58 protein-coding genes and 1 other RNA gene (1 of these 59 running past the window's edge) are annotated in these 57,671 nt (G+C 34.0%); 25 read left to right on the top strand and 34 right to left on the bottom strand.

Annotation, left to right across the window (positions count from 1 at the left end; translation table 11 throughout):
• On the top strand, positions 1–2,826 hold the 3' portion of the coding sequence (locus EZM65_RS08855; protein WP_136668197.1) for a M4 family metallopeptidase. It extends 189 nt beyond the left edge of the window; only the last 2,826 of its 3,015 coding nucleotides appear in the window; its start codon lies beyond the left edge, outside the window; its stop codon occupies positions 2,824–2,826.
• Positions 2,827–3,010: 184 nt separating this feature from the next.
• Here EZM65_RS08855 and EZM65_RS08850 read toward each other — a convergent pair whose 3' ends face one another.
• From EZM65_RS08850 to EZM65_RS08750, 22 genes are all read right to left on the bottom strand, one after another.
• Complete coding sequence (locus EZM65_RS08850; RefSeq protein WP_136668196.1) at positions 3,011–3,544, bottom strand: DUF4303 domain-containing protein; 534 nt, start codon at positions 3,542–3,544, stop codon at positions 3,011–3,013.
• Between the two features lie 193 nt (positions 3,545–3,737).
• Complete coding sequence (locus EZM65_RS08840; RefSeq protein ID WP_248574852.1) at positions 3,738–4,094, bottom strand: RHS repeat domain-containing protein; 357 nt, start codon at positions 4,092–4,094, stop codon at positions 3,738–3,740.
• Between the two features lie 139 nt (positions 4,095–4,233).
• Positions 4,234–4,560, bottom strand: a complete 327-nt coding sequence (locus tag EZM65_RS08835) for an immunity 51 family protein (protein WP_256371344.1) — start codon at positions 4,558–4,560, stop codon at positions 4,234–4,236.
• A gap of 74 nt (positions 4,561–4,634) precedes the next feature.
• On the bottom strand, positions 4,635–4,943 hold the full coding sequence (locus EZM65_RS08830) for a hypothetical protein (protein WP_211196205.1): 309 nt from the start codon (positions 4,941–4,943) through the stop codon (positions 4,635–4,637).
• Positions 4,944–4,953: 10 nt separating this feature from the next.
• Positions 4,954–5,304 (bottom strand): hypothetical protein, encoded by a 351-nt coding sequence (locus EZM65_RS08825; RefSeq protein ID WP_136668195.1) that lies wholly within the window; start codon positions 5,302–5,304, stop codon positions 4,954–4,956.
• A gap of 15 nt (positions 5,305–5,319) precedes the next feature.
• Complete coding sequence (locus tag EZM65_RS08820) at positions 5,320–5,577, bottom strand: hypothetical protein (protein ID WP_136668194.1); 258 nt, start codon at positions 5,575–5,577, stop codon at positions 5,320–5,322.
• Between the two features lie 521 nt (positions 5,578–6,098).
• Positions 6,099–6,563 (bottom strand): hypothetical protein, encoded by a 465-nt coding sequence (locus EZM65_RS08815; RefSeq protein WP_136668193.1) that lies wholly within the window; start codon positions 6,561–6,563, stop codon positions 6,099–6,101.
• A gap of 11 nt (positions 6,564–6,574) precedes the next feature.
• Entirely contained in the window at positions 6,575–7,177 is a 603-nt protein-coding gene (locus EZM65_RS15835) for an RHS repeat-associated core domain-containing protein (RefSeq protein WP_169051682.1), read from the bottom strand.
• A 15-nt stretch (positions 7,178–7,192) separates the two neighbouring features.
• Positions 7,193–7,444, bottom strand: coding sequence for a hypothetical protein (locus tag EZM65_RS15520; RefSeq protein ID WP_169051681.1), 252 nt, complete (start codon positions 7,442–7,444; stop codon positions 7,193–7,195).
• A gap of 352 nt (positions 7,445–7,796) precedes the next feature.
• A complete protein-coding gene (locus EZM65_RS08805) occupies positions 7,797–8,606 on the bottom strand; it encodes an NADAR family protein (protein WP_136668192.1) in 810 nt (269 codons plus the stop codon).
• Complete coding sequence (locus EZM65_RS15830) at positions 8,597–9,241, bottom strand: RHS repeat domain-containing protein (protein ID WP_305775279.1); 645 nt, start codon at positions 9,239–9,241, stop codon at positions 8,597–8,599. The genes EZM65_RS08805 and EZM65_RS15830 overlap by 10 nt, the downstream gene beginning before the upstream one ends.
• 363 nt (positions 9,242–9,604) lie before the next feature.
• Positions 9,605–10,123, bottom strand: coding sequence for a hypothetical protein (locus EZM65_RS08795; protein ID WP_136668190.1), 519 nt, complete (start codon positions 10,121–10,123; stop codon positions 9,605–9,607).
• 32 nt (positions 10,124–10,155) lie between these two features.
• Positions 10,156–14,484 (bottom strand): DUF6531 domain-containing protein, encoded by a 4,329-nt coding sequence (locus EZM65_RS08790; protein WP_136668189.1) that lies wholly within the window; start codon positions 14,482–14,484, stop codon positions 10,156–10,158.
• Positions 14,485–14,501: 17 nt separating this feature from the next.
• Positions 14,502–15,845 (bottom strand): hypothetical protein, encoded by a 1,344-nt coding sequence (locus EZM65_RS08785; RefSeq protein WP_136668188.1) that lies wholly within the window; start codon positions 15,843–15,845, stop codon positions 14,502–14,504.
• Between the two features lie 2 nt (positions 15,846–15,847).
• Positions 15,848–17,896: a type VI secretion system Vgr family protein gene (locus EZM65_RS08780; RefSeq protein ID WP_136668187.1), complete on the bottom strand. Its 2,049-nt coding sequence runs from the start codon at positions 17,894–17,896 to the stop codon at positions 15,848–15,850.
• Between the two features lie 225 nt (positions 17,897–18,121).
• On the bottom strand, positions 18,122–18,508 hold the full coding sequence (tssD, locus tag EZM65_RS08775; RefSeq protein WP_136668186.1) for a type VI secretion system tube protein TssD: 387 nt from the start codon (positions 18,506–18,508) through the stop codon (positions 18,122–18,124).
• A gap of 189 nt (positions 18,509–18,697) precedes the next feature.
• Complete coding sequence (locus EZM65_RS08770) at positions 18,698–19,300, bottom strand: hypothetical protein (protein ID WP_136668185.1); 603 nt, start codon at positions 19,298–19,300, stop codon at positions 18,698–18,700.
• 116 nt (positions 19,301–19,416) lie between these two features.
• A complete protein-coding gene (locus tag EZM65_RS08765) occupies positions 19,417–20,106 on the bottom strand; it encodes a hypothetical protein (protein WP_136668184.1) in 690 nt (229 codons plus the stop codon).
• A gap of 72 nt (positions 20,107–20,178) precedes the next feature.
• Positions 20,179–20,565 carry a type VI secretion system tube protein TssD gene (gene tssD, locus EZM65_RS08760; RefSeq protein WP_136668183.1) on the bottom strand — a complete coding sequence of 129 codons (387 nt, stop codon included), beginning with the start codon at positions 20,563–20,565 and terminating at the stop codon, positions 20,179–20,181.
• A gap of 588 nt (positions 20,566–21,153) precedes the next feature.
• Entirely contained in the window at positions 21,154–21,255 is a 102-nt protein-coding gene (locus EZM65_RS15855; protein WP_371682997.1) for a hypothetical protein, read from the bottom strand.
• Positions 21,256–21,542: 287 nt separating this feature from the next.
• Positions 21,543–21,940, bottom strand: a transfer-messenger RNA (tmRNA) gene (ssrA, locus tag EZM65_RS08755).
• Between the two features lie 56 nt (positions 21,941–21,996).
• Positions 21,997–23,208: a serine hydrolase gene (locus EZM65_RS08750; RefSeq protein WP_136668182.1), complete on the bottom strand. Its 1,212-nt coding sequence runs from the start codon at positions 23,206–23,208 to the stop codon at positions 21,997–21,999.
• Between the two features lie 156 nt (positions 23,209–23,364).
• On the opposite strand from EZM65_RS08750, the gene EZM65_RS08745 reads away from it, so the two are divergent.
• Positions 23,365–24,570: an NAD(P)-dependent oxidoreductase gene (locus EZM65_RS08745; protein WP_136668181.1), complete on the top strand. Its 1,206-nt coding sequence runs from the start codon at positions 23,365–23,367 to the stop codon at positions 24,568–24,570.
• Between the two features lie 37 nt (positions 24,571–24,607).
• The gene (locus tag EZM65_RS08740; protein WP_248574847.1) at positions 24,608–25,048 is read left to right on the top strand and encodes a DUF5362 family protein; all 441 of its coding nucleotides are present in this window, start codon (positions 24,608–24,610) and stop codon (positions 25,046–25,048) included.
• Between the two features lie 48 nt (positions 25,049–25,096).
• Here the strand turns inward: EZM65_RS08740 and EZM65_RS08735 are convergent, their stop codons facing one another.
• A complete protein-coding gene (locus tag EZM65_RS08735) occupies positions 25,097–25,369 on the bottom strand; it encodes a DUF2752 domain-containing protein (protein WP_136668179.1) in 273 nt (90 codons plus the stop codon).
• 88 nt (positions 25,370–25,457) lie between these two features.
• Between EZM65_RS08735 and EZM65_RS08730 the strand changes: the two genes are divergently transcribed.
• Positions 25,458–26,006, top strand: coding sequence for a Smr/MutS family protein (locus EZM65_RS08730; protein ID WP_136668178.1), 549 nt, complete (start codon positions 25,458–25,460; stop codon positions 26,004–26,006).
• On the opposite strand, the gene EZM65_RS08725 is transcribed toward EZM65_RS08730, so the two are convergent.
• Positions 26,007–26,927 (bottom strand): hypothetical protein, encoded by a 921-nt coding sequence (locus EZM65_RS08725; protein WP_136668177.1) that lies wholly within the window; start codon positions 26,925–26,927, stop codon positions 26,007–26,009.
• Between the two features lie 81 nt (positions 26,928–27,008).
• Between EZM65_RS08725 and EZM65_RS08720 the strand changes: the two genes are divergently transcribed.
• The 6 genes from EZM65_RS08720 (at position 27,009) to dnaK (ending at position 37,015) form a co-directional block, all read left to right on the top strand.
• Entirely contained in the window at positions 27,009–28,667 is a 1,659-nt protein-coding gene (locus EZM65_RS08720; RefSeq protein ID WP_136668176.1) for a sugar MFS transporter, read from the top strand.
• Between the two features lie 76 nt (positions 28,668–28,743).
• Positions 28,744–29,991, top strand: a complete 1,248-nt coding sequence (locus EZM65_RS08715) for a hypothetical protein (protein WP_136668175.1) — start codon at positions 28,744–28,746, stop codon at positions 29,989–29,991.
• On the top strand, positions 29,991–30,890 hold the full coding sequence (locus EZM65_RS08710) for an EamA family transporter (protein ID WP_136668174.1): 900 nt from the start codon (positions 29,991–29,993) through the stop codon (positions 30,888–30,890). Before EZM65_RS08715 ends, EZM65_RS08710 begins: the two co-directional genes overlap by 1 nt.
• A gap of 50 nt (positions 30,891–30,940) precedes the next feature.
• The gene (locus tag EZM65_RS08705) at positions 30,941–33,682 is read left to right on the top strand and encodes a pitrilysin family protein (protein WP_136668173.1); all 2,742 of its coding nucleotides are present in this window, start codon (positions 30,941–30,943) and stop codon (positions 33,680–33,682) included.
• Positions 33,683–34,000: 318 nt separating this feature from the next.
• Positions 34,001–34,900, top strand: a complete 900-nt coding sequence (locus EZM65_RS08700) for a metalloprotease (RefSeq protein WP_136668172.1) — start codon at positions 34,001–34,003, stop codon at positions 34,898–34,900.
• A 228-nt stretch (positions 34,901–35,128) separates the two neighbouring features.
• Positions 35,129–37,015, top strand: coding sequence for a molecular chaperone DnaK (gene dnaK, locus EZM65_RS08695; RefSeq protein ID WP_136668171.1), 1,887 nt, complete (start codon positions 35,129–35,131; stop codon positions 37,013–37,015).
• Between the two features lie 177 nt (positions 37,016–37,192).
• Here dnaK and EZM65_RS08690 read toward each other — a convergent pair whose 3' ends face one another.
• Positions 37,193–37,813: an NUDIX hydrolase gene (locus tag EZM65_RS08690; RefSeq protein ID WP_136668170.1), complete on the bottom strand. Its 621-nt coding sequence runs from the start codon at positions 37,811–37,813 to the stop codon at positions 37,193–37,195.
• 7 nt (positions 37,814–37,820) lie between these two features.
• On the opposite strand from EZM65_RS08690, the gene pyrE reads away from it, so the two are divergent.
• Both pyrE and EZM65_RS08680 read left to right on the top strand, forming a co-directional pair.
• Positions 37,821–38,468, top strand: coding sequence for an orotate phosphoribosyltransferase (gene pyrE / locus EZM65_RS08685; protein WP_136668169.1), 648 nt, complete (start codon positions 37,821–37,823; stop codon positions 38,466–38,468).
• A gap of 40 nt (positions 38,469–38,508) precedes the next feature.
• On the top strand, positions 38,509–38,901 hold the full coding sequence (locus EZM65_RS08680; protein ID WP_136668168.1) for an SRPBCC family protein: 393 nt from the start codon (positions 38,509–38,511) through the stop codon (positions 38,899–38,901).
• A 101-nt stretch (positions 38,902–39,002) separates the two neighbouring features.
• Here EZM65_RS08680 and EZM65_RS08675 read toward each other — a convergent pair whose 3' ends face one another.
• Entirely contained in the window at positions 39,003–39,734 is a 732-nt protein-coding gene (locus tag EZM65_RS08675; protein WP_136668167.1) for a biotin--[acetyl-CoA-carboxylase] ligase, read from the bottom strand.
• Between the two features lie 101 nt (positions 39,735–39,835).
• Here EZM65_RS08675 and rsfS point away from each other — a divergent pair, with 101 nt between their 5' ends.
• The 7 genes from rsfS to EZM65_RS08640 all read left to right on the top strand — a co-directional run bounded on the left by rsfS (position 39,836) and on the right by EZM65_RS08640 (position 45,474).
• Positions 39,836–40,207 (top strand): ribosome silencing factor, encoded by a 372-nt coding sequence (rsfS, locus tag EZM65_RS08670; protein ID WP_136668166.1) that lies wholly within the window; start codon positions 39,836–39,838, stop codon positions 40,205–40,207.
• Positions 40,208–40,219: 12 nt separating this feature from the next.
• Complete coding sequence (gene ftsH / locus EZM65_RS08665) at positions 40,220–42,145, top strand: ATP-dependent zinc metalloprotease FtsH (protein ID WP_136668165.1); 1,926 nt, start codon at positions 40,220–40,222, stop codon at positions 42,143–42,145.
• Between the two features lie 103 nt (positions 42,146–42,248).
• Positions 42,249–42,854 (top strand): LUD domain-containing protein, encoded by a 606-nt coding sequence (locus EZM65_RS08660; protein WP_136668164.1) that lies wholly within the window; start codon positions 42,249–42,251, stop codon positions 42,852–42,854.
• Between the two features lies 1 nt (position 42,855).
• Positions 42,856–43,671, top strand: a complete 816-nt coding sequence (locus tag EZM65_RS08655; RefSeq protein ID WP_136668163.1) for a phosphatidate cytidylyltransferase — start codon at positions 42,856–42,858, stop codon at positions 43,669–43,671.
• Complete coding sequence (locus EZM65_RS08650) at positions 43,661–44,314, top strand: phosphatidylserine decarboxylase family protein (RefSeq protein ID WP_136668162.1); 654 nt, start codon at positions 43,661–43,663, stop codon at positions 44,312–44,314. The genes EZM65_RS08655 and EZM65_RS08650 overlap by 11 nt, the downstream gene beginning before the upstream one ends.
• 4 nt (positions 44,315–44,318) lie before the next feature.
• The gene (locus tag EZM65_RS08645; protein ID WP_136668161.1) at positions 44,319–44,597 is read left to right on the top strand and encodes an acyl-CoA-binding protein; all 279 of its coding nucleotides are present in this window, start codon (positions 44,319–44,321) and stop codon (positions 44,595–44,597) included.
• Positions 44,590–45,474 carry a superoxide dismutase gene (locus EZM65_RS08640; protein ID WP_136668160.1) on the top strand — a complete coding sequence of 295 codons (885 nt, stop codon included), beginning with the start codon at positions 44,590–44,592 and terminating at the stop codon, positions 45,472–45,474. Before EZM65_RS08645 ends, EZM65_RS08640 begins: the two co-directional genes overlap by 8 nt.
• Positions 45,475–45,537: 63 nt before the next feature.
• On the opposite strand, the gene lgt is transcribed toward EZM65_RS08640, so the two are convergent.
• From lgt to EZM65_RS08615, 5 genes are all read right to left on the bottom strand, one after another.
• Positions 45,538–46,458, bottom strand: a complete 921-nt coding sequence (lgt, locus tag EZM65_RS08635; protein WP_136668159.1) for a prolipoprotein diacylglyceryl transferase — start codon at positions 46,456–46,458, stop codon at positions 45,538–45,540.
• A gap of 142 nt (positions 46,459–46,600) precedes the next feature.
• The gene (gene yidD / locus EZM65_RS08630; RefSeq protein WP_136668158.1) at positions 46,601–46,828 is read right to left on the bottom strand and encodes a membrane protein insertion efficiency factor YidD; all 228 of its coding nucleotides are present in this window, start codon (positions 46,826–46,828) and stop codon (positions 46,601–46,603) included.
• 38 nt (positions 46,829–46,866) lie between these two features.
• Positions 46,867–48,348, bottom strand: coding sequence for a cysteine--tRNA ligase (gene cysS / locus EZM65_RS08625; protein ID WP_136668157.1), 1,482 nt, complete (start codon positions 48,346–48,348; stop codon positions 46,867–46,869).
• Positions 48,349–48,451: 103 nt separating this feature from the next.
• Positions 48,452–49,123, bottom strand: a complete 672-nt coding sequence (folE, locus tag EZM65_RS08620) for a GTP cyclohydrolase I FolE (protein WP_136668156.1) — start codon at positions 49,121–49,123, stop codon at positions 48,452–48,454.
• Between the two features lie 75 nt (positions 49,124–49,198).
• A complete protein-coding gene (locus tag EZM65_RS08615) occupies positions 49,199–50,392 on the bottom strand; it encodes a pyridoxal phosphate-dependent aminotransferase (protein WP_136668155.1) in 1,194 nt (397 codons plus the stop codon).
• A 173-nt stretch (positions 50,393–50,565) separates the two neighbouring features.
• Between EZM65_RS08615 and EZM65_RS08610 the strand changes: the two genes are divergently transcribed.
• The 5 genes from EZM65_RS08610 to EZM65_RS08590 all read left to right on the top strand — a co-directional run bounded on the left by EZM65_RS08610 (position 50,566) and on the right by EZM65_RS08590 (position 54,170).
• Positions 50,566–50,964, top strand: coding sequence for a DoxX family protein (locus EZM65_RS08610; protein WP_248574846.1), 399 nt, complete (start codon positions 50,566–50,568; stop codon positions 50,962–50,964).
• Positions 50,965–51,013: 49 nt separating this feature from the next.
• Entirely contained in the window at positions 51,014–52,087 is a 1,074-nt protein-coding gene (locus EZM65_RS08605) for a sensor histidine kinase (RefSeq protein ID WP_136668154.1), read from the top strand.
• The gene (locus EZM65_RS08600) at positions 52,077–52,769 is read left to right on the top strand and encodes a LytTR family DNA-binding domain-containing protein (protein WP_136668153.1); all 693 of its coding nucleotides are present in this window, start codon (positions 52,077–52,079) and stop codon (positions 52,767–52,769) included. Before EZM65_RS08605 ends, EZM65_RS08600 begins: the two co-directional genes overlap by 11 nt.
• Before the next feature lie 71 nt (positions 52,770–52,840).
• On the top strand, positions 52,841–53,779 hold the full coding sequence (locus EZM65_RS08595) for a retropepsin-like aspartic protease (protein ID WP_136668152.1): 939 nt from the start codon (positions 52,841–52,843) through the stop codon (positions 53,777–53,779).
• Between the two features lie 19 nt (positions 53,780–53,798).
• Positions 53,799–54,170, top strand: coding sequence for a PDZ domain-containing protein (locus EZM65_RS08590; protein ID WP_136668151.1), 372 nt, complete (start codon positions 53,799–53,801; stop codon positions 54,168–54,170).
• Positions 54,171–54,242: 72 nt separating this feature from the next.
• Here EZM65_RS08590 and EZM65_RS08585 read toward each other — a convergent pair whose 3' ends face one another.
• The 3 genes from EZM65_RS08585 to EZM65_RS08575 all read right to left on the bottom strand — a co-directional run bounded on the left by EZM65_RS08585 (position 54,243) and on the right by EZM65_RS08575 (position 56,437).
• Positions 54,243–54,779 carry an SRPBCC family protein gene (locus EZM65_RS08585; RefSeq protein WP_136668150.1) on the bottom strand — a complete coding sequence of 179 codons (537 nt, stop codon included), beginning with the start codon at positions 54,777–54,779 and terminating at the stop codon, positions 54,243–54,245.
• A 28-nt stretch (positions 54,780–54,807) separates the two neighbouring features.
• Positions 54,808–55,269, bottom strand: coding sequence for a DUF1801 domain-containing protein (locus EZM65_RS08580; protein WP_136668149.1), 462 nt, complete (start codon positions 55,267–55,269; stop codon positions 54,808–54,810).
• 79 nt (positions 55,270–55,348) lie between these two features.
• Positions 55,349–56,437, bottom strand: a complete 1,089-nt coding sequence (locus EZM65_RS08575) for a M42 family metallopeptidase (RefSeq protein WP_136668148.1) — start codon at positions 56,435–56,437, stop codon at positions 55,349–55,351.
• 83 nt (positions 56,438–56,520) lie between these two features.
• Here EZM65_RS08575 and EZM65_RS08570 point away from each other — a divergent pair, with 83 nt between their 5' ends.
• Positions 56,521–57,249, top strand: a complete 729-nt coding sequence (locus EZM65_RS08570) for a DUF4294 domain-containing protein (RefSeq protein ID WP_136668147.1) — start codon at positions 56,521–56,523, stop codon at positions 57,247–57,249.
• Positions 57,250–57,671 lie beyond the last annotated feature (422 nt).

Raw genomic sequence — 57,671 nt, 5'->3', positions numbered from 1 at the left:
TTTGAGGTTAAAACTGAAACCTCAGACTTTTCAGGTTTTACCCATCAAAGGCACCAACAATTTTACAAAGGATTAAAAGTAGAATTTGGTACAATTATCACACATTCTAAAAACGGTTTAGTAGAAAATGTAAATGCTGAGCTTTACAATGCTAAAAATCTTGATTTAAATCCTAAACTATCTGTAGCAAAAGCTCTTGATTATGCTTTGCAATACAAACAAGCTCAAAAATATCTATGGGAAGATCAAGAAAAATCCAAAGTGATGGACTATTCTAAACCCAAAGGTGAACTTGTAATATTTCCGAATGTAAAAACTGGTGAATTGCGTTTAGCTTACAAATTTGATGTGTATGCATTGCAACCAGTGTCTCGCGATGAAATGTATATTGACGCAAATACTGGAGTGTTATTGTATTCAAATCCTTTAATTAAGCATGCGACAAATAAACCCATCACTAAAAATGAGATTGAAGAAACAGGAAAGAAAGTTGAAAACATTATTTTAAATAATACTTCAAATTTTCTTTTGACTGGAACTGCTGCAACTCGTTATAACGGTACAAAAAATATTGAAACTACTTTTGATGTTGGATCCGGTAAATATATTTTATTGGATAATACCAGAGGGAATGGTATTGTGACATATAATTCGGGCAAGACTGATACTTATCCAAGCACTAATTTTACTGATTCTGATAACATTTGGAATGATGGTAACTATACTTCTGGATCATCCACTAAAGATAATGCTGCTTTAGATGCACATTGGGGAGCTATGGTAACATATGATTTCTGGAAAAATATATTTAACAGAAACAGTTATGATGATAATGGAGCACAAATTAAAAGTTATGTCCATTTTGATGATGAACCTACACCACCTAACAGAGGTATGGATAATGCCTATTGGGACGGTAGTGTTATGTCTTATGGAGATGGATATTCATATTTTAATGGACCTTTAACTTCAGTTGATGTTTGTGGACATGAAATAGGGCATGCAGTTTGTACTTATACTTCTAATTTAGCCTACCAACATCAATCAGGAGCTTTAAATGAAGGATTTTCAGATATTTGGGGGACTTGTATTGAACAATATGCTAAAAATGGGAATTTGAATGCTCCTGTTGATACTGCATCTCCTGGTACTGCTGCGGTTTGGAAAATGGGTGAAGATATTACAACTAGCGGTTATCTTCGTTCAATGAGTTATCCAAGAAGTAAATCACAACCTGATACTTTTAAAGGTACTTATTATGTTACAACAGCTGATGATGGTACATGTACTCCTAAAGGAGGTCCTACAGGAAATGACAATTGTGGAGTTCATACAAATAGTGGAGTTTTAAATCACTGGTTTTATATTGTAACGGCTGGTAAATCAGGAACAAATGATGCTCCTTCCCCTTATGCGTATAATGTTACAGGAATTGGAATGACAAAGTCTTCTCAAATAGCATATTATGCGGAAAGAGATTATTTAACTCCAAATTCAACGTTTATGGATGCAAGAAATGCTACTATTGCTGTGGCAAGTTCATTATATTGTGCAACAAGTCCCGAAGTGATGGCTGTAACTAATGCATGGTATGCGGTTAATGTTGGCGGAGCTTTTGTAGCACCTACAAATGATGTGGCTCTTAAATCTTTAACAGGAGGAAATGCGAATGTTTCTTGTGGTGCTACTTATAGCCCTTCTATTGTTATTGAGAATGGAGGTACTGCAAATTTAACTGCAGTTACAATTACTTATAATATTGATGGAGGAGCAAATTCGACAATTAATTGGACTGGTAATTTAGCAAACTGTTCTCAAGCAGTTCAAAATATTCCTGTAAGCGGATTGACAAGAGGATATCATGTTCTTAACGTTAACACTACAACTTCAGGTGATGGAGTATCTACTAACAATACAAAATCTTTGGTGATTTTAGTTAATGATTCAGGAGCAGTAAATACTGTAAATAATTTCAATGCGGCTTCAGATGTATTGGTTTCTGTTGATTCAACTGGAAAATCTAATACTGTTTGGGAAAGAGGTCCAATCAATAAAACATTGTTAACTTCTACAGCTACTGGAAATTCACCAGGTTATGCTACGAAATTAACTGGAAATTATCCTGATAAAACTACTTCTTATTTAGTTTCTCAATGTTATAATTTATCAAGTGTGTCAAATCCAATTGTGAGTTTTGATATGGCATTTGATTTAGAATCTAACTGGGATATAATTTATTTTGAATATTCAACGAACAATGGAACTAACTGGAATGTTTTAGGAACAATGAGTGACCCTAACTGGTACAATAGTAATAGAATGCCAGACCCTTCTAATACAAATGAAGCATGTCTTAATTGTATAGGTAAGCAATGGACTGGTTACTATGCTACAGCACCAACAGATGGAAACGGAATGAATGGTAATAAAAGAACCTATTCACATTCATTGTCTTCATTGTCATCTCCGTCTAATGCAATTTTCAGATTTACTTTTGTGTCTGATGATGCGGCTAATGCTGAAGGCGTATTTATAGATAATTTTGTTATTCAAGGAACATTGGGCAATGCTCAAAATTCATTTGATGAATTTAAAGTTTATCCTAACCCTTCTAACGGTTCATTTAATTTAGTGCTTTCTTCTTCTGAAAAAGTAAATGTGGAGGTATTTGATTTAAGAGGACTTTTGGTATTTAAGAAATCATTTGATTCTAATGGAGTTTCTTTTAATAGACAGATTGATTTAAATAATCTGTCATCGGGAGTTTATATCTTAAATGTTGAAAGTGCCGGCAAAAAAGAAGCAAGAAGAATTATCAAAGAATAATTAAATGATTATGTAATGTAAGCCCTGAATTTTCAGGGCTTTTCTTTTAATTTATTATTGAATAAAAAACAATGAAATTATCATTGGTTTTAAATCAAAAAAATTAGAACTTCTTTTTTACATCCTTTTTCAATCAAGAATATTTTTTTCTTTGAGCAAATACAAAACATTTCCCATTTAGGGATTATAAAGATTTGTTCCTCCAGTTTTCAAATTCATTTGATTTATCAGTTGAATTTAATTTTTTAATCCATTCTATTTCTTCAGAAGCAACAAAATAATCGGATGCATAAAAAACTAAGATAAAATCATCTCTTAAATCTAAAAATAGATTTTCTTCTTTAAGTTGTAATAATGTATTTAAAATAGCAGAAAATATCTCTTTTCTATATTCTACAAAAGAAAGATTATCCGAAGTAGAAATCTCGAAAAGCATTTTACTTAAAGTATCTAATTCAACACTTGGAAGGCCTTCTTCTTTCCATTCTGCTGGATACCATTTGAAATATTCAAAATCTTCATCAGGATCAGCAGTACATTTTTTTACTAGATGCTCTTTTGTATTATATGCGGCTGATATACTTGATGCGTCAGAATCTGAGTATAAGCAAAATCCATTAATATTATTTTTTCCTACAGTTTCAAAAATATTTTTTAAAATTTTTATTGTTCCTATTTTTAGGATTTCTTGAAATTGATTTAAATTTAAATTTTTCATTTAACTGCAAATTGTACCGTTAGCAAATTTTTCTCCCATTGTTTTTAAAGCTTCAATAATAGCTTCTTTTGTTCCTTTTTATCTGCTTCTTTTAGAGCATCAAGAACTTTTTGTGCTGCTTCTTTACTATGATGTTTATAAGGTGCCCAAACTAAATTTTCTTTTCCTTTTAACCAATCTATTCCATATTTTTCTAAATACCTTTACTTTCAGCAAGAATAGCTTGTTGATTAGCACGCCCATTCTTAAAAACTATATGATGTGCATCTGGTCTTTCCATTCCTACTGGTGGTCCTGTTCCTGTTAGATACTTAAGGTATTTACCCAAATCTATATCTTCACCAACTAATCCAAATATATCAATCCAACTATTACTATCAAATATATAGGAATAAAAGTTAGGCTCACCTGATTTTAACCCAATCGGATTCTGGCTTAGATAGCATCCTGTCTCAGCTGAGTAATATCTAAATCTATAATAAAGCTCAGTTTCCTCATCTTCATACTGTCCTAATTGTCTGAAAGGGAGAAACTGTCTTTCGCCCTGAATTCGAGCAATAGAATTCCTATAAATAAATAGAAAACATTTGTATCCTGATTAGAACGATTTGTTTTTACTAATAAATCTTACTAAAAAAGCTGCCCGAAAATTATTCCCAGACAGCTTTAATAATTATTTATCTTAGTTACTAATCTAATATTGCTCTTGAGAACAAATCCTGTATTAAATTTTCATTCTCACAGGCTTCTTTAAATGAAACAATAAATGTTTTTAATGCTTCGGTATCATGAGAATAAGTACAAAACATACTGTCTTCGGGGTCAAATTTGACCACATCAATAAACTCAGGTTTTTGCTCTTCCAAGAAAACTTTTGCCAGAGAAGCCCAGTCATAACCATTTCCTTCAAAACCTTCTTCTTCTCTTGTTTGGAAAATTTCCGTTTTGTATTCCCCGACATATAAGCATGCCGACATACTGTTTTCATGCTCTGTCCAAAAAAAGGATGGATTGATTCTGCTAAATTAGTAGTGTCCATTTTGATAGTAGAAATGAGAGTTAGATTTTGTCTAGTTCAGCAAATAATGCATTAGCGGACTCTTTTATACCGTCCCTGAAATGCTGGTATTTTTTTTCCGCATCTTTCAAACCAGGAATTGAAAGTATCTTTTATTTGGCCTCTGTTTAATTTTGCAACTCTTCTGCCTGCCATTTCATGGTATTTTTTTCTTAAATACACAAAAATGTCAACATGGACCAATAAAGGCTGATAGGCTTCTTCTGCAGTTCTAAGCCATTCCTCAGCTTCTTGAATTTGCTTAATTTCCAAATTAAAATAACGTGCCGGCACTAAATCAGCCATTTGGTTTCCTTCTGGTGCTGTACTGTAAATTTTCATTTATTTATTTTTAAGGCACCCAATATTGTTCTAACTCTTTAATTATGTTTTCTCCGTTTTCTTTTACTTCTTGCCTATACTTAGCCGGAATTTTTGAACCACATCTTTCGAACCATTCGAGAAATACTACTTTTATCTCTTTCAAATTAATTCTATATAATGTGTCTTCTGCACTTTGCGGATATCTTTTTGATAAAACCAGCAATACTTCTAAATGAACTAGTATAGGTTGAACAGGTTCATTAGTTGTTTTCAACCATTCAACTATTTCATTTATTTGTTGAATTCCCAAATTAAAATATCTAACTGGTTCCATTGACGCCATTTCATTGCCTTCTGGCAAGCTATTGTAATATTTCATATTTAATAAATTCTTTTATCCTGTACATTTGAATTTTAAACCTTCTACATTTTTAGGTATATCTAGTTTAGGTATATCTCCTGTAAATTTTCTACCTGGTACATCTATATCTCTACCACGATTTTTATTTAATAAGCCTGATTTTTTCAATCGGTCTTCTATAGAATCAGTTGCATTCCAATCTGTACTTCTTTCAGCTAATCTCCTTCTAATTAAAGTAGCTTCCATTGTTCTAGCTTGATCGTGACTTAATCCTTCAGTTAAAACTTTCATTTTTGAAAATACTTTAGGTCAGTAGTTTTAGTTCCATTTATATGATCTTGTCCTCTCACTAATGCAGTCCTTTCTGTTATTCCATAATAATAACTTCTCCTCCTTCTTCTAAATTTGAAACTATACTTTCTACACCTAATTATGAACTCTTGAACATCCTTATCACTTATATCAAATTCATCAAGTCCTTCATAAAGCTCATTATCAAAATTAATGACTGCTTGGATGTTTTCATTATTTAAAAGATTTTCTAAACTAATAGAAGTATTTCTGTATTTCCAAAGAAGATTAAACTATTTTCAAGTTCAGAATAAAAATCCTATTTTTTTGAATCTATTTTCTCAAAAACATAATTTAGGCATCAAAAATCCCAAAATAAGAGATTATCTTCTCCAACTAAAGATTTTTTTCTGTAATCAAGTTAATGTAATCCTGATGTGTTACATTATTGTAATTTTCCATTGGATTCGACCTTTAGTTACTATATGAAAATATTTTTGTGATACAGTGACAACATGATTTTAACTCCATTCTTTGTTTTCGATACTTATTTTTTCAGGATTAAATAAATCGATTTTAAACAATAAATTATTTGAAGAAAAGGCAAATACAGTGTTGTTTTCAACTTCAATTTTGTAAAATGGATTAGAATTAGTAAAGAATGCTCCCCAAATAAAATTATCATTTATATCTGTACAAGCTACAAATCCTTCATTCCCCATAGCACCTTCTCCACCTAAAACAATAAATTCATTATTAATTTCAACTCTGTTTGACAAAACTTCAAAGCTTGTCCAAATATCAGAATTATACTTTTCTAAACTATCTATTGTTGTATCACAAATAGGTGTTGCGAAACTCTGCTTTACATTGTTGTTTGTAAATGAGTAACAATTTAAAATAATGATTTCCCCATTGTTTTTTTGAACACAGTCTATGCCTATTAATTCTTCATTTAGCCAATGCTCATTGATTTTGTTCGTCATAATTATTTTTTTTAATCACAAGGTATTACTATTGGTTTAGTTTTTGATCCTGTTTTTGGTAATTCAATTTTTGGTAAATCAGGTCTGTTCTTTGGCCTTGAATTCAGTTTTTTGCTTAAATTTTTCCCATATGTTCCTCCTCTAGGCATTGGATCTTCAGGTTTTATCCTAACAATTGGTACTTCTGGCAAGCCTGCATTTTGAGCGGCTAATAGTCGTCTATTATCCAATGAAACGAGCTGTCCATCAACTTCTACTACTCTTATAGCACTCGGCGTTTGATGTGTGTCGGGAAATCTATTCCAATCCCAAGTACTATCATTCATAGCTTTTTCATAAGCTTCAGTCTGACCATTAACATATCCTTGTGAGAAATTTAGTAGATTAGGGTCAATCATTTCAGAAAGACCAAAAGGATCAATTCTACTATTTGAATCATTCACATAAGCATAAAAAGTTGGATTGTTACCACTTAATCGTATCGGGTCTTGACTTATATACAATCCTGTATTAACATCATAATACCTAAACCTGTTATAGTAAAGACCGTCTAATTCCTCGTCTTCATACTGTCCTAATTGTCTAAAAGGAACAAACGATTTATCCCCCTGCAAATTACGTAATCTTCCCTAAATATCGTAATCCGTTTCCCAAACGAGAGCTCCTTTTTCATTATAACATTGTACGGGTCTGCCGATGTAATCTGAAATGATGCTGAATCGTTCTTCTCCCTGTATTTTGGCACTTGGAACAAAAGTTCTTTCTTCATACACCCAAGTAACCAGATTATTGATGGGTTCAGTTTCATCATTTATCAGTTCCCCGAAATCATTTAAGTAAGGACTGGGCTTGTCTTTTTTGTCTAAATCCCACTCATTCAAAAGAACGTTTCCGTCCCAAAGAAACCGTTTACTGTTTTCGCCGTTGGTTTTAGTGATTCTTCTTCCTAAGGCATCATATTCAAAAGAAACAAAACTTCCGTCTGGTATTATACCCCAGAGTCAGGAGATTTGTGAAGGGGTATTAGCGAACCGATCATATTTTAAATAAAAAAGATTGCTATTTGCAATCTTTTTTCAGTTTAGTTTCTGTAAAGATTTCTTTCTCCATATCCAAAACTGACTTTATTTTTTGCTAAATCATCTGCAAGTCTGAATTGGGCATTTATTTCTTTAAGATATGTATCATCAGTATTATCCTTTGAAATTTTAATTCCTTTGATTTCAACATCAATTAAATTTTCGCTCTAATATCCATTAAAATTTCACCCAGCAAGTTTAAACCTCTCCATTTGTTTTGATCAAATCTGTTAAGATCATTTACTGAGAAACCAATTCCCCATATCAGATCTACCGAACTGGCTTCTGCCAAAATCATTTTATTTGTATTCTTTAAGAATGATTTTAGATTGTCATCTTGAGAGAATTTAGCATAATTACCTTCATATAAGATTTCTCTTCTTTTTGACAACCAAATATCTTCTTTGAAACCTTTTACCCGACGTCCCAGTTTTATCAATACGTTTGGTTTATGTTCCTGAATAATAGCTAACATTGTTTCATTATCATTAAATAATTTAGCCTTGGAATACATCATCCACTGTTCTGCAGAAGTGAAGTTCATATCATTGATTGAAAATTCTGAACTATACCATTGCGAAAGTGGATTATCATAACCATAAAAAAAGCAATATTTCAAGAAAAGACGATTTTCGTATATTTTTTTTAACTCGTTTAAAACTGAAATTCTACTTTGAATAAAATCTTTGTATTCTAAACTACTTAATCCAATAAAATTATTATTGGTGAATGGAGGACTGGAAATAATATCAATAATTCTACTTATTGAACTGTTAAATAAATAGTCTATCTCCTTTGGGATTTCGTTTTCATCTTTACAATTTTCAAAGAATAGCATTAAAATATTATACAATTTTTTAAAGCTGTCTTCATTCCACTCTGCATTCATTCTAATGAAGAATTCTAACTCTTCATCACTTTCATTATATTCTATAAAATCGTTTAAATAATTACTTACGGACATGGTTTATATTTATTTACAATTGCATTTTTATCTATTTCTCCTTCAAATAAAAGCTCATTAGCCCCTTTTGCATATTTATTAACTTTTCTTAGCTCATCAGTAGGATTATTAATTACATCTCCTAAATGAATTTTTCTTCCTTCAGGCGTGTTTAAATTTAATTTGTTGTTAGAAACTTTATCTAAATCAATTTCAACTACCTCTGTACCTGATTTTCGTGCCCACTTTTCAGCAAATTTTCTTTCTTTTGTTAATGAAATATATTGGTCTGCGTAACCATCAGTTGATCCATTCAAAACGTGTTCGTAAGCAGTTCTAGTAGCTGACGGATCTTTAGGAATAATATTACCACCAGAATTTAAACTAGTCATATCATTTTGGTTTAACGCTCTAAACCATATATCTTCCCAGCCAAAAATATCTATACTTTGATTACTGTCTTTGACAAAGGAATAAAGGTTTAATCCTCCCCAATATTTTAATGGGTCTAGACTTATATACAATCCTGTAGAAGCATCATAATATCTAAACCTGTTATAATAAAGACCGTCTAATTCCTCATCTTCATACTGTCCTAATTGTCTGAAAGGAATGAACGATTTATCCCCCTGCAAATTACGTAACCTTCCGTAAATATCGTAATCTGTTTCCCAGACGAGAGCGCCTGTTTCATTATAACATTGTACGGGTCTGCCGATGTAATCTGAAATTATGCTAAATCTTTCTTCTCCTTGTATTTTGGCACTTGGTACGAAAGTTCTTTCTTCGTAAACCCAAGTAAATAAATCATTTATAGGTTCTTTAGTGTCCTGTATTAATTCTCCTAATTCGTTAAGATAAGTACGAGGCTCTTGATTTTTGGAGTAATACCACTCAAATAAAAGAACGTTTCCATCCCAACAATTACTTATAGAATATCAAACAAAAAGCCGTCATTAATGATGGCTTTTTGTTTGATATTACCTCAAAATCAGATGATTTTTGCGGAGCTGAATTAATTAAATTTCAATCAAAGAAGCCTTTTCATTATAAATATCAGTTGATAGAATTTTATTCCCTACCAATTTTTTTTGATAAAAATAATTTTTATGAATTGAAGAATTTCCTTTAACTCCCATTCCAAATGCATCATCTTTTTTTAATTTATTTTTTATGGAATCAAATACTTTTTTTATTGATTTATCTGGAGTTTTAGATATTAAGCGTAAAGAAATCCGTTCAACTGTATTTTCAATTGTTCTACCTCCTTGACCTTCAATTACAAATTGACATATATCATCATCATAAAAATCTTGATTTAGATTCTTTGTTTTTACTGTTGATATAAAAAAATTAAGATTTTTATCGTGATAGCATTTAATTATTGATTGTATATCGTTTTTTGAAAATAATTGTTTGATAATCATTTTGTTAGTATCTTTTTTTTCTATATAAAGATAGGCTTCATTTTGCTCTAAAATTTCTTCACTATATGAGATAAAATCACTTAAAGGAATAATAATGTTTAGATATGACATATATAATTTGTTTAATATTTATAAAAACTAGTTTACTTGCATTTATATTGTGATGCTTTACCGTATCCTTCAAAAGTTACATCATGGCCTTTGTTTATAACATCTTCTAAAGCTTGACGTTCTCGAATAACTCCTGTAGAACCATCTTCAAGAGTTCTACCAACATTTATATGGTACTCACTTCCATCAGGGCGTTTGAAAGATGCATCCATTCTTCTTATATCTTTATGCCCTCCTGAGGTATCAATTATAATTTCAGTTTTTGAACCACCTCCAGTATGTGTATTACCTGCTGCTTTTTCTCTTTGAATTATTTCATCTATTTTTGCGTTGTGATCACCTGTACCTTTACTTTTTGGGCCTGGTTTTGAATATGGCTTTCCATCTTTACGAGTTTTAGAAGCCCACCTTGGCATCAACCCCAAAACGTCAATCAGGGAATTACTATCTGTGACATATCCATACAAAGTAGGATTATTACCCGCCAGTCCAATAGGGTCTTGAGAAATATAATTTCCAATATTATAATCGTAATACCTAAACCTGTTATAATAAAGACCTTCTAATTCTACATCCTCATACTGTCCTAATTGTCTAAAAGGGACAAACTGCCTTTCGCCCTGTAAATTACGCAAGTCTCCATAAATATCGTAGTCCGTTTGCCAGATTAAAGAACCATTTTCATTATAACATTGTACGGGTCTTCCAATATAATCGGAAATTATGCTGAATCTTTCTTCCCCCTGTATTTTAGCACTTGGAACAAAAGTTCTTTCTTCATAAACCCACGTTACAAGATTATGAATGGTTTCTTGTTTCTCAAGATAGACTTCGCCTAAATCATTAACAGAGGTTTTGGGTTCTTCTCCTTTTTGATAATTCCATTCGTGTAAAAGAACGTTTCCATCCCAAAGATAAAGGTTTACTTTTTCATGACAAACCTTTTTTATCCTTCTGCCTAAAGCATCATACTCCATTTTTACAAGAGAGCCATCAGGTTTTCGTACGCTTTTCAGCATACCATTGCCGTACCAATTGTACTCCCAATCGCCATACTGCCATTGCTGACTATTTATTTCTTCTTGGGTGATGTTTTCTTTTAACTTTTGATACTCTTCTTTTTCTTCTTTAGTGTAAACTCGGTCGTTTTGTAAATAATAGGCTAATTCTCCCCGTTTTGGGGTATTAGTTATTTCTTCAACAAAAAATGAAAAACGATTGTTAGTTTGATCGTCTTCTTTATTTTCCTTTTGGATGAGTTCTTTGTTGGCTACTTTTCTTTTACTTTTTAAGCGTAAATTTCCTTCTCCGTCATAGCTGTAATGCCAGTTTTCGTCTTTCAGCAGTTTACCGCCTTTACCATAAATACGGTCTTTTCGCTCTTTGGTACGGTAAAGATTACCTACTTCGTCAGGAAGTTTGTAATCGTAACTGCCGTCTTCGTACTGGGCTGAGGCAAGGTTGCCAAAGCTGTCGTAAGCATAGTGTATTTGCCCTCCGGTAATGGCATTGAGGGTCTGCTGCAAGCGGTGGTTGGCATTCCAGGTATAGTTCCTGTGGTAGGTGTCTCTGCTGCCACGCTGTACTTTTTGTGCAACAGGTCTTCCTGCGGCATCGTACTGCATGGTTACGGTAAGACCACCGGTAAGGCTCCGTTCTACTTCCTGTCCCAGGGCATTGCGTTTCAATTGGGCTTCCCAGGCGTCTTTTTGCGCTTCTTTCAAGGCATCAGTCCGAGCAGCAATTTTTTCCAAAAAACCTTTTTTATCATAGGTGTTTTGTACTTCAGCTCCCAGGGAAGAAGTCATTTTGGTACGGTTTCCGTTGCGGTCGTATTCAGAGACAATGCTAAAACCTTCGTCACCCATAAAACCGCTGGTTTGGGTTTCTTTTATCACACGCCCCATTTTGTCACGCTCCAGCAGGATGGTTACATCTTGATTTTTAGCTTCCAGAAGCTGTCCCAGCTTGTTGTATGCAAAACTTTCCCAGGTGCTGTCACTATGGCTGGCCAGTATGATTCTGCCCAAGGCGTCGTATTCATACTCCGTCCATTTGTTTTCGGGTCTTTGGGTACGGATTACCCAGCCCTTTCCGTTGCGCTGGTATCTTCGGGTGAGGTTGTCAAAACCTTCTTCCTGAGTGATATAGCCGGCTTTGTTGCGGGTAAAGCGGTATTTTTCATTATGCTCGTTGGTAATGCTGGCCAACTGTTCCATTTTATCATAATCAAAAAATACTTTGGCATTGTTTTCTTCCCGCATCCGCAGACTTCCAAGCGGCGTATAGTCAAATTTTACGGTATGATGCTGGTCTTTGGCTTCAATCACTTCATCATAGGCATTATACACCAGTGTGGTAATATTTCGGTCGGCACTTTGTATACTGGTGACTCTTCCTAAAATATCATAACCAAAAGTCTGCTGGTTGTTCCCCGGCGTTTGTACGCTGATAACATCGCCACGGTGGTTGTATTTCCAAGTTGTGGCATTTCCTTCATCATCGATAAAGGAAACAAGATTGTGCTGGTCATCATATTTCAGTCTGGAGCGGCTTCCTTCTTTAAAAATTTCGGCAATCAGCCCTTTTTCATTATAATCCAATTGCGTAATACCATTGTCAGGTTCTATGATACTGTTCAACAGGTATTTTCGGTCTTTTTTGTAGGTGTAAGTAGTTTGGTTGCCTTCGGGATCAATGGTAATGGAAAGACGCTGCTCTTTATCATAAATAAACTGGGCTACACTGGTATCAGGAAATACTATAGAACTTTTATTCCCAAAATCATCATAGGTATATCCCGTCATGTATCCTTCTTCGTCTATCTCACGATAGATCTCCATAAACTCGGTATATTCCGTAAATTGGCTGTTTCCAAGCGGGTCGGTAACTTGTGTAACAAGCTGGCTGGGCTCATAATAATAGGTGGTTACGGCTTTATTGGCATCGGTAACCAAATTATAGCCTTTGTCCGGAAAATATTCAATCCAGCCTTCCTGCCAGCCGCCATCGCCCCAGGTATGGGTGCATCTTGCGCCTGTTTTTTCGCCATCATATTCCCAATAGAAAGTTTGTCCGTTTCTATCGGTTTTTTCAATCATCAGTTGGTTGAGGTATTTTATACGGGTGCTTTTTTCCAAAGCATCGGTAATTCGGGTCATGTTTCCGTCTAAATCATAATCATACGAAACCAAAATATCTTCTCTGTTTTCCGTCAACAAAGAGAGTTGTAAAATATAGCCTTGGTCCGTTGTATGTGCTTTTATTTTTTTTCCGGCACAGTCTTCTATCATCAAGAGACGGTTTCCATTTACGTGAATAGTAGTGGTAAAACCGGCTTTGTCAATAATTTTGGTAAGACGGTATTTATCAAAACCATTAAAAGAATCAAAAATATAGGTTGTGAATGTTGTGTAATCAAAAGCTTCAAAATAATTTTTAAAACGAGTAAGTTTTGTTTTTTCCTGTCTCAGATAAAAATCTTCCCCTTCTTTCAATAAAGGAAACGCAGTAATCCTGCCGTCTTCCAGTCTTAAGCCTATTGCATCTTCTTCCGGATACAATTCCACACAACGGTCATAATTACAGTGCACGCCGTGTCCCAGCCATCCTTTAAAAGCCGAATCGGAATACCAATTCCTTTGCCATTTTAGGGGTTGCGGAGAAGGAATTACAAAGTCGGTGCCTTCATAAAATACGGCTCCGTTGATAAGGTTTACAGGCTCGAATCCCGCTTTGCAAAGCAGCTTGCTGAGACTGTTAGGTCCAACAGAGTTCTTCAGTAATTTATTGAATGCTTTTTTTCCGTATTTCATTAATGTACTGAATCCAATGCTGGCCAGAAGCCCCATTAAAGCACCGCCCCAATCCGGCACATAAGGACCGCCAACATTTACAGGTGGTCCGGTTGGAATTGGCAAGGAAAAAGAAGTAGGAGCAAATAAAGTGGGTGCAAACGGAATCATTTTTTTTCCAACCTTTACTTTACCCAAACTAAGAGAAAGCGGTATTCCTATATCATTACAGGTCATTACTGAGTAACCTTTCGGGCTCAACCTTGTCCCGTCTGCATAAACTGTTTCAGAAGCAAAGAAATTCATACTCTCATGCCCTATAATGGGAGTCATCAGCCAAGGCGGGGTAAACAAAGGAATATGCACCAGAGGAATAATAATACCGCTGGTATCCGAAACCCCTCTTTTAATTCCGTTAACATGAACGGTAGCTCCTATAAAAGGAATATAATCCGCAGGGTCTATAACGAATCCAATATAGGGATGAAAAGGGTTAAAAGGAGGAAGTGTCGTAAAATGAATATCAATTCCTATAACCGGTGTAAAATGATTATCTGCTAACAACATACTTTCAATTTGTTTATTTATTGGATTTCATAGGCTGGTTTCATGGATGAGGATATTTTTTTTGCATATTCCCTCCAATCGTTTCCATATATTGATTTCATTCTGTCTTCAATCTGATGCTTTTCAGAAATCATCATTTCGTTATTATCCAAATCAAGATAACGCTCTGTGATAAAAGCGAAATTGATTACTTTCAACTGCTCGTCGGATAAAGGATACCCTTTTTGAAAACTTTTTCTGATGATTTTTTTATACAAATCATTGTTCTCATTTTTAATGAGCAACAATGCATAAATATGGGCAAGAATCATCTGCTCGATCATTTCAGCATCTTCCGCTATCTGGGATTGTTTGATAAAGTTTTGTATGGCCTCATCTGTTTTTCCGATAATACTGTAATAAGATGCCTTATAAGCATATAACTGCATTAGTGTTCCCGTTGCCTGAGGGTTATTTTTGTATTCAGCTTCAGAGATACGGATTCCTTTATCCAATAATTTAAAGATGTTATCGTCATCTTTAAACTGAAATAAAAAACCTGCATAAATCAAATGGGCAGATGCCCAAAATGAACGGTCACCTGTAGATTGCGTAACCTCCAGCATTTGTTTTCCCCAGTAATGTACTTTTGCCCTATCATTTTCAGCTGCACTTTCTCCTATTTCAAACAGGCATTTTCTGAATTTTACCTGCGGATTATTTGGATTGCCCTGAGTTGCCAGTTCTTTATAGGATCCTGCCGTGTTTTGATCCGGAATGACAATTTGTACCGCAGACATATCTAAATCCGACACCAATTCGGTATGTTTTTCCTTTCCTTTAAAATCAATTGCCAGTATTCCGTAATCATCCGGTAGCAATCCAATTATTTTTTTTAGAAAAATATTGTACTTTTCGTAGTCGGTTACTTTTTTAGGAACTAATCCTATAACTATTAAGTTTTCCTTTTTTGCCTCAAATTTTTTAAAACTTACAAGCAGTTCTGTCAAAAAATCTTTCAGCTTATCCGATTTATTCTTTGGTAACGATTGGAATTCTTCCTTCAGTTTTTCAAAATCCTCCCAGTGCCAATCCGGATGTTTTTCCAGATCCCGTTCAAAAGATGTGAGCCATTCATTTATAAAGTCGGATAAAAATTGGCTTTCATTTTCAAAATCAACAGAAAACAAAAGAAAAGAATCCATACTCTTACCATGTTCCGATGCTTCAATCCGGATAAATCCGCTGACTAAAATAAAATCTTCCTGATTGCATAATAGTTGGAAAAATTTCGCTTTAGGTTTCTTTTCCCTTATACTGGTCCAGAGTTTAGCTATTTTGCTTATACGGACAGCAATAGGATTATGTTCGTTGCTCTGCATTTTTAATTAAGATTTACGATTCCCCCTTTTACATTGGTCATGGCAGCACCGTTAACATTAACAGTCGTGGATTCTATAGCTACTTCTGTTTGTCCGTTCATTCCTATTTTAGGAGCTTTCTCTTCAATAAGTGAATCACTGTTGGTTTTTACAGATGTAGTTCCGGTAATTTCAGCTTCTTTGGTATCTATTTTTACTTTTACATCGCCGCTGATTACAATAGTACCGTCTTTTGTCATTTTGATTTCTGCGCCGCCACAGGTAAATGTGATGCTTGTATCTGCATTGACGGTAGCATTTCCAGCGCCGTCAAATTTCAAATCAACACTGCCTTTATCTGTGAGGTGTACACTTCCTGTATTATCATCCATGTGGAGTTTATTTCCGCTGGCTGTCTGTAATCCTTTAATATAATTGCCGGATCCTCCTTTACCGGCACTGGCTTTACCGTTAAACATGGCGCCAAAGACAAAAGGTCTCTCGGCATTACCGTTATCAAAACCGATAATTACTTCCTCACCAATTTCCGGAATGATGTGCATTCCTTTGCCTTTTCCTGCATAAGGGGTTACCACACGCAGCCAGGGAGTTGTTAATCCTTTCTTTTTCTGCCAAGGGAATTGTACTTTAATCATTCCCTGTGGATTGTCGTTCTCCATCACGGTAGCAGATTGCTCTTCGCAGGTTGGGAATGCATCTTCATCGAAGAAAGGGGAGATAAAGATGTCCGGGATGCCCAAAAATTCGTTGTAATATTCATTACCGTCATGAAAATGATTTATTTCTATAATACGATAGGTTTCCATGGCTTTAGCATTGATGTCTGAGATTTCTGCTCTTCCTCCAATTTTTAATTTTGGATCACGACTTCTTCCTCTTACCTGCATCAGATGTTCCCGGCTTTCTTTTTGGCGAAGCACCATTTCTTTCAGGTCTCTCTCTACATTTTGCTGTGAGGTGGCGTTAAACAGCATTTCTGCTTTTTTCTTGAACACTTCTTTGGAAGCATTTACAGCTATCGTTTGAAAACCGTTTTCTTTGTACTGGGCTTTTACCGAATCAGAATCTTTTTCTTTTACTTCTGCCGAAATACTGTCATATGCCATGTATTTGAAAGCCTGCGGTTTGATCATGATTTCAAATTCTATATCGATAAGATCTATATTTTCGTCCAGCTTTATCTGTGGCTGCAGCTTGTTTCCGAATACGAGATTTTTCCCGTCATAATAAAAGTACTCTCCGTAACGGTGTGCCAGGCGCTTGATAAACTGGTAATCTGACTCTTTATACTGTACAGTATAAGGAATGGGATATTGCGTATTAAGCTGTTCGGCTTTTATTTTGGCTTCCGTAGGATATTCAGCGGTAGCTTCAGCAATAATCGCGTCTAAAGTTTTGTTCTCGTAACTTTGGCAGTCTTTGCCATTTTCCAGTAAAATACTGGGTGCATATCCTGTGATATAGAGTTTTCCGTAACCTCCGCCTTCGTCTTTTTTGTTTCGGATATTGGCAATAATTCCTGTAAAAGACTGGCTGACTTCTCCAAAACGGTGAAAATTAATGGTTACGTTTTTCCCAAGAAGTTTTTTTGAATTTTCCATCACATAGCCTTCAAAACTATCCAAGGAATCGTCTGGTGTAATTATAGTGAAGGTATCGTGGTCATTTGTAAGTTGATGAAGCTCGACTACATAACTGTTTTTGGCTAAAAATTCTTTCCTGTCTATCGTGAGTGTACAATACACCAGCGGACTATCTTTTTCAGTAAGAAAGTCTTTGAATGTTTTTTTAGACATATACTCCTTAATACCGCTGGGCTGATTGGCTTTTCCAACAGAAGGATCGCTCAAAGGTTTTTTATCAGATGAAAGGCTTTTAGCCGCTTTTTTGACTGTATCTTTATTTTCAGCTATCTTATTGACAGCAGGGTTGTTTACTTTTTCGGAAACTATGCCTGTAATTTTGTTTTCGGCTGCAGTTATTCCCTGCTGTTTTAATCCTTCTAAATCTCCATTAACCGGGTTTTTAGGATTGGTATCTTGTAATGACATAATTCAAGAGATTTGGTTTAATAATTATTCAAAATTGATTTTATAATAATTTCATTTCTATCCGCAAAGACTCTAATTATCTTCTTATATCTTACTTTCTTTTGGAATATACCTCTTACCAAATACAAAAAATGAACAGACATATCCTTAGCATTATAATCAGCATTTCGTGATGATCTGATTCTCAAACTGCTATTATTAACTATAATTAGAAGTCACCAATTGCTATCTCCATTTCTTTTCGTGTGCAGCTCCGTTTACATCAAATGTCTTGGCGATAAGTTGAAATTCTATTTGTAAAGGATCATTATTACTGGAGTTGAAATATTCCACGAAGTTGATGCAGTACGCTTTTTTAAAAGTAAGTACCTGAAGCTTGCTCATGGCGTCTCTCCGATAAAATATAATCTTGCCGTCTTTTGTTTTGTTATGGTCAAGCATCCAGCCAAGCAGTTCCGGGTTTCCGGTACTTTCAATTCTGATGCTGATTTCTCCGCCTTGGGGCATTCCTTGCGGTTTACCTGTATTGTCAATCTGCTGGCTGAAACTGTATTTGCACTCCAATACATTGTAGGTTTTGTCTTCTAATTCTAATTTTGCTAAAAAGGACATATTTGTATTTTTTTTGAGTTGATAAATTTTTTATATAGTCACTTTATTTATTAAAAATCAGTGTTTTTTTTGTCTTCAAATGAAAAATAAAATCCGGTGTTTTGTATTGACGCATACCAGACGTTGTTTTCGTTGTATTATTTTTTTATTTCAAAAACTTCAGGTATTGTTTATTAAGTTCCCGGTAACTTAATTTACTTTAGTTGTATGTAATACATTCTTTGTTTTAATTGGTTTGTCGTCTTGATATAATGTACTTTTTGTCTCTGCTTTTTTTCCACCATCCATTATATATTCATGATGCCAGCCTTCTTTTTTCTTGTTTTTAAAAGAACCCTCCCAAATAAGAAAATTGTCTTTATCATAATATTTTATATAACCGGTACCCTGACTGCCTAAATGAGATTTGAAAATTTCTTCTCCTTTTTCTGACAAGACAGTGAAATCATTGATATATTTTCCTTTTTTATCGGTTTCAAAGCTTATGTGAGGTTTTCCCGTAGGGTAAAATTCTTTTTGTATTCCAAGTAAATCATCATAGAAGTAATTTTTATCTTCTACAATCTGTTTTGTTTCATAATCATAAGCCTTAAAGTTTCTTATATCACCATCCTGAGAGTATAATTTCTCTTCATGCAGGATTGGTTGATCAAGCATTTCGGTGTAACTTTTCCATAAACCTACTTTAATCCCATTATTGATTTTACCCTGTTCAAATGACTCATTATTATTGTTGTCATACATCTGAACAAAGCCCTGCTGCTTTACTTGCGGAAGACTATCTATAAACACAGAGTCTTTTTTTTGTTTAAAAGTTATGTCTGTAAAAAAGACAAGTTTTTTTTTATCTGTTTTTTCTTTGCACGATAGAAAAAACAATAGAACTAAAATTGAAATCCTAAACATTTTTAAGGTCTGAAAAATTTAATATTAATATTACTCATTTCTCTGCTTCCTGAAAACCAGTTATCGGCATCGCATCTTTCATCTCCATTTCCTGTTGCTCCTCTTCCTGCTCCTCTGGAACAAAATTCATCATCTTCAAACCATTGTCCTCTGCGTACATTGGTCACTATTTCAACATGAACCCCTCCGAACGCTGCAATGTCTCCTCTTTGCACATCTCCTTTTTTGACGGATTTTAGCTTTTCACCGTTCCATATCTGTTTGGCCGAAAGGTATTTTCCTCCCGACATAATAGAACCATAACCGGCCATATATAATGCTTCGCCAACAAATAAATTGCACGACCATTTTGCATCTGCGCCATAGAAAACTACATAATAGCCAGAATCCCACTTATCATAAGCGTTCTTTAAATTAGAGTAGTCAGAATCACGTACTTTTCTATCAGCTTCTAATCCTGCCAATAACAGCAGATACTTTCGTTGTACAGAAACAAACCAATTGCTGTCATTCCATTTTTTGGCAAAATCATTTGAAGAAGCCGGAAATTTAGGGGGTTTGCGCTTGGCTCCAAACAACGCACTGTTTTTCGTTAAAAAATATCCTTTTCCTTGATAAAAAGCTTTATAACTATCCAAAATAATTTCGTCACCGGCTATTTTCTCAGCTGCTTTGGCTATCTTTTCACTCATACTTATTTCTTAATTAAAAAATAAAAGTCTTTGTACTAAATCATGTTTTAGTACAAAGACCTCAAAGACTTTTTACACCCATTCGTTTTCGTAAACTCCAGTTCCCATTTCAATTTTTCTGGCTGAAATAGTAAATGTTTCAGTTAATGGGGTTTTACCTGTAGAGTCGAAGTTTTCTTTGTGTTTAACCAAATAGCCTTCAGTGAATTTTAATTCTTTTAACGTAGCGTCACTGTCTCTCTTGAAAAATTTAACGCTTCCGTCTTTACGTTCAAAACTGTTGGTCATCCACTCGAATAATTCGGTAGTGCCTGTACCTTCAATAGTTACATCAATTTTACCTCCTCTTGTTACGGTAGAAGGACGTCCTGTTGCGTCAGTTTCCTGAAACAAACCATAGTTTACATTCAATACATTAAATTCTTTTCCGCCAACGTTTAATTTTGCTTTAAATGACATAATAAAATATTTAAAAATTAATAAATAGAAATATACTGTCCTTCTTCGTGATACTTTATGTATTCACTTTAGAAAAAATATAAACCAAGGAATTAGTACGGGTAAATCCGTACTGGTACAGCTAAGAAGAAATGCTGATTAAAAATCAGCTGCTGTACACTTCAAAAAAAATCAATTCAAAAATCATAGTCAAAAAAATTAAGGTTAAATAAATAATATACCAGATTATAAAAATACATTACAATTGTAAGAATTTTATTTCAAAAATGAAAATATTTTTTGTAGTATTTTTCTTTAAATGAATAAAAATCTAAAATGAGAATGTTGAAAATCTATGTTTTTAACTGATTGATTATTAGTAGAAACTGTTTTTTTTTTATAAAGGAGGAACTTGTTTTTTATAAGAATATCATCAATATAGTATTGGTGTCTGATGAAACGCTAAAATTTATTCTTGAAAGTTTTAGAATTGATTTAAAAGTAGTTGTTTACCATGTCTTTTTCCGTTTCATAAACTTTATTTCATAATAAGTCAAGGTAACTTTAATTAATCTTGTTTACCCTTTTTTATGGATAGAAATATTCTATTTATTTTTTTTCAATGGATTTTGAGTTGCTTAATTCAATTCGTTTTCTATTAACAGTAATTCTTAAATAAATAGGAAGTAAACCTTTTTTTGTCTCTTTCATACTTTTAGTATAAAATAGAATTAAGATTTTGTTTTTTCATTTTGGTAACCTTTAGTATTGAACAGTTTAAACAGTTTTGCATTTTTTTGCAAGATGTTCATTCTTTGAACTGCTTGTGTTTACTGGTACTCGGAAGAAATTCGGTTACCCTGTTTTTGAATTTTTTAGGGTAACCGATTTTTGTACCTTTCCATTAACGATTTTTTGAATAATCTGAAGGATTGAAAAAACAAAAAAGCCTGTAAATCATAAGATTTACAGGCTTTTGCTTCAAAATGAAATTGTTTCAGTGGAGTCGGAGAGAATCGAACTCTCGTCCAAACAAGCAATCAAAAGGCTTTCTACATGCTTAGTTTTCACTTAAATTTTCGACCGAAAGCAAGGTTGAAAACTACCACTCTCAGCTTAGCTTTATCAGTGTCAAAGAGGATTTAAAGCGTTACCTCTTCTAGGTTTACTTTTACGGTTCTCCTAAACCAACCGCCATAAACCAAGGCTTTTGAGGAGAATCTAGCTTTCCCACCTTGTGGGAACCAGGCAAATCGTACTATAATTCGGATTAAGCAGCTAAAGCGTAAGTATTTTCGCCGTTTAAAGTTTATATAGCAGATATTTACGAGCCTACCATACTTGGCTCGGCATGCTTACCAGTCAATTCCACTCGCTGTCAAAACCAGTCGACCCCAGTAATTTTTCACAAAATTATTAAATTAAATCGCAAATCCTATACCAAAATTTACTTTATTCCATTAAATTGTCTCCTTTTTTTCTAATATGGAAAGGATAATCTCCAAATAATCCGGTTGCCAGTTTTAAATAATAGGCTTTTCTAGTGTATTTGTTGGAAAGTGCAATTAAAGTAGCTTTTTCTTTTCTTAGCGTAATATATGCTGAGGTATTGCCATGCCACCAGCCGTTGTGATAAAACATTTTTTTATCATCTTCCCATTCTAAAAGCCTAATACCTAAACCATAATTTCTTTTTCCTCTTGCTTCATAACTATAGCCTTTGTATACTTCTTTTAATAGTTTTTTGTTTAAAAATGTAGGGCTGTACGTAGCTAAGTCAAACTTTAATAAATCTCTTGCTGTAGAATAAATGTTTTTATCGCCATAGATATCGTCCAAATGATTTAGAGGATATTTGATGTAATTTCCTTTGTAGGAATTACTTGCCGTGTCAGCATGTTTGGTTATGTCAAAAACATAGGTGTTTTTCATGTCAAGAGGCTCAAAAATTAATTTTTTCATCGCTGTACGATAATCCAATTTTGTGATTTTCTCTATAATCAATGCTAAAATGGCATAATTGGTATTACAATAGCTAAAACGGGTATCTGGTTTAAATTCTAATTGGATTTTAGCATTGTTCAGTATAGAGATTATATCAGAATTATGAAGTGTATTATGTCTGTCCCAGGCTCCTTTGTCTTCAATAAAATAGCTGTAATTACGCAAACCGCTGCGGTGATTTAGCAGCATTCTTATGGTGATATCTTCATACGGAAATTCCGGTAACAGTGTTTTTACTTTTGCATCTAAATTTAATTGTTTGGAATCAATCATTAAAAGTACTGCCGAAGCTGTTAAAACTTTACTTACAGAAGCTATGTGGAGGGGAGTGTCTGCATTAACAGGTTCCTTTTTCTCAAAATTGCTCATGCCGCTGTAACGCTCATAAAGAATTTTACCGTTTTGCGCTACCAGTACAGCTCCGGAATAATCGTTGCTGAAAAACTCTTTTTTATATAAATAGTCCATACTGTCTTGAACCATTTGCTTTTTTGCAGAAGCTATTTCGGGTAAATTTTCACCATAAGGCTGCATGGCATATATTTTACCTACTTTATGTTCTTCTTTACTCTTTTTTATCTCTTTTTTTTCGGAACACGAAAAGAAGAAGCTTGATGCTCCTATAATAATTATATATTTTGTGAATTTTTGTAATGTCATGTGGGTGATAATTGGGTCACAAATATAAAGAAACAAAAATATTGAAACTTCAAAAATGTGTTTTTTTCAACTTGTCATATGCAGATTATAGGTTATATTTGCAACAATTTTAAGAGGAATAGTTATTATTTCCAACCAATCAAACCTTTTTGTTAAATGAAATTCGGAATTATTAAAGAAAGAAAAACCCCGCCAGACAGGAGAGTGGTTTTTACACCGGAAGAACTTTTACGAGTTAGAGAAATTTATCCGCAGGCAAACTTTGAAGTAGAATCATCAGATATTAGAGTATTTAAAGATGAGGAATATGCTGATTTGGGCATTGAAATAGATACTGATTTGAATGATTGCGATGTTTTAATAGGAGTGAAAGAAGTTCCTGTTGACGCATTAATTCCAGATAAAACGTATTTCTTTTTTTCGCATACTATTAAAAAACAGCCTTATAACCGTAAATTGTTAGTGGCCTGTCTGGAAAAAAACATCCGATTGATTGATCATGAAACCATTGTGGATGCAAAAGGCAGACGCTTGATTGGTTTTGGCCGTTATGCAGGAATTGTGGGTGCTTATAACGGGATCCGCGCTTTTGGATTAAAGTATGATTTATTCAATTTAGCTAAAGCAGAGACGTTAAAAGACCAGGCTCAATTAATTGAACGTTTGCGTCGTTTGGTATTGCCTCCAATAAAGATTGTTCTGACCGGACATGGAAAAGTAGGTATGGGGGCTAAAGAAATGCTTGATGCGATGAAAATTAAGCAAGTAAGTGTGGAAGATTATTTGACTAAAACGTATGATAAACCAGTTTATACTCAAATTGATGTTTTAGATTACAATAAACGTAAAGATGGTCAGGTTTTAGATAACAGTGATTTTTATAAAAACCCTCAGGAGTATATTTCGGATTTTGAGCGTTTCACTAAAGTGACAGATATTTTTATGGCCGGACATTTCTTTGGGAATGGTTCACCTTATATCTTAACAAAAGAAATGCTGAAAGCTCCTGACAATAAAATAAAGGTTGTTGCTGATATTTCCTGTGATGTTGACGGGCCAGTGGCTTGTACACTAAGAGCTTCAACTATTGCAGAACCTATTTATGGCTATTTACCTGGCGAACACAGAGAAATTCATTTTGAAGATCCAAGAGCGATAGCGGTAATGGCTGTTGATAATTTGCCTTGTGAATTGCCTAAAGATGCAAGTGAAGGTTTTGGCGAAATGTTCTTGAAAAATGTTATACCTGCATTTTATAATAATGATGCCGATGGTATCTTGGCAAGAGCCACTATCTGTGAAAACGGACAACTGACCGAAAAATTCAAATATCTGCAGGATTACGTTGATGGAAAAGAATAATTTTTTACTTTTCTGAAAAAAACAAAAAATAAAAATAATGGAAAATAAAGAAACATACTTAGTATTGACAAATTCTGCTAAGGAATTTTTAAAAGAAAGTGCAAAATGGTCTAAGTTTTTAGCTATTGTGGGTTTTGTAGGTATAGGGCTTATGGTTGTTATGGGGTTGTTTATGGGGACACTTTTTTCATCATTACCTAATACTGGAACTTTACCAATTCCCGGAGCTTTTTTTTCTCTGATTTATTTAGTTTTTGCAGTAATTTATTTTTTCCCGATTTTTTATTTATACAAATATGCTGAGCATACCAGGAAAGCTATTGATAGTAATGATTCAGAAGTGCTGCAAAATGCATTTGAAAAATTAAAATCCCATCATAAATTTTTAGGGGTTACAGCTTTGGTTGTTTTGTCTATATATGCTTTGGGGATATTGTTGGCTTTATTCGGAGGAATAATGGCAGTTGCAGGTATTTAATAATCCGATATATTATAATAATAAGGTCTGGCTTTGGTCAGGCCTTTTTTATATATGTCTGCAGGTAAATGATATGATCATTATGACAAGATTTAAAATGCCAAAGAATTTTAATAGTGACAGCTGATTTTTGTTTTTAGAAATAAAATAAACGCCTGCAATTATGAAAAAGAGAATGGCTGTGTAAATTGCGGGAAACATTTTAAACGCATCGATAAATCTACCCTGGAAAATTAATAAGAGGGCTCTTTGAGCACCGCAGCCCAAACACTCAACACCAAACAGTGTTTTACTTATGCAGGGAATTAAATAGTCTTCCATCTAATTTGAGTTTTGTCAATATTACAAAATATAAGGTTAATAAAATTAAACCTTTAAAGTTTATTATTTTTGCAGAAAATTATGTGTAATGTTTGCTAAAGGAGATAAAGTATCAGTCTTGGACGATAATATTAACGGAATCGTTTTGAAAGTTTCAAATAATCAGGTGACTGTTGAAACCGAAGATGGTTTTGAATTGGTTTTTTCTGAAAAAGAGTTGATATTGATTGAACCTTCAACGGAATTGGATTTTTCAAAGGCCAATTTTTCTGCCATAAAAAAAGAAAAAGAAACTCCTAAACCAAGAAGTTTTGTAAAGGAAAAAAAATCACGCAAAGATGAAATGGTTTTAGAAGTTGACCTGCATATTGAAAAGCTGGTATCCAATGCAAAAGGCATGAATAATTATGATATTTTGAATATCCAGACAGAAACTGCCAAACGCCAGATTGATTTTGCCATTAGAAACCGTATCCAAAAAGTAGTGCTCATTCACGGTGTAGGTGAGGGAGTACTTAAGGCAGAACTTGATTTCTTATTAAACCGATATGATAATATCAGCTTTCAGGAAGCAAGCTTTCAGAAATATGGTTTTGGCGCTACCGAAGTGTATATCAACCAGAAAAACTTCTTATGATTAATTGATGATTTCTCCAAAAGTATAATCACCTTCAGGAGCAGGACTGTATGTTAAAACTCCTTTTTTGAATGTTGTCTTTCTTAATTTAATTACATGGCGGTAAGTTGTAGTTGTTTGCTGTTCAGTTTCCACCACAATTATTCCACTTACACCAGTTACGCCATCCTGTGCCACCCATTCCTCGGTTAATGTTGGTGATGATGGTGGAATAGCCTGACAGAAATAACTGCTGTTCAAATTGCCGTTGTAAACTCTGTAAGTCACTTTGTTTACAGCCCCGATTAATGCTGTTTTGGTTCCTACAGTCTGATGCTGATATAGCGTTGGATCAATGTCTAATAATAAAGCATTGTTGTTGTTGTATTTAAAAATCAGATTGTTGCCGGCACAGTCCTGCATCACGGCGGCAGTATAATCAAATTTTAAGTCAACTACATCAGTTCTGTAACTGCCGAATTCATAACTGTCATAAACAATTTCTTTTCCGGGAGCATTGAAAGTGATGTTTTTAAAAGTGATTTTATGATTGTAACCTACTGTTTTATTTGGGTCGTTCGTATCAGGGATTTTAGTAGTAATAATTTCGATGGTTCCTCCTGTAACGTTCCATTCTTCTGTAACTGTCAGGGTAGGAGTGTCACATATATTGGAAGCATTGGTTGCAGCGCTGAATTTTTTATAAACTACAGAATTTGATGAGTTGACAGTCAGGTTTTGAGTACCTTCTTCATTTGGGAAACTGCTTTCCGGAGTAGAAAAAACCAGTGCCTCTTTATCATTTATTTTATATAAAACATTTGTTGAACTACATTTTTGAACGGTAGCATTTGTGAAATTGAAAGTATCTTCGATAATATCTCCATCATCACAAGAAGTTAGAATCAATAAGCTTATTAAGGCAGTCCAAAAGTGTTTCATACAATATAATTTTAAACAAAAATACGATTTTAAAATTTTAATCAAAGTTATTATTATATTTGGCAACTAACCAAATTATCTATGAATTCAAAAATAACAAAAACAAATTACCCTGCACTTTATACATTGGTAACAGTGTTTTTTTTCTGGGGTTTTATTGCTGCTGGAAACAGTATTTTTATTCCGTTTTGTAAAAATTTCTTTTCTTTAGACCAATTTCAGTCGCAGCTTATCGATTTTGCATTTTATACCGCTTATTATATAGGTGCACTTTTACTTTTTGCCATGGGCAACTCCAGAGGTAAAGATATTGTAGGAACATGGGGGCATAAGAAAAGTATTGTTTATGGATTGCTTTTTTCTGCATTAGGAGCGGGAGCTATGATTGTAGCTGTAGAAGCCGGTGTTTATGAAGGAATGTTGGTTGGTTTATTTATAGTGGCATTAGGCTTTTCATTGCAGCAGACAGCCGCAAATCCATTTGCAATCCTGTTAGGTGATCCTAAAACTGGTGCCAGCCGTGTAAATCTTGGTGGCGGTATTAACTCTTTTGGAACAACAATTGGTCCTATTATAGTAGCTTTAGCATTATTTGGTACGACTGCATCGGTTTCAGATGATCAAATCAAACATCTTGAATTAAGTAAAGTTATCTTTCTATACGTTTGCGTTGGATTGTTATTCATAGGTTCTGCGGCCATGTTTTATTTTTCTAAAAAAGTACCATCAGGTATTTCTGATGAACCTATGGAAAAAGCAAACAAAGCTTTAACAACTTTGATAGTTATGACAATACTGCTTGCAGCTTGTTTTACACCTATTTTCAAATCATATCAAACAGATGTTGCCAATTTTTCCCCTGAACAGTTATTGGATTTGAACAGCTACAGAATGAATTGGCTGTTTGGTGCTTTAGCTGTCGTGTTAGGTGGTATTTTCTTCTCATATTCATCTGCCAAAAAGAACTCTGAAGGCTGGGGAGCTATGCAGTATCCGCAATTAGTTTTGGGGATGCTGGCAATCTTTGTTTATGTAGGTGTTGAGGTTGCTATAGGAAGTAATTTAGGAGAGCTTTTAAAATTACCTGAATTTGGAGGATTACAATCCTCAGATATTGCACCATATATTTCTATGTACTGGGGTAGTTTGATGATTGGCCGTTGGGCAGGAGCCATTAGTGTTTTTCATTTAAAAGACAGTCAGAAAACGTTGGCATTAATAATTGTACCTCTTATTGCTTTTGGGATAATTCTTGGAGTGAACATTTTGTCCGGAAAAGACATGACACCTTTGTATTACTACGTTTTGTGTGTATTGATTCAAATTGGTGCGATGTTTTTATCAAAAGACAAACCGGCACGTACCTTAATGATATTTGGTCTTTTTGGTCTAAGTGCAATGATAGTTGGATTGTTTTCGACAGGGACAGTTGCAATTTATGCATTTCTAGCTGGCGGTCTGGCTTGTAGTATCATGTGGCCGGCGATTTTTAGTTTATCGATTATTGGTTTAGGAAAATATACATCGCAAGGATCTGCATTTTTGATCATGATGATTCTGGGAGGAGGAATTATTCCGCCTATTCAAGGAAAAATTTCGGATATCATCGGAATTCACCAATCATATGTTGTTGGTGTGGTTTGTTTTGCATATCTGACATTATTTGCAGTTTTGGTTAAAGGAATCCTGAAAAAACAGAATATCGATGTTGATGCTATTGAAACTGAAGGCAGTCATTAAGAAAATCTTAAATAAATATTAATATCTAAATCAGGATAAAAGGAATTAAGTACTTTTATCCTGATTTTGTATTAATATGAAAAAATATTACTTCTTATTTTATCTAATAACTTTTTCTGTAGTAGCGCAATCCACAAAAGAAATCTACAATCAAAGTACTAAAGCGTATCAGGAGAAGGATTATGGTACTTTTTTAAAACTGACACAAAAATTAGACAGTATAAGACCGTCACATCCTGCTTTTACATACAATTTAGCCTGTGCATACGCTTTGAATAATCAATCTGATAAAGCTTTTGAAGTACTGGAAAGGTGCTTGCTTATTAATAATACTATTTCTTTTGAAACTGAAAAGGATTTAGAAAGTTTAAAGCAAAATCCTAAGTATGAATCATTATTGTATTTAAAATCCAGATTGGATAAACCACTTAATACATCGAGAAAAGTTGTTAGTCTGTCTGAAAAAGATTTACATCCGGAAGGCTTAACTTTTTTGCAGAATACAAAAACCTGGTTGGCTGCAAGTATCCATAAAAGAAAGATTGTCACTTTTGATGCTGAAACAGGTAAATGTTCCGATTGGTTTACTGATAATTCTTTGTTGGCTGTTCTGGCCTTGAAAGCTGATGCAAAAGAAAAAACACTTTGGGTTGCAACATCAGCTATGCCGGAGATGGAAGGATATAATTCTTCATTTCAAGGGAAGTCGGAAGTTTTACAAATAGATATCAAAACTAAAAAAATTCTGCAGCGGATTTCAATTGAAGGGAACCATGTTTTGGGAGATATTTTGATTGCAAAATCGGGCAGTATTTATGTGTCCGATAGTGGTGAGCCTACCATTCATAAAGTCGGGAATGGTAAACTTATTCCTTGGTTAAATCTAAAGAGTGAAGCTTTTAATTTGCAGGGAATAACAATAGATGATGATCAAAAAACTATTTATATAGCCGATTATTTAAAAGGGATATTGAAAATTGATGTTGATAATCCAGATAAAAGAAGCTGGCTTGCTTATCCAATTGAAGCAACATTAAAAGGTGTTGATGGTTTGCAGTTTTATAATAATTCATTAATTGCAATACAAAACGGAGTTAAACCTATCCGGATTGTTCAGATTTATTTAGATAAAAATAAAGAAACTTTAGACTTCAAACTTCATGATCATAACCGCCCCGAATTTAACGAACCAACTTTAGGTGTAGTTGTTGATGATTCTTTCTGTTTTTTTGCCAATGCTCCATGGAATGCTTATGACAAAGAAGGAAACTTGAATCTGGAAAAAATAAATAACCCCGAACTTTTCATAAACTATTTAAAATAATGGCTTTTAACAAATATTTTTTATCTGCATTTACTGCATTCTTTATATGGGGATTTTTTAGTCTGGCTTTAAAACCGCTGCACGATTACGCCTCTTTGGATATTTTATTTTACCGTGTTTTTTATGCCACGGTTCTATTATTGATTATCAATTTGTTTTTCAGAAAAGAAAAACTGAAAAAGGATGTTGCTTTCTTCAGGACTTTTGAAAAGCAGGAAAAGAGGAAAACAATATTTTTAACCATACTGGGTGGATTTTTATTGGTAATCAATTGGTTCTTATTCATGTATTGTGTCAATCATATAAGTATTCAGTCAGCTTCTTTTGCTTATTTAATCTGTCCTATTATCACAACAGTTTTAGCTTATTTTATTTTAAAAGAGCACTTGACCAAATGGCAGTGGACAGCAGTGGGTTTATTTATATTCAGTTGCTCTATTTTGTCTTATGGACATGTGAAAGATCTAATGTATTCACTTGTAATTGCAACAACCTTTGCTTTATATCTTATAAGTCAGAGAAAGAATAACCAGTTTGACCGGTTTGTGGTTTTAACGGTTCAATTATCCATAGCCTCTTTGGTTTTACTGCCTTTTTACCCATTTTATAAAGAGGCAACCCCAACAGCTTCTTTATTCTGGATATTAATGACTTTAATTGTGGTTCTTTTTACAATCATTCCATTGTTTTTGAATCTTTTTGCCCTCAAAGGGGTTAACTCTGCCACTGTAGGGGTTTTGATGTACACAAATCCGTTAATCAACTTTTTACTGGCATTATTCTATTTTAATGAAGAAATAAATGTACCTCAGTTAATAGCATATTTTTTGATTTTGGTGGCGATTATTGTTTTTAATGAACGGATTTTGTTAAGGAAAATCAATAATGATGCAAATTGAGTTTAATTCTTAAAAAACTAACTTTATATTTACAAAGAAAATTTTTACAAATGAACAAACAACTTTTAGTTTCAATCCTGTTAATAGGGATGCAGGCAGTGGCACAAAAAAAAGCCGCTGCTGTTATTGAAAAACCGGTTTTAGTCAATTCTATTGAAGGAATTAAAGAATACGGTTTAAAAAACGGCATGAAAGTGCTTTTAATACCTGATGCCAGCCAAAGTAATATGGTTGTAAACATTGTGTATAATGTAGGTTCACGTCATGAAGGCTATGGGGAAAAAGGAATGGCGCACTTACTGGAACACATGCTGTTTAAAAGTACCAAAAAATTAGGGGATATTAAAAAAATGCTGTCTTCAAAAGGAGGAAATGCAAACGGGACAACCTGGTATGACAGAACAAATTATTATGAAGTTTTTCCTTCATCAGATGAAAATTTAAGATGGAGTCTTGAAATGGAAGCTGACAGAATGATCAACGCTACCATTTTGCAGGAAGATTTGGATAAAGAATTTTCGGTAGTAAGAAACGAATTTGAAATCGGCGAAAACTACCCTGAGGGAGTTTTGTCTGAACGATTGGCTTCTACTGCATTTTTATGGCACAATTACGGGAACAGCACCATTGGCTCTAAAGAAGATATTGAAAGAGTTAAAGCTAAAACGTTACGTGTTTTTTATGAAAAATATTATCAGCCTGATAATGCCACATTAATAATAGGTGGAAAGTTTGATTCTAATAAAGCGTTGGAATACATTGGTAAGTATTTTGCAACTATTAAAAAGCCAACACGTGTATTAGAAAAAACCTATACAGTTGAACCTGCTCAGGACGGTGAACGTTATGTTGAACTAAAACGAAGCGGCGATGTTCAGTCGATTCAGGCACTTTATCATACTGCTCCGTATTCTCATAAGGATTTTGCTGTAATCGATGCGCTTACAGAAATCCTAACTGCTGATCCTTCCGGTTATTTGTATAAAGCTTTGGTTGAAACACAAAAAGCGTCAAGTATGTATGCATATCAGCCTAATGTAAGAGATGCAAGTTATGTGTTATTCAATGTTACAGTTCCTAAAGATAAAAGTCTTGAAGATGCTAAAAAGATATTTTTAACTGAATTGGACAACATCAAAAACAAAACATTTACACAGGCAGATGTTGACAGAGCCAAATCAAAACTTTTAAAATCTATTGAGAATACAAAGAACAATACCATCAACTTTGTAATTTCACTTACTGAAATTGTAGGTGCAGGGGATTATAGATTGAATTTTTTATATAGAGACGCAATCGAAAAACTTACTTTGGAAGATGTAAATGCAGCGGCAAAAAAATATTTCCTGACAAACAACCGTACTTATGGAGTTTTTATTCCTTCAAAAGATGAGGAAAGAGTAAAACCGGTTGAAATTTCGGATAACAATATTGTTGCTCTGACGCAAGCCTACAAAGGAAAAGCTACAGTAGAAGATACACAGGAATTTGAGACTTCAATTGCTAATATCAAGAATAATTTAATCGAATATAAATTATCAAACGGTTTGAAGTATGCCGTATTGAAAAAGCCAATTAAAGGAAAGAAGGTTGTTGCCAATTTTAAATTCCCTGTTGGAAATGAGAAAGATTTAGCTAACAAATCGGATATTGCATATATTGTTGGTAAAATGCTGAAATCTGGTACAACAACTAAAACCAAAGAACAGATACAGGATGCTTTGGACAAAATGAAAGCTGATATTTCATTCTCTTTTCAGGGTCAGGCCTTAACTGTACGTGTTTCTACTTATGAGGAGTTTGTGACACCAACTTTTGAATTGCTTCAGGATTTATTAACCAATTCTGTTTTCCCTGAATCAGAAATTACAAAGTTAATTACTGAAGAAAAAACGAACCTTGAAGCATTTAAAAATGATCCTCAGTTTATTGCTTTTGACGAAGCTGACAGAAGATCAAAGAAATATTCAAAAGAGCATATTTATTATAAAGCAGCTCCGGATGAAAAAATGGCTTCTTTAAGCGCTATAAAAAAAGAGCAATTGGTTGATTTTCATAAAAACTTTTTGGGTTCAAACAATGGACATGGTACCGTTGTTGGAAACTTAAATGACTCTGAGATTTCAAATCTTGTAACTAAAACTTTTGGAAACTGGAACTCAAAAGTAGCCTATGAAAAAGTACAACCGGTTTATTTTGAAACGCCTAAAACAAACGATAAAATTATCACGCCGGACAAAGAAAATGCGGCTGTTGCATCAAAAATTTCATTTAAAATGAATGTTGATAATCCTGATTATCCAGCAATGGTTATTGCTAATGAAATGCTTGGAAGTGGTGGTTTTATGACGTCTAGAATACCGGTTCGTTTAAGAGAAAAAGAAGGGATTTCATATGGAGCAGGATCGTACATGACAATTCCAACAGATAATGATGTAGCGTTTTTAGCATTCTATGCCTTTTTCAATCCAACAAAATTGGCAAAAGTTGAGGATGCCATGACAGATGAAATTAAAAAAGTAATCACTACAAATGGATTCACTGCGGCTGAGTTGAAAGCAGCTATTGTAAGTTGGAAGAATGACAGGAAAATAGCTCTTGGAGTTGATAATTATCTTATAAATATTATCAATGACAAACTTAATTTCGGAACCCCATTGGAAAATTATGATGCTTTGGAAGCAAAAGTTGAACAATTAACACCTGAGCAAATAAATAATGTAATTAAAAAGTACATATCATTAGATAAAGCAACTTTTATTTACGCCGGGGATTTTAATAAAAAATCGTAAATCCGTTTACGGAATATTATTTAATAAAACAGTTGCAGACGAAATTCTGCAACTGTTTTTTGTTTCAAGAAGTGGCTGTTTTTTTTTTTTTTTAGTGTCATGAGATGGAATGGCCTGATGTTGTTTTAAATGGAAAAAAATGAGCATAATTTGTTGTGTTTATAACTTTTCCTGATTTCATTCCCGTTTAGATGAAGTGTTTTATAGATGAAATACACTGTATTGTTATTCTTCACTTAACTGTGATTTTTTGTGATTTTTTGTAAGTTTAAACTTTATAAATTTGGCACTTCATTAAACAATTTAACCCAACAAATTATGAAAAAAACAAAAATTAGTACTTTGGTGCTAGGATTAGCTGCATTTGGAGCTATGGTTTCATGTTCAAAGGACAATGAGACATCAGCACCTGATGCAACAATTATTGAACAAGGAAAAGGTATTGAAACAGAATGTAGCTATGTTGATTCTTATTGGCCATCAACAGCGGTTTTATCTACCACTTTATCTTCAGGAGCAGGTACATCTTCAGATGTTACTTTAATGACAAATCAAAACACAGCAATCAAAACTTTTTGGAGAGGTAGCTCTGTAGCAGCACCTACATTTAGATTTGTTCAAAACGGAACCAATTGGAGTTCAACTTACAATGCGATTTCATATAGTACTGGAAGAATTTATTATGGTGAAGGTATTTTTAGAGATGCGAAATCCAAAGATGCTTCAAACTTAATTAATGTAATGATTTTAGCTCATGAATATGGTCACCAATTGCAATATGCTTTTGGGTTGCCATCTAAAAAGGAATCTACAGCTAGACCAAACGAATTAGAAGCTGATGGTATGGCTGGATATTATTTAAGAAGAGGATATGGAAAATCTACGTTCTCGTCTATCGCAACTGCCTATGAATTTGCTGCCGCTATTGGAGATTATAACACTACTAGTTCTGGTCACCATGGAACGCCACCACAACGTCGTTCTGCAGTTCGTTTAGGTTTCTTGTTAGCTGATCCAGCTAATGCAAAATTGACAGCTACACAATTTGATTATAATTTCTTCTATTATTATGATGGAGTTTTGGCAGGAACTTACCGTTTAGCTAAACCGGAAGGAATATCAGAAGCTACTCATAACTATATCATGTCACACATGGAAGAGTTAAGAAGAATTCAATCCGGACAAATGTCTGATGAAGAATACTTCAACTTAGACTAGTTCATCTGCTTTTAATAAATTATAAGTTTTTTAAGCCACCCTGAAGGGTGGCTTTTTTTATGTAAACTAATTTTTTCTTGTCATTTTGTCATATAGAATTCCATATAAACTGACAATTTATACTGAAATTCTCCTTGGCATAATCCTTGTAATTTTGCAAACCGTGTGAATAACACTGCTCACTCGTAGAGGAGTAATCAAAAAATGAACAAAAAGGAGAATAATATTATGAGTAAAATTATTGGAATCGATTTAGGAACAACTAACTCTTGTGTGGCTGTTATGGAAGGTGGAGAACCTGTAGTAATAGCTAATGCAGAAGGTAGAAGAACGACACCATCTGTGATTGCTTTCGTAGAAGGTGGAGAAATTAAAGTAGGAGATGCTGCAAAGCGTCAGGCAGTGACTAACCCAACTAAAACTATTGCTTCAATTAAGCGTTTTATGGGTAATAAGTATACAGAAAGTGCTAAAGAAGCATCAACTGTTGCTTACAAAGTGGTAAAAGGTGACAACGATACACCTCGTGTGGATATCGACGGACGTTTGTACACACCACAGGAATTGTCTGCAATGACACTTCAAAAAATGAAAAAAACTGCTGAAGACTATTTAGGTCATGCAGTAACGGAAGCGGTTATTACGGTACCGGCTTATTTTAACGATGCACAGCGCCAGGCGACTAAAGAAGCCGGTGAAATTGCAGGTCTTAAAGTAATGCGTATTATTAATGAGCCTACAGCGGCAGCATTAGCTTACGGATTGGATAAAGCAGCGCATGATAAAAAAATTGCTGTTTATGACTTAGGTGGTGGTACTTTTGATATCTCTATCCTGGAATTAGGTGACGGAGTATTTGAGGTATTGTCTACAAATGGTGATACACACTTAGGAGGTGATGATTTTGACCAGGTAATTATCGATTGGCTGGCAAATGAATTCCAAAGTGCAGAAGGTTTAGATTTGCGTAAGGATCCAATGGCTTTACAACGTTTGAAAGAAGCTGCTGAAAAAGCTAAAATTGAATTGTCTTCATCAACTCAAACTGAAATCAACTTACCGTATATCACGGCTACTGCTACAGGACCTAAGCACTTAGTGCAAACGTTGACCCGTGCTAAATTTGAACAATTGGCAGATACTTTGGTAAAACGTTCAATGGATCCGGTTGCTAAAGCGTTAAAAGATGCTGGTTTGTCAACTTCAGATATTGATGAAGTAATCTTAGTTGGTGGTTCTACACGTATCCCTGTAATTCAGGAGCAAGTAGAAAAATTCTTTGGTAAAAAACCATCAAAAGGAGTTAATCCTGACGAAGTTGTAGCTATTGGTGCTGCAATTCAAGGTGGTGTATTAACGGGAGATGTGAAAGATGTATTGTTATTGGATGTTACACCGCTTTCATTAGGTATTGAAACTATGGGAAGTGTAATGACTAAATTAATCGAGTCTAACACAACAATCCCAACAAAAAAATCACAGGTTTTCTCTACTGCTGTAGATAACCAGCCTTCGGTTGAAATCCACGTGCTGCAAGGTGAAAGACCAATGGCAGGTGACAACAAGACCATCGGACGTTTCCACCTGGACGGAATTCCGCCTGCACCAAGAGGTGTACCTCAAATTGAAGTTATCTTTGATATCGACGCAAATGGTATCATTCATGTAACTGCAGTTGATAAAGGAACTGGAAAATCACATGATATCCGTATCGAAGCTTCTTCAGGATTGACTCCGGAAGAAATCGAAAAAATGAAAAAAGAAGCTGAATTAAATGCTGAAGCTGATAAAATTGCTATGGAAAAAGCTTCTAAATTAAACGAGGCTGACAGTATGATTTTCCAAACTGAAAAGCAATTGACTGAGTTTGGTGATAAATTATCTGAAGGTAATAAAGCAGCGATTGAAGCAGCTTTAAATGAGTTGAAAGCAGCTTATGAAACAAAAGAGATTGCTGCTATCACACCTGCTTTAGATAAAATCAATGAAGCTTGGAAAAACGCTTCAGAAGAAATGTATAAAGCACAATCTGAAGGTCAGGCACAACAAGCACAACCTCAGGCTGATAACAATGGTGATTCAACTCAGGATGTTGAGTTTGAAGAAGTGAAATAAGCAGAGAACCAATTTTGTAAAAAATTGCATGAATCGCTTATGCTGAGTGACATGTTGAGCTTGTCGAAATACTTGTCGAAGCATCTTTAATAAATAAAAAACCGGGAATTTTAACGTTCCCGGTTTTTTTATTTTTTTTCTGTTTGTAGTTTCTTATTTGAAAATAAAAGACGAAAATTATTTAAGTGATACCTTTTCCTGTAATTCTTTTTCTTCTTCAAAAAGGAGTTTTATATTTTCGTATGAATTTTTTAAAGCTTCTTTAATCTCTTCCGGATTTAACCATGCTACTTTTTCAATTCCCTCATCTTCCTGAGCAATCAATTCACCTTTAAAATCAGAATGCATTTCATACCATTGGGTAATTTTAAGTCGGTATTTGCCATTACGGCGGAATACATGATAGGTTTTCTGAAGTTTATTAGTGATTTTGAGTTTGTTTACACCGGTTTCTTCTTCAACTTCTCTTATGGCGGTATCTTCCATGGCTTCTCCTTTGTCCATGCCGCCTTTAGGCAAATCCCATTTTCCGCCTCTGAAAATAAAAAGAACCTCGCCTTTTTTATTGTAAACCAAGCCGCCACCGGCACGGTTCACTTTGATTTTTGATTTCAAAGTATTCAAAATTTCATTTTCATCAGGATGATACAAATATGCCTTTTGAATTTTATTTTGAAAATAGTTTATGATAAGTTGTTCAATGTCAATGCTTTCAAGTAAGAAAAACTTGAAATCAGTCTCTTTGACAATCTGATTTGTCAAGAAAAGAGGCTTATCGTTTACAAAAACTTTATACATTTGCAGTATGATTTTTAATAAAGACACAGCTAGTAAAACTGCCGAATTGCTTTTACAAATAAATGCAATTAAATTGAATTCTAAAAATCCTTTTACATGGGCTTCAGGTTGGAAATCTCCAATCTACTGTGATAACAGGGTAATTCTTTCATTTCCGGCTATCAGAAATTTTATCAGAGACGAATTTGCAAAAAACATTGAAAAGCAATTTGGTAAGCCGGATGTCATTGCCGGCGTTGCTACCGGAGCTATCGGGGTAGGTGTTCTGGTTGCTCAGGAAATGGGACTGCCTTTTGTTTATGTTCGCCCTGAACCTAAAAAACACGGCCGCATGAACCAGGTTGAAGGTTTTTTGCAGAAAGGACAAAATGTTGTAGTTGTTGAAGATTTGATCAGTACCGGCAACAGCAGTCTTTTAGCGGTAGAGGCTTTACGTAATGAAGGAGCTAATGTTAAAGGTATGGCGGCAATTTTTACGTACGGATTTCCAGTTGCTGAAGAAAATTTCAAAGCAGCTAAAGTTGATTTATATACTTTAAGCAATTATATGAATTTACTGGAGTTGGCGGTAACAAAAGAATATATTACAGAAAATGAAGAGGATTTGCTGAAAGAATGGCGTAAAAATCCTGCAGAATGGAATGTTGAGGTATAATATTTGAAGTGTAAAAAACTTAAATTTAAAATAGTTTAAAATGAATTTAGAAAGTCCAAAAGTTACAGTTGCTAAATCAGCTGCATATATTTTTACTGAATTGTCTCAGGTTAAAAACTTTGAAAAGCTTATGCCTGAAAATATTGCGAAATTTGAAGTAATTGATGAAAATTGTTTCGAATTTGGTTTGAAAGGAATGCCGGAGATCAAATTGGTTAAAAAAGATGCTACGCCAAATACTAAAATTGTCTTAGGTGCTGCCTCAAGTAAACTGCCATTTACATTAACGGCAGACATCAACGAAACTGCTGCTGAGTCTACAGACATTCAATTGTTTTTTGATGGTGAGTTTAACGCTATGATGGCAATGATGATTAAAGGGCCAATATCTAAATTCATTGAAACTTTAGCTCAGAACATGAATAAATTATAATATTCAAAGTTTTATATTTAGTGTTCAGTGTTCATTATATGAGTACTGAACACTTTTTATTTGTATATTTTTGATTACTGTCAGTTCTGTATTGAATACTCCTAGTAAATCATGCTTATTTCTTTTATGCCATAAGAATGGATGCTGTCATCTTCAAGCATGACATCTAATAAGCCATTGGTGTTTACTTTTTGAATAATTCCCATAAATTTTTCATTTTTCGAATTTTCAAAAACTACCGGTTTACCTATTTTGAATAGAAAATCGTGGTATTTCTTCCACAATATCCCGGCATTTTCCGATTTTATACTGGCAACATTTAATTTTATGGCATCAATAATTTTAAACAGTATTTCTTCAGTGTCATATTCAACTCCTGTGATTGCTTTTAAAGACGATGCCTTTGGTAAATTTTCAAAATTCAATTGATTGACATTCAGTCCTATACCAACAATCGATTGAATTTTCCCACTTTCTTTGATGTTGTTTTCTATTAGTATGCCAGCAATTTTCTTGTTTCCTGACATTATGTCGTTTGGCCATTTTATGCTTAAATCAGGAATTTTAAAAGTTTTTAACGCTTCAATTATAGAAATTGCTATAGCAATATTTAATACAAAAATACTTTCAGTATTAGAAATTGTTTTTTTTATTAATATGCTGGTAATTAGGTTTTTATTGTCTTCTGTTTGCCATTCTGACCCCATTTGACCCTTCCCTTTCCATTGGCTTTTTGCGGTCACAACAGTAAAATTTTCAACCTTTTGACTGGATGCAAGTGCTTTTAAAAAATCATTGGTTGAATCTATGGCATTGAGTTTGATGAAATTCATTGGTCAGAATTTGAAACTATATCGCAAGTATCGTATTTTTACCTTTCAAAATAAAGACAAAAAACAATAACTTTGCGAAAAATAATTTTTTAGAGAAATAAATGGCGAAAAAAGAAGCAGGGAACGATATTTTATTAGCAAATATCATCAAAGGAATTGAAGATGTAAAAGGTAACGATATAGATATTTTAGACCTTAGAGAACTTGAAAATACAGTATGTGATTATTTTGTAATTTGCAATGGTACCTCAAATACGCAGGTGAATGCTATTGTCAGTTCAGTTCAGAAAGCAGTTTCAAAGGAACTCAAAGAAAAACCTTGGCATGTTGAAGGAACAGAAAACGGCGAATGGGTTTTAATGGATTATGTGCATATAGTGGTGCATGTTTTTCAAAAACACATCCGTGAATACTACAACATAGAAAGTCTTTGGGGTGATGCAAAAATCACATCTATTGAAAACAAATATTAATTAGAGATATCTATGTCAAAAGAAACTAAACAAAATAACTTTAAGTTCAATCCTTGGTGGATCTATGGTTTAATCGGAGCCATTTTTTTAGGGATGTACTTATCCGGTCAGTCTAAATGGGTTGAACCGCAAAAAACTTCATTGTCAAAATTCTATGAATTTTTGGATGCCGGTGATGTTGATAAAGTAGAAGTCGATAATGATAAATTTGTAACAGTTTACTTAAAAGAAAAATCGTTAGCAAAAGATACTCATAAAAAACTTCCTAAAGAAGATTTATTAGGCAATAAAAATCTTGGTCCGCATTATACTTTCCAAATCAGCAGCGGAGATGAAAATTTTTCTAAAGATTTGAAAGAAGCTAAGACGGCTAAGAAGATAACCGCTTATGAGTATAAAACATCAGGTGGCTGGACTGAATTATTGGTGAATTTACTGCCAATTATAGTATTGTTAGGTTTCTGGATTTTTATGATGCGTCGTATGTCAGGTGGCAGTGCCGGCGGCGGCGGCGGTCAGATTTTTAATATAGGGCGTTCGCGTGCTAAATTATTTGACGAAAAAACAGATGTAAAAGTAACATTCAAAGATGTTGCCGGTCTTGAAGGGGCAAAAGAAGAGATTCAGGAAATAGTTGAATTTTTAAAAAACCCGCAAAAGTATACTGATTTGGGAGGTAAAATTCCTAAAGGCGCTTTGCTGGTAGGTCCTCCGGGAACTGGTAAGACATTATTGGCAAAAGCTGTGGCAGGTGAGGCAAAAGTACCTTTCTTCTCATTGTCAGGTTCTGACTTTGTGGAAATGTTTGTAGGAGTTGGAGCTTCACGTGTTAGAGATTTGTTTAAGCAGGCTAAAGAAAAATCACCGGCAATCATTTTTATTGATGAAATTGATGCTGTAGGTCGTGCTAGAGGGAAAAGTAATTTTTCTGGATCTAATGACGAACGTGAAAATACATTGAATCAGCTTTTGACAGAAATGGACGGTTTTGGTACTGACACAAGTGTAATTGTTTTAGCAGCGACTAACCGTGCAGATGTATTGGATAAAGCCTTGATGCGTGCAGGACGTTTTGACCGACAGATCTATGTTGATTTACCGGATATCCGTGAGCGTAAGGAAATTTTTGAAGTGCATTTGAAACCGCTTAAAAAAGTGGAAGGTCTTGATACTGATTTTCTTGCAAAACAAACTCCAGGTTTTTCTGGTGCTGATATTGCTAACGTTTGTAATGAAGCAGCTTTAATTGCGGCCCGTAATAACAAAACTGCGGTGGATAAACAGGATTTTCTGGATGCAGTTGACAGAATTGTGGGTGGTTTAGAAAAGAAAAATAAAATTATTTCTACAGAAGAAAAAAGAGCAATTGCAATTCATGAAGCTGGACATGCAACTGTTAGCTGGATGCTGGAACATGCAGCGCCTTTGGTTAAAGTTACTATTGTACCCCGTGGGCAAAGTCTAGGGGCAGCTTGGTACTTACCTGAAGAAAGACAAATTGTACGCCCTAATCAAATGCTTGATGAAATGTGTGCTACAATGGGTGGCCGTGCTGCGGAAAAAGTAGTGTTTGATAATATTTCGACAGGAGCTTTAAGCGATTTGGAAAAAGTAACCAAACAGGCACGTGCTATGGTAACTATTTATGGTTTGAATGAAAAGCTAGGAAATGTTACGTATTATGATTCTTCTGGACAAACAGATTATAATTTCTCTAAGCCTTATTCAGAAGAAACGGCTTTGGTTATTGATAAAGAAATCTCTCAAATTATAGAGCAGCAGTATCAAAGAGCAATTAAGATACTTCAGGAAAATAAAGAAAAGTTGGAACAATTGGCTAATATTCTTATTGAAAAAGAAGTTATTTTCAAGGATGATTTAGAGACGATTTTTGGTAAACGTCCTTTTGATAAGCCTTTGCACGAGGAAATTGTTTAAAACTTAGTTAATAAAATTTGTAAAAAACTCAGCCAAATGTTAAAATTCGGTTGAGTTTTTTTTATCTTTGATATTGCAAACTACCTCTATTTGCAAGTAATATATGAGCATTTTTAGAAAAATATTTGGATCAGGTAATGATGCTTCAAATGAGGCAAATGAAAATGATTATAATCCATTCCAAGATTCATCTGTAAATTTACCTGTAGATGAGCAGTTTACTCACAATTTTAAAAAAAATGGTGGTAAATTCTTATACTGCGAAAATATAGCGGAACTAAACGAGCAGTTCGAAAATATATTGGAAGAAAACGATTGGTTTGAATCTGAAGCGATGTGTCTCGAAACACGTTTGTTTAATATGTTGGATTCAAATAATATCAAACATACTGGTGTTTCGAATCCTAAATTTTTATTAGCCAGCTGTGAAAGCTTAGTGGCTGAGGATGGTTCGATTATGTTTTCTTCAAATCAAATCAAGCAGAAAAAAGCTAATGAACTTCCGGACAATATTGTGGTAGTAGCGGCTACAAGTCAGATTGTTCTTGGTAAAAGCGATGGTCTTAGAGAAATTAAAAAACGCTATACTACTGATTACCCAACAAATATTACTACCATTAAGTATTTTGAAAAGGCAAAAGAAGAAGATTTTCTGCATTATGGCAGTTCACCCAAAAACCTTTATTTACTCCTTTTAGAAGATTTATAAAATGAACGAAACTCTTATACGCGCATTATCAGGAGCGGTTTATGTTGTCCTGTTAGTGACGGCTACTTTATATTCGAGAGAGTCGTTTTTATTGCTTTTCGGTTTGTTTTTACTTCAAACGGTCAATGAGTTTTCCAATCTGGTAAAACTCAATAAAATTCAGGCGCTGATTCTGTCGGTATTGTTTTTCGTAAATTTTACTTATTTCAGTAAATCAGAATTCAGTAATTGGATTTTAGTTTCTATCTCTATATTTACTTTACTGCTTTTAGCTAAATGGCTGTTTGAAATACAGTCCAAGCCAGTAGTGTTTTCAAACTGGGGATTATTAATCGGTTATATTATTATACCTTTTATTGTTATAGCGAAATTAGCATATATAAGTTCAGGAACTGTTGTGTCGCATTTTCCGCATATTGTCATTGGTGTTTTTATTTTGATCTGGACTAATGATACTTTTGCTTATTTGGTAGGTAAAAATTTTGGCACAACTAAGCTTTTTGAAAGAATATCACCTAAAAAAACAGTCGAGGGATTTTTAGGAGGAATGTTATTTGCTGTAATTGCAGGTTTTATAATCAGCCAATATTACGTAACTTTATTACCATTTTGGCAGTGGATTGTAATTGCTGTTGCAGTAAGCGTTTTTGGAACTGTGGGAGATTTGGTTGAATCCAAATTCAAACGAATTGCCGGAGTCAAGGACAGCGGTTCTATTATGCCGGGACATGGGGGAATTCTGGATCGTTTGGATAGTATTATATTTGTAGCTCCATTTGTATATTTATTTTTAAAAATTATTGAATATGTTTCATAAAGAAGGATTTAAAATTATTGCCGTAGCATCACTGCTTTTAGTAGCAATTTTGCTTTTATCAGATAAGTTTATCGTAGAAATTGTTTGGTTAAGAGTAGCTGTACAATTGATTGCATTGTTTTTTTATGTAATGATTCTTCAGTTTTTTAGAAATCCAAACCGTTCGATTATTCCTAATGAACATACAATCGTGGCGCCGGTTGATGGAAAAGTTGTAGTAATTGAAGAAGTTTTTGAAGAAGAATATTTTAAAGACAACCGTTTAATGGTTTCTATATTCATGTCACCTATAAACGTTCATGTTACGCGTTATGCGGTTTCCGGAAAGGTAAAATACAGTAAATACCATCCTGGTAAATATCTTGTGGCATGGCATCCTAAAGCGAGTACGGAAAATGAAAGAACTTCAGTTGTAATTGAAAATTCTGTTTTCGGTGAAATTATGTACCGTCAAATTGCAGGGGCTTTGGCAAAGCGTATAGTAAATTATGCTAAAGAAGGTGATGTAGCCGTTCAGGGAGCTGATGCCGGTTTTATTAAATTTGGTTCAAGAGTGGATTTGTATCTGCCTTTAGGAACAAAAGTAAATGTGAAATTACAGGATAAAGCTGTAGGAAACCATACTGTTATAGCTCAAGCTTAGTTGTATGACTGAGAAAGATTTAGATACACTTTTTAATGAAGCTTTTGAAAAAGTTTCAAACATGGAGCAGGATTCTTTACCACAGGATGTCATGCTTCGTTTGTATGCCTATTACAAGCAGGCAAACTTTGGCTCCCTTAGAAGTATGAATTATTCCAGTCTGGATGTCAGAGATGCTTTTAAATTAAATGCCTGGATGCAGGTAAGCCATCTTTCTGAAGAAGACTCAAAGCGTCATTATATAGATTTAGTTAACGAAATTATTTCAAAGAGCAATGAATAAAAAGCAATTATTATATTCTTCTATAATACTATCTGCTTTGGTATCTTGTAAAAAAGACACTCTGGTGGAGGTTGTAGATGTTCCTGCAACACCTATTGTTGCTATTGAACAAAAAGGAGGGAAGCCGTCTGATTTGAAAGCTGTTGAAGGTGCTTTTGAATTATACGTTTTGCCGTTTGATTACAAAGCACTGGAACCAAATATAGACGCTGCAACAATGGAACTGCATTATTCAAAGCATTTATTGCCTAATGTTAATGCACTTAATAAAGCGGTTGTAGGAACTAAATATGAAGTTATGGATCTGGAGACGATTCTCCGTAATTTGAATTTCTCTGATACAGATATCCGTAATTATGCTGGTGCGGTATATAATCATAATTTTTATTTTGAATCAATAGCACCTAAAACCGGTGGACAACCCGAAGGAGATTTACTGGAAGCTATTGAAAGGGATTTTGGTTCTTATGATGAGTTTATCCGTCAATTTGCAGACGTTTCTGTTAAATTGAATGGTTCCGGCTGGATTTGGCTTCTTTCTGATAAATACGGCCGCTTAAGAATTATAACTGCACCAAATAATGACAGTCCGCAAATGAAAGGACTTGGAATTACAGGAATTCCTTTGTTATGTCTGGATATGTGGGAACACGCTTATTATCTGAAGTTCCAAAGCAAGAAAAGAGAATATGCCAATACTTTTTTCAGTGTGGTAAACTGGGATAAAATAGAAGGGCGTTACGGCGCTTTTTCAAAACTGAGTGCTCCGGTTGCTGCTCCGGCATCTGCAGTGACAACACAGTCAATAGAAACTATTCCGGCTCCGGCTGAAAAACCCGCACCCGAAGAAGATAAAGAAAAGGATGAGTTTAATTAAATAAAAAAGCCCTGATTTTTAAATTTCAGGGCTTTTTTATTTTTATAAATATCTTTCCGTTTATTAAGTAATTTTCTTTGCTGTTACCATTAAGTACAATCCTGCTGCAATAAACGGTATGCTTAACCATTGACCGGTAGACATTATTCCTAGTGCACTTTCAAAACCTCCCTGACTTTCTTTGATTGATTCTACAATCATTCTGACAGTAAACAATGTTACCAGGAAAGTTCCGAACAACAATCCTCTTTTATTTCTTGCGTCTGTTTTCCAGTACATAAAGAATAATAAAGCAAAGACAAAAACATAGCCAAAAGCTTCATATAGTTGTGAAGGATGCTTTGGAGATATACCTTCAATGACAGTTGCAAACTTAGGGTCGGCAGTCAGTGCTTTGTAGGCTTCTCTGTAGTTGGCAATTCCAGTTAACTCTGAAGCATCATTTTTTGAAATTGCATCCTGTACAAATTTAATCCCAAATGGTGATGTGGTTTTGTCTCCTACAATCTCAGAATTGAAGAAGTTTCCTAAACGTACAAAAATAGCACCACTGGCAACGGGTATCACAACTCTGTCAAGGACCCATAATATGTGTTTCTTGATGATTTTCTTTGAATAGAAATACATAAAAAGTATTACAGAGATAGCCGCTCCGTGACTTGCCAGACCTTGAAATCCGGTAAATTCAAATTCAGGACTGAAACGTACAGGTAATAAAATTTCTTCCCAATGATCTTTGTAATAATCCCAATCATAAAAGAAAACGTGACCTAAACGGGCTCCAAGTAATACTGAAATCACCATCCATATAAAAAGTGAATCTAATTTTTCAATAGGTTCGTTTTCACGAATGAAAATCTTTTTCATCAAATAAAAACCTAAAGAAAAAGCAATTACAAACATTAAGCTGTAAAAACGAACAGTAAAATTTCCAATTTGAATCCCATCGGAAGGATTCCAGACAATATAAAGTAATTGGTTCATGTGTTATTTTTTCAAGTCAATCAAAAGTAGGATTATAAATATGAAATTCCAAATGGCAAAATGACAAATAGCAAATTTTAAATGATAAATGATAAGTTCCAAATGACAAATGTCAAAACCTAAATTCTAAAATCTAATATAACTAAGGAACAGGGTCATAACCACTGCCTCCCCAGGGATGACAGCTTAGAATACGTTTAATTCCCAAATAAAATCCTTTTAGAGGACCATGTTTCTGCAATGCTTCCACCATATAATGGGAACATGTAGGCTGGTAGCGGCAGGCAGCAGGCATTAACGGTGAAATTATGTACTGATATATCCGAACTAAGAATATCAGGGGTAGTATAGCGATTTTTTTGATGTTCATAAAATAAAAAAAACTCTCATTAGAGAGAGTTTTATGTGTTAATAGGTATACGATGTTCCTTCTTTTCCGTCTTTTAATTGAATGCCTAATGCTAAAAGCTGGTCTCTGATCTGGTCAGACATTGCCCAGTTTTTGTTGGCGCGGGCATCTTTTCGCATTTCAATCAGCATTTGAATTACACCATTTAGTTTCTCGGAATGATTGCTTGCTGTTTGTGTATTTTCAATTCCTAAAATGTCGAAAATAAAACTGTTTAAAGTTTGCTTTAATAGCGCAATATCTTCTGATGTTAATGTTTCTTTGCCGTCATTTACTAAATTGATGTAACGGGCACCTTCAAATAACTGTGCAATGACAATAGGTGTGTTAAAATCATCATTCATGGCATCGTAGCAGGATTGTGCCCAAGCTTTAATGTCTAAACTTGATTGTGATTTAGTTTGCAAATTATCCAGAAGTTTGATGGCTTCCATTAAACGCGTATATCCTTTCTCACTGGCAACCATTGCATCGTTGGATATGTCTAATTCACTTCTGTAATGTGCTTGCAGGAAGCAGAAACGAATAATACTTGGACTGAATGCTTTTTCAAAGAAAGTATTCTCACCAGTGATTAATTCCATTGGTAAAATAAAATTACCAGTTGATTTGCTCATTCGCAGTCCGTTCATGGTTAACATGTTGGCGTGCATCCAGTATTTCACAGGTGAAGTTCCGTTACAGGCTTTACCTTGGGCAATTTCACATTCGTGGTGCGGGAATTTTAAGTCCATACCACCACCATGAATATCAAAGTTTTCACCTAGATATTTTGTACTCATGGCTGTACACTCTAAATGCCATCCTGGAAATCCTTCACCCCAAGGTGAATTCCAACGCATAATGTGTGCAGGTGATGCAGCTTTCCATAAAGCGAAATCCTGCGGATTTTTCTTCTCATTCTGTCCGTCAAGGTCACGGGTATTGGCTAATAACTCATCAATATTTCTATTGCTTAATTCACCATAATTCAAACCACGTTTATTGTACTCCTCCACATCAAAATAAACTGATCCCTGACTTTCATAAGCCAAACCTTTTTCAATTAACTTTTGGGTCAATTCGATTTGTTCTACAATATGTCCCGTTGCCGTTGGTTCGATAGTAGGAGGTAAAAAATTAAATAAATCCAAAACTTTATGGAAGTACACGGTATATTTTTGAACCACTTCCATAGGTTCGAGTTTTTCTAAACGCGATTGTTTTACAAAACGATCATTTTCTACGTTACCATCATCTGTTAGATGTCCGGCATCTGTAATGTTTCTTACGTAACGGACATTGTATCCTAAATGCTGTAAGTAACGGTATATTACATCAAAACTCATAAAAGTACGTACATTACCCAAGTGTACATGACTGTAAACTGTAGGGCCGCAAACATACATTCCAATATTGCCTTCATGAACAGGAATAAATGTTTCTTTCTCACCGCTTAGGGTGTTATAGACTTTTATAGGATTAGATTGATATAATGACATTTTTTGTTTTTAGTTAGTTTAGTTGCGTATTAACTTAAAAGTTTAGAAGTCACCATTTTTCTGATAACTTCTAAACTGTTAAATTTTGAACACGATGTATTAATTAAAATTTTGTATCTAATTTAATATAATCTAAAAATTCTTTGCGGGTAGCTTCATTTTTGAATTTACCGCCAAATTCAGCGGTAACCGTACTGCTTTCAATATCTTTAATTCCCCGTGAATTTACACATAAGTGTTTTGCGTCAATTACACAAGCCACATCCTCTGTACCTAAAACACGCTGTAATTCCTGAACAATCTGCATTGTTAAACGTTCCTGTACCTGTGGGCGTTTTGCATAATAATCAACAATACGGTTCATTTTAGATAAACCTATCACGCTTCCGTTTGAAATATATGCAACGTGAGCACGACCAATAATAGGTAATAAATGATGCTCGCATGTTGAATAAACAACAATGTTTTTTTCAACAAGCATTTCGTTGTATTTGTAATGATTTTGGAATGTAGAGGAACCCGGTTTTTTGTTTGGATGCAATCCTCCGAAAATTTCTTTAACAAACATCTTGGCAACACGGTTAGGTGTACCGTTTAAGCTGTCGTCTGTTAAATCCATACCTAAGGTTGTCAAAATGTTTTCTACATCTTTTCTAATTAAGGCTATCTTTTCATCATCTGTTTTATCAAATGCATCTTTGCGTAAAGGGTTGTTAGCACTTGTTGCAATATGATTGTGTCCTAATTCTTCGTGAAATTCTTCGTTATGAGCCATTAATATATGATTTATTGCAGTTTTTTTCAAACTGCAAATATAGTGAAATACTAATTTTTAAATGTTTAACAATTCTTAATTGTTATATGCTTTTAAAGCTTCGCCTAAAATTTGTGCCGATTTAATGATGTCTTCCTTCTTTAAAACATAGGCAATACGCACTTCATTTAATCCTGTGCCCGGTGTTGAATAGAATCCTGCAGCCGGAGCAACCATTACAGTTTCACCATTGTAATCATAAGATTCTAACAGCCACTGTGCAAAATCATCGGCATTTTTTACCGGTAATTGTGCAATACAGTAAAAAGCACCTTTAGGTGTGGCAATTTTAACCCCCGGGATTTTATTCATTTCTGTGATCAAAGTGTCACGGCGGTCTTTATATTCTTCAATAACTTCTGTGAAATAACTTTGAGGGGTATCTAAAGCAGCTTCACTCGCAATTTGTTCGTAAGTAGGAGGAGATAAACGGGCCTGTGCAAATTTCATTGCTGTAGCCATCACTTCTTTGTTTTTTGAAACAATGCACCCTATACGCGCACCGCACATACTGTATCTTTTTGAAACCGAATCAATCATGATGGCGTTTTCCTCAATTCCGGGAACGTCCATTACCGAATAATGCTTAGCTCCTTCATCATAAACAAATTCGCGGTACACTTCATCAGCAATTAAAAACAAATCATGTTTTTTTACTAATGCAGCCAATTGATTTATTTCTTCCTGAGAATATAAATAACCAGTAGGATTTCCAGGATTACAAATTAAAATTGCTTTTGTTTTTGGAGTAATTAATTTTTCAAAATCAGCAATAGGAGGTAAGGCAAAACCTGTTTCAATTCCTGATGTAACAGGTACTACTTTTACACCTGAAGCAGTTGCAAATCCATTGTAATTTGCATAAAACGGTTCTGGGATGATTACTTCATCACCAGCATCCATAGTGCTTCCCATAGCAAATAATAAAGCTTCTGAACCACCGGTTGTTACAATGATATCTTCTTTGTTGATTGGCAATCCTATTTTTTGATAGCTTTCTGCTAATTTGCTTCTGTACGAATCAAAACCTGCAGAGTGGCTGTATTCTAAAACTTTAATGTCAGCTTTTTTAACAGCTTCAGTGGCAACCTCAGGAGTTTTAATGTCCGGTTGACCAATATTTAAGTGATATACTTTATGTCCCTTTTTTTTAGCCATTTCAGCATAAGGAACTAATTTTCTAATAGGTGATTCAGGCATTTGGTGCCCTTTATTTGAAATTTTTGGCATAACGTGAAAAATTTGAATGCAAATTTGCGATATTTTATTGAAATAAACATCCTTTTTTACTATCGTTTTAACAAAATAATAGATGGAAAAAGGTAGTTGGTAGATTAAGATAAGAGGATGAAAGTTGTTTTCATCATTTTTGGCTTTAAATTTATATTTTAAATAAGAATTTTATGTTGAAAGATACTTTTTTGCTTCGATTGGGTGTGGCTGTTGTTATGGCAATGCATAGTGTTCCATCTATTGTCAGCGGGGATATTATTTCTTTTGGTAATGAATATCTGGCTAAAAACGGATTTGGTTTTATGGGCTTGCCTTTGGCATTTATGGTTAAAGGAATTCATTTGTTTTCAGTTTTTTCGCTTTTGTTTAATAAATTTATTAAGCCAATAGCCATTTTGAATAGTATTATTCTGATTTTGGGTATTGTTATGATTCATGCAAGTGAAGGTTGGTATGTTGTAGGAGGCGGTAGAAATGGGGTTGAGTTTAATTTTATTTTGATAACTATTTTTCTGTCTTTTCTTTTACCTGATGGTATGTTTAAGAAATCAAATGAAAGCGCTTTATAGACAAAACTTTGATGTTTGTAGATAATTACTATATTTAAATAGTTTAATTATGATTTTTGTTTTGATGAAAAACAAGCCCCGCACACATCTTATTTTTTGGTTAATATATTTCATATTTCAAGTTAATTCTGAATATGCATATCTGGATAATTATCTTCCACAGCATTTACAGGCCGATTGGCTTCTAATTTTATGGTTTGCTTTTGTTTCAATATTAGTGTTTGATTTGTCTATAATTCCATGTTTTTATTTTTTGCTTGCTATTATTGACGGAAAATCCAATTTTTTGAGATCAACAGCATCAAAGATTATTTTATCAATAGCAGTTATTGCTTTTTTTGTTGTTATTTTTCGAATTTCGTGTCATTCATTTGTTTTTTCGATTGTCTATAAAGTTGAAGAAGATATTGATAGTTTTAGCCTGTTTGGAATTTTTAATGCATTGATGAATATTGGTTTTGGAGTTTCTTTGGCATTGGGAATGGAAAAATTCAGACAGCAATTAGTAATTCAGGAAGAGCTAAATGAATTACGGACTGAAAAGTTATCTAATGAAATTAAGTTTTTAAAAACCCAGATTAACCCTCATTTTTTATTCAATACATTGAATAATATTTATGGATTAGCATTAAAAAAGTCGGATGATACGCCCGAAGTTATTTTGAAACTGGCTAAGATAATGCGGTACAATATTTATGAATCTGGCTGTGATTCAGTACCGTTGGTTAAAGAGATTGAAAACCTTGAGGACTTTATTGAAATTAATAAAATCAGACATAAAAATCTTTCGGTTGATTTTGAACATTCAATAGATAACACTTCACAGGTAATATCGCCTTTAATCTTACTTCAATTTGTAGAAAACGCTTTTAAACACGGCGCTTCCGAAAGTGTGTCGGCATCTTGTCTAAAAATCAAATTAACGCTTAAGGAACATATACTGTACTATGAGGTTTCGAATTCTGTGGAGGTTTCTCATAATATCAGTTCGACAAAAATTGGATTGCAGAATATAAAAAGACAGCTGGAACTTTTGTATCCTGACAGACATCAATTGAGTATCCAACAAAATAATGATAATTATACAGTTATATTAACAATTGATTTTACACATGAAAGCTAATACCGAAAAATACAGATGCTTAATTATCGAGGATGAGCCATTAGCTGCTGAGATTTTATCAACTTTTATCGGAATGGACAACAAATTGGAATTGGTCGAAGTCTGTTCAGATGCTATTCATGGAAGCGCTGTTTTAAAGCGTGAGTCAATTGATTTGCTTTTTCTCGATTTACATTTACCGGTTTTAAAAGGTTTTGATTTTTTAAAGAAGCTGGAAAATCCTCCGGCAGTTGTTGTAACTACTGCTTATCATGAGTATGCAGCGGAAGGCTTTGATTTGGATGTTTTGGATTATCTTTTAAAACCCATCCCTTTGCAAAGATTTCAAAAGGCAGTTGGTAAGTTTAAGCAATTTATAAAAACTCAGGAAGCTTTACTGGAATTTGGAGAGCGTGAGTTTATTGTTGTAAGTATTGCTAAAAAGCAGCATAAAATTTATTTGAATGATATTTTTTATATTGAAAGCTTTAGGGAATATATCGTAATTCATACCAAAACTGACGATATTAAAGTGAAAATGCCTATCAGTAAAATTGAAAATATGCTGGATGTTTCAAAATTTAAAAGGGTGCATAAGTCTTATATTATTTCTCTTGAAAAAATTGAAATTACATCGAGTGCGGAGGTTACTGTAAATTCAACTAAAATACCAGTCGGCAGAAGTTATGGTTTAATAGGTTAATATTAACTTTTTATAATGAAAATCTTACCTTCAAATTTCGTAATTTTAAAATAATACAAGCATAGTCAAACATGAAGAAAATTTACCTTTTGATTTTTTTGTTATTCCAGTTTAGTTATTCATTTTCACAGGAAGGATTCAAATTCGGGGATAATAAAAAAAAGATAACTATTCCATTTAAGATGAGCAACAATCTTGTTGTGGCATCTTTAAAAATCAATGGTGTCGATTTAAATTTTTTGATTGATACAGGTGTGGAAAATACTATATTATTCAGTCTTGAAGATGCGGAAACAGTTGATTTCAAAAATGTCGAAAAAATAAAAATCAGAGGTTTAGGAAGCGGTGATGCTATAAATGCTTTCAAATCAAGTAAGAATACAATAGCTTTAAAAGAATATACAGATACAAATCATGAAATTTATATCATCCTGGATCAGGATATTAATTTTTCAGCACAGTTAGGTATTCCTGTTCACGGAATTTTAGGGTATCATTTTTTTAAAAATCATCTTGTTGAAATAAATCCAATCAGTAAAAAGATTATTGTTTACAAGGATGCCAAAACTTTTAATAAAAAAAAGTTGAAAAAGTATGAAGAACTTCCAATTTCGATTGAGCTTGAGAAACCGTATATTAATGCCAAAGTAAAAATTAATAACAGAGAGACCATTGTTAAATTATTAGTTGATACCGGCGGGAGCGATGCACTTTGGTTATTTGAAAATGATACAACTATAAAATGTCCAGCTGATTTTTTTGATGATTTTTTGGGCAGAGGATTCAGCGGTGATATTTTTGGTAAACGTTCGAGAATTGAAAAATTTTCAATAGCTAATATTGATCTGGAAAACCCTACAGTCTCTTTTCCGTCAGCCAATTCGGTCAAAAGTGTTGAGCTTGTTGAAGGCCGGAATGGTTCTTTGGGATCTGGAATAATGAAACGTTTTGACGTGGTTTTTGATTATCCCAACTCAAAGTTATACCTCAAAAAAAAACAGAAATTTTGATGATCCTTTCAATTATAATATGAGTGGGATGGAGGTACAGCATAACGGAAAGGAGATAATTAAAGAGGAAGTTTTGAGAACTAATTTCGTTGAAAAAGATGTTAAAGGCAATCCTACAATTGATTTTGAAAAATCACACAGTATAAAATATAATTTTTTATTGAAGCCTGTTTACGAAATAAGTAATGTAAGAACTGATTCTCCTTCTTATTTGGCAGGAATCAGAAAAGGTGATATCATTAGAAGACTGAATGGTGAATTGTCCTATAAATTCAAACTAAGTGATATAATCGATATACTTCAGTCTGAGGAGGGGAGATGGATAAGTATTGAGTTTGAAAGAAAAGGGGTTACCCATAAAACAAAATTTCAACTCAAAAAAATATTATGATAGTTTGCTGAAAGCATACATTTTTCAATTAAAAATTTATTGATTAAAGATGTATGCTTTCAGCAGATAAATTTATTTTTCTAATTGAACTTTAAGATTGTCTAAACCTGCCTGCAGATCTTTGCCAAGCATTTCATCCATATCCATAAAAAGCATCATTATATTCATAGGGTAAGGCATTTTACCATTAAAACCCCATTTTACTTTAGTCTGTGCAGGTGAGAGGGATTCAGTAGTGAAATAGGCATAATCTGTAGATTCCATCGGGCGTTTAAAGCGTAATTCCATGTCAATGCGTTCGCCCGGAATGATTTTTTTAATTTCCTGTTCGCCTTCACCTACGTCATCGTTTCCATTCCAGCTGTAAATGAAACCAACCTCTCCGTCAGTTCCGGTAAAAGTTCTTTTTGAGTTAGGATCTTTTTGATTCCAAACACTAAAATGGTCTTGATTTTTCAAGAGCTTGACGTAATTAAAAACTGAGTCTTTCGGTTTGTTAATTGTAATTTCGCGTTCAACGGCGTAATCTTTTTTCATAAAAGCAGCTGCAATTAATACAATACCAATAATAGTAAGCAGCACAAATAATAGTTTTTTTAAAATTCTCATAGTTTTATAATATTAAGGTTGATGTTGGTTATTTTTTCTTCTTAAATGTATTTTCGTAGGTATGAATCCAATCTTCTACAGATAATTTTGTCATTAATTCTCCAATTAATTCATAAGGAATATCCTCAGTTTTTTTGAAGCGGATACAGCTTTTTCCCATGTCAAGCTTTCTTTTGGAATGTTTAGGGAATTCTTGGATAAACCAATTCATTAATTCTGGTAAAGCATAAATCCCCATGTGATAAAATGCGATGAAATTTTTTTGTGATGCAATTCCGGCAAAAGGTAGTGGGTCTTTAGGATTACAGTGATAACCGCCGGGATAAATAGAATGGGGTACTGAATATCCAATCATTCCATAACCTATACACTCTTCGAAACCTTCTGGTAAATTTTCTAAAATTGTATCTCTGAGTTTGTTTATAGCTTCTTTTCTTTCCTCGGGAATCTGATTCAAATATTCTTCAACCGTATCAACTTTATATTGCATAGCTTATTTATCTGAATATTAAAGATATAAAAAAACACTTACAAACTGTAAGTGTTTTTTAAATTTAAAAGTTGATTAATTATTTGAAGTAAGAAAAACTTTCATTGTTTTCAATTTTCAATAATGATTCATAAATCAATTTGATTACATTTTCTACATCTTCTTTATGTACCATTTCAACTGTTGTGTGCATATAACGAAGCGGTAAAGATATTAAAGCAGAAGCAACACCACCGTTACTGTAAGCAAATGCGTCAGTATCTGTTCCGGTTACCCTTGAAGTAGCATGACGTTGGAACGGGATTTTCTTTTCATCCGCTGTGTCAGTAATCAATTCACGTAATTTGTTTTGAACTGCCGGAGCATAAGCAATAACCGGTCCGCGTCCAATTTTAAGATCTCCTTCAATTTTTTTATCAATCATAGGAGTTGTAGTGTCATGGCAAACATCGGTTACAATTGCAACATTGGGTTTGATGGTTTGTGTTATCATTTCGGCACCGCGTAATCCTATTTCTTCCTGTACAGCATTGACTATGTATAAACCAAAAGGTAAATCCTTTTTGTTTTCTTTCAATAAACGGGCAACCTCTGCAATCATAAAACCACCCATGCGGTTATCTATGGCACGGCAAACAAATTTATTCTCGTTTAGAATCATGAATTCATCCGGATAAGTAATGACACAGCCAACATGAATTCCTAATTTTTCAACTTCTTCTTTGTTTGAACAGCCACAATCTATAAATATATTGTGCTGTGTTGCGGCTTCTTCTTTTCCTCTGCCACGGGTGTGAATTGCCGGCCAGCCAAAAACACCTTTTACGATTCGGTTTTTAGTGTGTATGTTCACTCTTTTGGAAGGTGCTATCTGATGGTCTGAACCACCGTTTCTGATAACATAAATCAAACCGTCATCAGTAATATAATTTACATACCATGAAATTTCATCACTATGCCCTTCAATAACCACTTTATAAGGAGCATCAGGATTAATGATTCCTACTGCTGTTCCATAAGTATCTGTTATAAATGTGTCAACATAAGGTTTGATATAATCCATCCAGATTTTCTGCCCTTCACTTTCATAGCCCGTTGGTGATGCATTGTTAAGATATTTTTCAAGGAAGTCAATAGACTTCTTGTTTAGTATTGATTTTGTAGCCATAAAAAATTTTTTCGCTAAATTATGAAAATGGTATAACACTTGATAGATATTTGTATAATTTTGAACCAAATTAATTTTCAAAAATGTATAAGTATATTATAGGAGTTACTGCAGTATTGTTTTTTAGCAGCAATTCATTTGCCCAGGAAATTAAAGTTGATTCAACTGAAATCGAAAAGAAACTTGAAATTAAGGATACTGTTGCTCAGGTGTCTTATCAGTTGGAAGAAATTTTAGTTACCAATAAGGCTTATAATTTTAAAGATGCCGAAGAACGTAAACGATTCATGATTCTTCAAAAAAGAGTAATGCGAACATATCCTTATGCAAAAATTGCAGCGGATAGATTAGTGGCTCTTAACAACGGAATGAAACTCCTGAAGTCAGAAAGAGATAAAAAGAAGTATTTTAAAATAGTAGAAAAATATTTAAGCGAAGAATTCGAAGACCAGCTCAAAAAATTAAGCCGTAAAGACGGACAGATTTTAGTCAAGCTGATTCATCGTCAAACCGGAACAACAACTTTTGAATTGATTTCTGAGCTGAAAAGCGGGTGGAAGGCATTCTGGGCTAACAATACTGCGAGTTTGTTTGATATTAATTTAAAAACAAAGTTCCAGCCTGATAATGTGGCTGAGGATTATTTAGTAGAAAGCATCTTATACCGTTCCTTTATTGACGGACGTTTGACACCGCAGGAGTCAAAGCTGGGACATAAGTACAATGATCTGCAAAAAATATGGAGACAAAAGGTTAAAGAAATCAAAGCCAAGCAAGCCGAAGAGCAAAAACAAGCCGAAGCGAATAAGTAATACTATATATAATAGGTAAAGCCCCGTTTTAATAAACGGGGCTTTTTGTTTTACGTGGATAATATATATGAGTACTTATCTTCTAATTTAAAGAGTTCGACAATCCCACAATCCCACAGTCTAATTTGTGTGTGTCCCTTCGTTCCTTTAGGTCGTGTGTTCCGTTGTGTCTTTTATTTGTTGACTGAGGTGTTATGCTGAGCTTGCCGAAGTGTTCTCGAAGTCTACAAATAAAAGGATGCCGCTTGACCCGCTCACGAGGCGTCTCGGTTATAAAGATACAGACAGTATTACAGGTATACTATATATATAATAGAGTAAAACCTGCTTTGTAGCTTTGTCACTTTGTGACTTTGCAACTTTAGAAAAAAACTTTCAGGTCTAACTTGCTGAACAACAGAGTAACTAAAAAAAAGACGCAA

Origin of the sequence: Flavobacterium sp. H122, from assembly GCF_004959765.1 — a bacterium.
GTDB lineage: Bacteria > Bacteroidota > Bacteroidia > Flavobacteriales > Flavobacteriaceae > Flavobacterium.
Note: the sequence above shows the minus strand (reverse complement) of the source record. Positions and strands in the feature narration are given on the sequence as shown.

What these genes read in the sequence shown, in the direction of transcription:
- EZM65_RS08850 (WP_136668196.1), bottom strand. Translation starts at nt 3,544, where the DNA reads ATGAAAAATTTAAATTTAAATCAATTTCAAGAAATCCTAAAAATAGGA.
- EZM65_RS08830 (WP_211196205.1), bottom strand. Translation starts at nt 4,943, where the DNA reads ATGAAAATTTACAGTACAGCACCAGAAGGAAACCAAATGGCTGATTTA.
- EZM65_RS08825 (WP_136668195.1), bottom strand. Translation starts at nt 5,304, where the DNA reads ATGAAATATTACAATAGCTTGCCAGAAGGCAATGAAATGGCGTCAATG.
- EZM65_RS08820 (WP_136668194.1), bottom strand. Translation starts at nt 5,577, where the DNA reads ATGAAAGTTTTAACTGAAGGATTAAGTCACGATCAAGCTAGAACAATG.
- EZM65_RS08815 (WP_136668193.1), bottom strand. Translation starts at nt 6,563, where the DNA reads ATGACGAACAAAATCAATGAGCATTGGCTAAATGAAGAATTAATAGGC.
- EZM65_RS08805 (WP_136668192.1), bottom strand. Translation starts at nt 8,606, where the DNA reads ATGTCCGTAAGTAATTATTTAAACGATTTTATAGAATATAATGAAAGT.
- EZM65_RS08795 (WP_136668190.1), bottom strand. Translation starts at nt 10,123, where the DNA reads ATGTCATATCTAAACATTATTATTCCTTTAAGTGATTTTATCTCATAT.
- EZM65_RS08790 (WP_136668189.1), bottom strand. Translation starts at nt 14,484, where the DNA reads ATGTTGTTAGCAGATAATCATTTTACACCGGTTATAGGAATTGATATT.
- EZM65_RS08785 (WP_136668188.1), bottom strand. Translation starts at nt 15,845, where the DNA reads ATGCAGAGCAACGAACATAATCCTATTGCTGTCCGTATAAGCAAAATA.
- EZM65_RS08780 (WP_136668187.1), bottom strand. Translation starts at nt 17,896, where the DNA reads ATGTCATTACAAGATACCAATCCTAAAAACCCGGTTAATGGAGATTTA.
- tssD (WP_136668186.1), bottom strand. Translation starts at nt 18,508, where the DNA reads ATGTCCTTTTTAGCAAAATTAGAATTAGAAGACAAAACCTACAATGTA.
- EZM65_RS08765 (WP_136668184.1), bottom strand. Translation starts at nt 20,106, where the DNA reads ATGAGTGAAAAGATAGCCAAAGCAGCTGAGAAAATAGCCGGTGACGAA.
- tssD (WP_136668183.1), bottom strand. Translation starts at nt 20,565, where the DNA reads ATGTCATTTAAAGCAAAATTAAACGTTGGCGGAAAAGAATTTAATGTA.
- EZM65_RS15855 (WP_371682997.1), bottom strand. Translation starts at nt 21,255, where the DNA reads ATGAAAGAGACAAAAAAAGGTTTACTTCCTATTTATTTAAGAATTACT.
- EZM65_RS08750 (WP_136668182.1), bottom strand. Translation starts at nt 23,208, where the DNA reads ATGACATTACAAAAATTCACAAAATATATAATTATTATAGGAGCATCA.
- EZM65_RS08745 (WP_136668181.1), top strand. Translation starts at nt 23,365, where the DNA reads ATGAAATTCGGAATTATTAAAGAAAGAAAAACCCCGCCAGACAGGAGA.
- EZM65_RS08740 (WP_248574847.1), top strand. Translation starts at nt 24,608, where the DNA reads ATGGAAAATAAAGAAACATACTTAGTATTGACAAATTCTGCTAAGGAA.
- EZM65_RS08735 (WP_136668179.1), bottom strand. Translation starts at nt 25,369, where the DNA reads ATGGAAGACTATTTAATTCCCTGCATAAGTAAAACACTGTTTGGTGTT.
- EZM65_RS08730 (WP_136668178.1), top strand. Translation starts at nt 25,458, where the DNA reads ATGTTTGCTAAAGGAGATAAAGTATCAGTCTTGGACGATAATATTAAC.
- EZM65_RS08725 (WP_136668177.1), bottom strand. Translation starts at nt 26,927, where the DNA reads ATGAAACACTTTTGGACTGCCTTAATAAGCTTATTGATTCTAACTTCT.
- EZM65_RS08720 (WP_136668176.1), top strand. Translation starts at nt 27,009, where the DNA reads ATGAATTCAAAAATAACAAAAACAAATTACCCTGCACTTTATACATTG.
- EZM65_RS08715 (WP_136668175.1), top strand. Translation starts at nt 28,744, where the DNA reads ATGAAAAAATATTACTTCTTATTTTATCTAATAACTTTTTCTGTAGTA.
- EZM65_RS08710 (WP_136668174.1), top strand. Translation starts at nt 29,991, where the DNA reads ATGGCTTTTAACAAATATTTTTTATCTGCATTTACTGCATTCTTTATA.
- EZM65_RS08705 (WP_136668173.1), top strand. Translation starts at nt 30,941, where the DNA reads ATGAACAAACAACTTTTAGTTTCAATCCTGTTAATAGGGATGCAGGCA.
- EZM65_RS08700 (WP_136668172.1), top strand. Translation starts at nt 34,001, where the DNA reads ATGAAAAAAACAAAAATTAGTACTTTGGTGCTAGGATTAGCTGCATTT.
- dnaK (WP_136668171.1), top strand. Translation starts at nt 35,129, where the DNA reads ATGAGTAAAATTATTGGAATCGATTTAGGAACAACTAACTCTTGTGTG.
- EZM65_RS08690 (WP_136668170.1), bottom strand. Translation starts at nt 37,813, where the DNA reads ATGTATAAAGTTTTTGTAAACGATAAGCCTCTTTTCTTGACAAATCAG.
- pyrE (WP_136668169.1), top strand. Translation starts at nt 37,821, where the DNA reads ATGATTTTTAATAAAGACACAGCTAGTAAAACTGCCGAATTGCTTTTA.
- EZM65_RS08680 (WP_136668168.1), top strand. Translation starts at nt 38,509, where the DNA reads ATGAATTTAGAAAGTCCAAAAGTTACAGTTGCTAAATCAGCTGCATAT.
- EZM65_RS08675 (WP_136668167.1), bottom strand. Translation starts at nt 39,734, where the DNA reads ATGAATTTCATCAAACTCAATGCCATAGATTCAACCAATGATTTTTTA.
- rsfS (WP_136668166.1), top strand. Translation starts at nt 39,836, where the DNA reads ATGGCGAAAAAAGAAGCAGGGAACGATATTTTATTAGCAAATATCATC.
- ftsH (WP_136668165.1), top strand. Translation starts at nt 40,220, where the DNA reads ATGTCAAAAGAAACTAAACAAAATAACTTTAAGTTCAATCCTTGGTGG.
- EZM65_RS08660 (WP_136668164.1), top strand. Translation starts at nt 42,249, where the DNA reads ATGAGCATTTTTAGAAAAATATTTGGATCAGGTAATGATGCTTCAAAT.
- EZM65_RS08655 (WP_136668163.1), top strand. Translation starts at nt 42,856, where the DNA reads ATGAACGAAACTCTTATACGCGCATTATCAGGAGCGGTTTATGTTGTC.
- EZM65_RS08650 (WP_136668162.1), top strand. Translation starts at nt 43,661, where the DNA reads ATGTTTCATAAAGAAGGATTTAAAATTATTGCCGTAGCATCACTGCTT.
- EZM65_RS08645 (WP_136668161.1), top strand. Translation starts at nt 44,319, where the DNA reads ATGACTGAGAAAGATTTAGATACACTTTTTAATGAAGCTTTTGAAAAA.
- EZM65_RS08640 (WP_136668160.1), top strand. Translation starts at nt 44,590, where the DNA reads ATGAATAAAAAGCAATTATTATATTCTTCTATAATACTATCTGCTTTG.
- lgt (WP_136668159.1), bottom strand. Translation starts at nt 46,458, where the DNA reads ATGAACCAATTACTTTATATTGTCTGGAATCCTTCCGATGGGATTCAA.
- yidD (WP_136668158.1), bottom strand. Translation starts at nt 46,828, where the DNA reads ATGAACATCAAAAAAATCGCTATACTACCCCTGATATTCTTAGTTCGG.
- cysS (WP_136668157.1), bottom strand. Translation starts at nt 48,348, where the DNA reads ATGTCATTATATCAATCTAATCCTATAAAAGTCTATAACACCCTAAGC.
- folE (WP_136668156.1), bottom strand. Translation starts at nt 49,123, where the DNA reads ATGGCTCATAACGAAGAATTTCACGAAGAATTAGGACACAATCATATT.
- EZM65_RS08615 (WP_136668155.1), bottom strand. Translation starts at nt 50,392, where the DNA reads ATGCCAAAAATTTCAAATAAAGGGCACCAAATGCCTGAATCACCTATT.
- EZM65_RS08610 (WP_248574846.1), top strand. Translation starts at nt 50,566, where the DNA reads ATGTTGAAAGATACTTTTTTGCTTCGATTGGGTGTGGCTGTTGTTATG.
- EZM65_RS08605 (WP_136668154.1), top strand. Translation starts at nt 51,014, where the DNA reads ATGATTTTTGTTTTGATGAAAAACAAGCCCCGCACACATCTTATTTTT.
- EZM65_RS08600 (WP_136668153.1), top strand. Translation starts at nt 52,077, where the DNA reads ATGAAAGCTAATACCGAAAAATACAGATGCTTAATTATCGAGGATGAG.
- EZM65_RS08595 (WP_136668152.1), top strand. Translation starts at nt 52,841, where the DNA reads ATGAAGAAAATTTACCTTTTGATTTTTTTGTTATTCCAGTTTAGTTAT.
- EZM65_RS08590 (WP_136668151.1), top strand. Translation starts at nt 53,799, where the DNA reads ATGAGTGGGATGGAGGTACAGCATAACGGAAAGGAGATAATTAAAGAG.
- EZM65_RS08585 (WP_136668150.1), bottom strand. Translation starts at nt 54,779, where the DNA reads ATGAGAATTTTAAAAAAACTATTATTTGTGCTGCTTACTATTATTGGT.
- EZM65_RS08580 (WP_136668149.1), bottom strand. Translation starts at nt 55,269, where the DNA reads ATGCAATATAAAGTTGATACGGTTGAAGAATATTTGAATCAGATTCCC.
- EZM65_RS08575 (WP_136668148.1), bottom strand. Translation starts at nt 56,437, where the DNA reads ATGGCTACAAAATCAATACTAAACAAGAAGTCTATTGACTTCCTTGAA.
- EZM65_RS08570 (WP_136668147.1), top strand. Translation starts at nt 56,521, where the DNA reads ATGTATAAGTATATTATAGGAGTTACTGCAGTATTGTTTTTTAGCAGC.